The following is a 42593-nucleotide window of genomic DNA, read 5'->3' on the forward strand; positions in this document are numbered from 1 at the left end:
GGGACTGCCGCATTTCCTCCGGCATCCAGGCTCCCGAGGCCGGTTTCCATCGCTCGAACAGGCTGATTGCGTGGTATTTCTCCTCGCGGGTGTTATGGATAATGCCGCGTTCCTGGAGCGTCTGATAGACCTTCACGCTCATCACGCGCTCCATCGACCCGCTCTCCTTGTAGCGACGGAACGAGTTTTGTAGGAAACGGTTCTCAGCCTGGAGGTTATATGCCTCGCTGACCGGCGGCAACGCCTTCTTTTCGGCTTCTACGGCGAGCTTCGCCCGATAGCGCAACTCGCTGGTTTTGTATGCCTTGAGCCATTTCGTAATCATACGCAAATTAATGCCCATAATCTCGCCATATTCCTCTTTCGCGCCCAATTCAAGACAAAAAGAGACTTCGTCGAGCGTTAAATATGAATAATTTTCACGCAAATCCGAGGCCAGTTTCGCGGTAAAAACCGCCAAATCGGTTGGCTCCGGCGACTTAAACCCCGCGATCGCGTACGTTTGCCGCAACATCGTCGAAACGCGGTTCAGCACTTCGTCCGACGTGCAATCGCCAATGCGCCGCGCCTGAATTGCCAATGCTAATCTATTATCTACCATACAAATACATTTAAGCACATTCGCCGTTCAACCATATTTGCCGCGCCATCGCCAACGATTCCTCGCCGACGCGGTTCAGTTCCTCGATGCGCGAGACCTCGTTTTTGCCCCTTTTTGGGCGTTTTGCGCCATAATCTCGCAGCCAGTAATGAAACCTTCGCTGGTAGTCTTTTAACGTCGGCACAGAGTCTGTTTCCGCAGTCGAGACCAAAAACTGATTAAATTCCGACAGTTTTTCCGGAATTTGCGAATCAAAGCCCACACCGAGTCCTGCCTGTTGCACCACCGAGTAACGCCACGCCTCGTCCGAAAGCAACTCTTGGTTCCAAGCCTCCCATTGCTCCATTGCTTGCGTTCGCGCGCGCACTCTCTCACTCAATATTTTATTTTCTTCTATTTTATTTTGTGCACTTTTCCCCTCTCCAGGTGCACTTTTGGTACTCTGCAGCGTACCATTAACATTTGGCCTTGAGGAAAAATCAACAATTAAATACGTCCTATCTATTTCATTATTAGTAAGAAATTGAGTTTTCGCGGCGATGTAGCGATTTTAAATATTAACCGAAGTTAACACATCGTTATTTTCGAACATCGCGCGGTCGAACAAATTCAAATCGACCATCAAACGGACCATCTTTTCGATTTCATCTTCTTGTATTTCAATCGATTCAGAGAGTTCGAGACGGTAATCGTCGTTCCATTTCACAAAATAAGAGTTTGCGTAACAATCGCACAAGATTTGCAAGTAAAGCACGAACGCCACGTGTCCCGCGCGCCGCTTCAGCCGCCTCACTTTCTTATTTTGCAAAATATTCGTATCGACTGGGAAATAATCCAGTCCTTTTTTCTTGGGTCTTGCCATTTTCTTCGTTTCTTTAATGATTATTTCTTAAATTAATCTTTCGTAAAGCGGGACGGTGAAACCGTCCAACGATGCGTAACCGGCTGGTGGCGCGCAGCAGCACCTGCGGTATCAAAGTCCTGTCCCTAAGCGACCTCGAAGGGGTCGAACCTCCTGGCATTCACCTTATTCGACCCCGTTGGGGTCGGAATGATGTGGAATCGTTCTTACCGAAGGTGACGCTGGCGCATCACCCTCGGTTAAGCATAGTTGAACCTCTTTGAGGTTCGACCGCAACCTCCTGAGATGCTTTGGTTTTGCTCGAGTGACGCGCGTACATGTTCAGCATGACGTGGAAGGCTGCGCAGCCCACAAAAAATCTGCGGTCATCTGTCGAATCTGTGCCGTCTGTATGCCCTTACATTATAAATAGGTACAAATCGGCGGCGTGAAAAGCGGAAATGGCGGCGTGGATGGCGGGATTTATAGTTATCACGGGGAAGGTTCACGGGCGTGGATTTAAAATGGAATAGACAGAAAAAGAGTGAAAAGAGTGTCTTTTTCTTCCTGCAAATAGAAAAGCTCCCCGATATCCTCGGAGAGCTTTCGTATGATTGTGCCAACGGTCGGTGTTATTCTTTATCCCACCAAACGCGACCGTACTCGTTGTCCAAGGCACCGAAACCGGGGTCTTGTTCCATTTCTTCGAAACGTTTGATTTCGTTGTCGTAGTTTTCCGAACCTTCGACCGGCATACTGAACTTGTTGCGGCGCGGCACCCGTTGCAATTCGCCATAGACGTAGATGGGCTCCCAAGTGATGAGCGTCGATTCCGTGCTGGGGTAATTCACGCGCTTGTACATCGCCCACGATTCATTGTTGTTCTTGTAATGTTCCACGTAGCTTTGGCAATAAATCTGCTCTTTCGCCATCGAGGGATTCCAAGCGATGCCTTCTTGCGCCATAAAGGTATCGATTTCTTCGTCGGACACCTCCATATCGTCTTCATTTTCGATTTGGATCTGGCAATACTGTGCCATTTCGCTCCATTGCTTGATAGACGCGCGCACGCCTTCCTCGTACCATTCTTGCGCCGACTTGATGTTCGAAACGCCTTCCAGCGTAAATTCGGCCGCCATGAAGCAGAAGTCTGCATAAGTAACCAAAGGCACCCAACCGCCGGCGCTTCCGTTATCCTGCGCACCTTTCCAGAGGCGGGTCTGCGGGATGTTCATCGGACGCATATCGATGTCGTCTAAATAACGGGACGTACGGCACACGTCGCTGGCCTGTCCGTCGTAGCTAACCGTACCACCTTCCCAACGAGTGAGGTCGGTTGGAATATAAGTAGCTTCCGTCGTCGTCGAGAGGGCATTGAAAGCCGCTACGTTCTCGGGTGTCAGGTTGTTGATTTGGAAGAAAAGGCGTTTGCGCGGGTCGTTGTATTTCTTCAGATAGCCCATGAATGCCACCGAAGCGCGGTCCATATCGACCACCGAATGCCAGTCGCCTTGCGTGGTCCAATAGTTGTCGAAATAGAGGATAAAGCTATCTTCCGTTCCTTCAAAGATATTCCCAGAGTTTAATACTTCCGAAGCAATTTGCGTAGCCAATTCGGGTTTCTGTTTCCAAAGACGGAGCGCCAGACGCAACCGAATGGCATTGGCAGCTTTCGCCCACTTCTTCGTGTCTCCGTTGTATGCCACGTCGTAGTGCGTCATGCTTTTTTGATTCGGCAACGTTCCCAACGTAGCTGCAGCCTCTTTCAATTCGTCGTTCCAGATCGTACACAACTCCTCTTGGGTTTGGAAGGCCGGTTCCAATGCTTCCGAATCGCCGCGGCGTGTGCCCCAACCATCTGAATAAACTAATGAACCGTATGTATCGGAAGTCTGGATTCCCTTTGTGATAAGCAATACGCGGGCAGCTTGAATCAAGTCTGTATACGATTCTGCCTCGTCTGCCAAATTCTGTTCCACATAATACGGAATATGTACGGCATACTTCCCAACGGTGTTATAATCATTGTATAACGCATCGCCAAAACCGGCACAATCGGTGAAGTTTGTCGTGCTATATCCCCAAATACCGGTGCAATATTGCATCCAGCGGAGCTTGCACGCATACGAATCAGCCCAAGCTTCGCCTGCCGTATACATCGCATTTTCTACTTCATAGAGGAAGATAACCGGATCCACTTCATAGACAGTATCCGGGCTTTTGTTGATTTCCACGAAATCGGCATCACAAGAAGAGAATGTACCTACAGATGCCAATAAAGCCAATATCTGATATTTTATATTTTTCATTTTGATAGAATTTAATAGATTAGAAAGAAACGTTTACGCTAAATCCAACATTGCGGGAGAAAACAGCACCACCACTTTCCAAGTATTCGGAGCTATAGGTTGTGTTCAAGCCTTCCGGGTGAATGTTGTCTGGTAAACTGTTATAAAGATAACCTACGTTACGAATAATCAAACCCACATTGAGGTTTTGAATAAAGGCTTTTTGTGTCCATTTTTTCGGTACTTGCCAATAAAGGGATAATTCACGCAAAGCAATCCATGAACATTCATGAATACCTTCTTCACGAATACCGCCTGACCAGCCATATACGTTATCGTAATATTTGTATGCAGACAACGGTTCCACTAAACCTTGTTCGTATGCTTGTTGGTAGCTCATACCGGATACATCTTGTCCTCCGATAACAGAACCATCCTGGAAAACGCCCTCTGGAATGATACCATCATGTACCACACGCCCTGTACCGTCGGTCAATGTACGGTCTAAACCGCCATATTGCGTATCACGTCCAGCCAAAGAAGACGCGATGTTACCGGAATTCATGCCATAGTAGTAGCTACCAGAGAAGATATCACCTCCGAAACGTGCATCAATTACGGCATTGAAAGTAATACCTTTCCAACTAACCGAAGTCGTAGCACCCCACAAGAATTTAGGTTGTAAAGAACCAATCTTCACACTTTCGTTGGAACGAATGTAAGAACCATCTGCATTCAACAGTTTTTCGCCATTCTCATTCCGCTTATAGCCATAGGAAGTATAAATATCACCATACGAACCACCTACCGTAGCGTACGCTTGCGTATCGACGCCACCACCTTTCAATTGATACATCTCTACGCCGTCGGCCAATTCGATAATCTTATTGCGGTTACGAGTCAGGTTGAACGACAAATCCCAGTGCCAGTCTTTGGTTTGGATGGGAGTAGCCGTTACTAACAATTCGATACCTTGATTCTGGATATTACCTGCATTAATCCAACGAGAACTTACGCCTGATTCAGAAGCTACGGGCAAACTCAGAATCTGATTTTTTGTGTTAGTCTTATACCATGCAAAGTCGAAGCCAATGCGATTATTAATGAAACGCATATCCAAACCCAACTCGATAGCATGCTGTTTCTCAGGCTTTAAATTCAGATTTGGTAGTTCATCTTTGTCGAATTTATAGTATGGATAAGTCGAACCATCGAAGTAATTGTCAAATGTATTATCGAACATGTAATAGCCCGTACCGGTCGTCACGTATGGATTACAGTCTCGACCTACTACGGCATACGAAGCTCTTAATTTACCGAAAGACATAAAGTCTGGCATGACATCGCGCAAATCATCGACGAATAGCCATGAACCCCCTACGGAAGGATAGAAATAAGAGGTTTGTCCTGTACCATTATCATAAATCAAAGCTGAAGACCAGTCATTACGTCCTGTTACATCCAAGAAATAAACGCCTTGATAATCCATATTGACGAATGCGTAAATAGAATTAATGCGCTTCTTGTTTGTATCATATCGTACGTCGGTAGTAGCCTTTTGCACGGAGTTCGTCATATCGAACAATCCTGGAACCGTCAGACCGTTTTGTGATTCGGAATTGTGGTAGCCTTCACGCGTATCCCATTGTTCTACAGCGACTGAACCACTAATATTGAAATCACCGAATGAATGTTGTGCTGTCAACATTCCTGTGATTTTGTATTGGTCCTTCTTGTTCTCGTGAATCTTATAAGCAGCACCGTCATAATTGCTGGCTCCTGTGGCCATGATTTTGGATTCATTGGTTGTATAGAGTTTATAAATATCACCTTTTACTTTCAATGATAACCAATCCAATAACTTGAAATCCAAATTCAAATAGGCACGCATACTCATTTCATCTTGCGTATACTTGTTTTCCAAGTAGTCGTAAAGCGTTTTAGAGTATCCATAAGGATCTTGCGAGTTGTATCCATCGCCCGCCGGACTAATGTAGCGTTTATCTTGCAACCAGTAGTTTGTATCATAATCGCGGGCTACGCTATACATAAAGTCGTAAATAGGAGAGCCATCGCCTCCTTGAATAGTCGGGTTTTGCGTCGATGATTCGATATACGAGAATCCACCCTCGGCTTTCAATCGTTCGCTAATATCGTGCGAAGCATTCAAGCTGAAAGAGTTACGCTTAAATTCGTTGTTGAATGTCAAACCTTCAGAATTCAAATTTGAATAAGAGAAACGGAATGCACTCTTTTCACCACCACCTTGCAATGCGACGTTGGTGTTCATGTAATGCCCCGTCTGGTACAAATTCTTCAAGTTGTCTTCTTTGGCAGAATAAATCATTTCCTGTCCATCCACATAAAATGTCTTTCCATCAAAACGTGGACCGAAACTTCGACCGGCCGATACATAGCGGTTTTCTGTTCCATCCGAATTTAATGTCCAAGCAGGCGATGATCCTGTTCCGTATTCATTCTGCATATCGGGATAAGCATAAATTTTCTCCCAAGTTTGCGTATGTGAGACAGAGATGCCTAACCCTTCTCCTTTACGGCCTTTTTTGGTAGTAATCAAGATAACGCCATTGGCCGCACGTGAACCGTAGAGGGCGGTAGCGGCTGCTCCTTTTAACACAGACATCGATTCGAAGTCGTCAGCATTCAAGTTCTTCAAATCATTACCCCAGTCTTGGCCTTGTCCTGTTTTGGTGACTTCATTGTCGATAATGATGCCATCGATGACAAAGATAGGCTGGTTGTTACCATCCAAAGAGGTATTACCACGGATAATGATGCGTTGTGAAGATTGCGGACCAGAGTTACCCATGTTGATTTGTACTCCAGCTACCTTTCCTTGCAAACCGTTGATAGGGTTCGGTGAGTTTACTTTGGCAATGTCTTCTCCGCTCAACTCGGTCATGGCATATCCCAACGACTTTTCCGAACGTTTCATTCCCAAAGCTGTTACTACCAATTCATCCAATGCTTGGGAATCTTCTTCTAATTTGATTTTCAATACAGACTGACCTGTATACTTCACCTCTTGCGTTTTATAACCTACGTACGATATTTGCAATATCTGTCCGGGTTTCACGCCGCTTAATTTGAACTTTCCATCCAAATCGGTGATAATTCCATTGGTGGTTCCTTTGACTATAACGGATGCTCCTGTTACAGGTCCTAAAGGATCTTCTACAACACCAGTTACTTCTCCGCTTTGCTGCGAAATTTCTGTTGCTTTTGGTTCTATGGCATCTGCGTTAGCAAATTGAGAAAACAGAATTGTTCCAGCAGCAAGAACCAAACCAATCGGTTTTAAATTTCTCGACATACAAATAAAATTAATGTTTACAAATGGTATTATAAATGTTTCTCCCTGTTCTTCAAGGGAAATGGACGTAGTCTTGTTTAGACTACGTCAGTTTTCTTTGAAGAACGCTACAAAGGTATACATTTTTTACAATATACAAGCGCAATCTACAAAGAAAATAAAACTATGCATAATATTAAAGCAGTTATATATTATTTTTCACTCCATAAATATCACTCGAAACCTCTTTTTACGTATGAAGATAACGTAGTCTAAACAAGGCCATAGCCAATAGGATAAAATAAGACAGGCGTATTCTGTGCAGAGTACGCCTGTTTTTGTTGGAGAGTATAGTTATGTTTTTAGAAGGGCATCGTTATGTTATCGCTTCGGAATGTCTACGGTTTCTTCCTGCTTACCGAGCAGATGTTTGGAGAAGTAGTCTACGAGGCGCCAATAGAAGTATTCGTTCATGTCTCCGAATCCGTGTCGTTGCTGGGGCAGGAGGAGCATGTCGAACCGTTTGCCTGCGCGGATGAGGGCATCGACAACTCGGAGCGTATTCCCCGGGTGGACATTGTTGTCGATATCGCCATGTACCAGCATCAGATGCCCTTTGAGTTGCTGGGCGATCTCCTCGTTCGTCTGGATGTTATATAAGAAGGTGGTGTCTCCTTCAGCTGTGATTTGTTCCTTCACGCCGTGGTGCGTCTCGCTCCACCAGCGGTTGTAGATGCGGTTGTCATGATTTCCTGCACAGGATACGGCTGTCTTGAAGAAGTCCGGATACTGAAGGATAGCTGCTGTCGACATGAATCCTCCGCCGGAATGTCCATGGATGCCTACCCGGTTAATATCGATGAAGTCGTAGCGGTTGGCCAATTGCTCGATGGCTGCCTTCTGGTCGGCCAATCCATAGTCGCGCAAGTTCCCGTATCCATAATTATGATACCATTTCGAGCGGCTCGGGTGACCTCCGCGGTTTCCTACCGTCACGACAATGAATCCTGCCTGAGCGAGCCGGTCGGTCCGTACGCTCATGCGGGTGAAGGGATACACAGTCGCCTCTACCTGCGGGCCGGGATAGACGTAGTCTATTATCGGATAAACTTTCGTCGAATCGAAATCGAACGGTTTGTACATCACGCCATACAGGTCGGTTACTCCGTCTGCAGCCTTCACTTGGAAGGGTTCGGGGAATTGGTATCCGGCGGCAAAGAGTTGGGAGAAATCGCTTGTTTCCAGTTCCAGCAGCCGACGGCCCGTCGCAGCTTCCAGCAATTCGGTCTTGGGTACTGTATTTACGCGCGAGTAATTGTTCACAATATACTGAGCGTTATCATCCACAAGGGGCGCATGGAAGTAGTTGCCAGAGGTAATCAGCCGTAAGCCACTGCCGTCGAGATTCGCCCGATAAAGATGTTCGTAGTAGGGGTTCTCACCCTCTTCCCGTCCGTTTGCCGTGAAGTAGACTACCCGTCGGGCTTCGTCCACTTTCAGGATTTGGTCGACGTGCCAAGGCCCTTCGGTAATACGGTTCTTCAGGTTTCCTTCGCTGTCGTATAGGTAGAGATGTGCCCATCCGTCTCGTTCGCTCCAGTGGATAAGCTCCTTACCTCCGCCGAGGATAGCCAAGGGCCGCACCTCCTGATAGGTATTCATCCGTTCCTTAATCAGCGGGCGGATGGTGTCTTCTCCCAAGGTATAGGAGCAGATATCAATACGATGCAGGTTCCGACTGGAGCGGGTCACAAAGAATCGCTCATTATCGCCCAGCCAAACATCCGCCACCTCATGGGCGTCCCGTTGCCGTTGCTCGCGTGGCTTCCGCCCAAGGCTCAGCATCTGGTTCTTGTAGGCTTCCGTCCGTATCTCCTTATAGGTATTATCTTTCATGTCAAAGAGGTAGAGATGTTCTACCGGTGCTTCCATCTCGCCCGGCATCTGGTATTTATAGGTCTCTAAGGTCGGACGGGGAGACGCCATGCTATTAATCACCCAAAGCTCCTTCACGGCCCGGTCGTCGGATGCCTGTACAGCGAAGTAGCGCGAGTCAGGAGACCAGACAAGCCCCCAGACCTTCCGGCGCTTTCCATTGCAAAGCGTGTCGGTGTTTAGCAGACTATAGGGCTGGCCGAAGCCGAAGTCCTTCTGGCCGAATGCAGTCAGTTGCACGTCGACTACCATACTATCCTTTTCATCCTTCTTGAGCTTCTCGTAGTCTGCTCGGCTCATGCGGTAGAGGTTCATGTCTTTCGCATACACAATCGTCTGCCCGTCTGGAGAGATGCTTGCCCATTCGGGATATTTTTCCTCCTCTTGCTTCTCTTCCAGCCACGTGAGCTTCCGGGTCGGGTAATCATAGGAGAAATAGTAGACTTGCTTTTTCTTCCCGTCCTTATTGCGCACAGAGTCTTTGGGCGCTGCCTGCGAAGAGGTGAGCTGAAAGGTAAAAGTCCGTCCGTCGGCCTGAGACTCCAGCCGCTCGATGGGCAAGTGTTGGGCGGTAAATGGGTCTCGCATGATTTCCGTCACCTGAGCAGCCAACCGGTCCAAGTCGAAGAGCGGCGTCTTTGTCCGTGTCGAAGGGTCTACTACATACCATTGCGTCCCCGTGCTCGTCTTGTACTCGTACCAGAACTTTCCGCCAGTCTGAAACCAGTGCGGGTCAACTGTCGTCGAGAAGAGCATGTGGTTTAGCTTTTCTTGTGTAAATTTCTCTGCCTGTACATACCCAGGAAGTCGTTCGTTTGTCTGTGCCGAGACGGCCGGAATGGCTAAAGCCGCGGCGCACAGATAAAGTAAAAAATGTTTCTTCATCATGATAAAGTTTGTAAATAATCACGTTCAAGTTGCAAAGATAGGAGGTTTAACAAACAACGCCAACCCTTCCGGCTACTTTCTTTTTCAGGGTGAAAAAAATAAAACGGACGAGTAAAAAATGGAACTCCTCCATGAGGGAAAAAACAACTCCCCACGTTAGGTAAACGAGCACCTTCCGAAGGGTAGTTTTGTACCTCCTAAAGGGGGTATCGACTCCATGCGCATGAAGCCATCGCCTCCTTCAGCAAGGAGCAACGGCTCTTTCGGCAGAGAGCGACGGTTCCTTCAGCAAGGAGCTACCGAACTCTCCTGAAGAGGTCATTTTCTCCTCCAGAGGAAGGCGCGGCCTATACATTATATATAGGTATAGACGGGCATGAACCCGAAACGCCTTGCGCAGCTTCCGGCAAAAAGAAGGGGCGAAACCAAGTCCGCCCCTGCCGTCAATTTAAAATGTTAATACGTATGGAATGAAAGATTCAAAAGGAGATGCGCATCGTACAACGCACACCGCGCCGCTGGATGCCCGGGTTGTCCAGGTAATTTAAACGCCAAACGTAGTCGAGACGCATGAATTTAAAAATATTCTCGATGCCGACGCTCGCCTCCATGTATGGGGTTTTGCCCAGGCGGTATGTACCATCTGGAAACTGATACAAGCCCTCGGACCGGCTGGCCGGATCGTTTTTATCCGTCAGATGTCCCCAAAGTCCCCGGAAGCAGAACACCTCGCGCCACTGGAGCTTCTTGATTAAAGGGATTCGGTTCAGCAGAAGTCCGTTCATGTAGTACGTCAAGTCCCAAGAGGCATACTCATCATTGATGAATTCGAGCGCGTTCATGTTGGTATAGGCTTCCGGCTGAATCGTATATGAAAGGTTCGCGTTGGGCAAGATGAGCAATGGGTAGGGGACGGCGGTCCAGACCTTACCGGCCTTTACAATCGCGTCGAGGTATCCGAAGGCCGAAAACCAGAAGCGCTTCTGCATCCCCAGTTCCGTCCGCTGGTAGTTGTAGGAGGAGCCCAAGACATCTTTCCAAGCCATCGTATGCAAAACGTTGACGACCCACGCATCGAACGTGATGGGGATACGGGTGTTTCGCGTTTGGTAGAACTTCTCGTTATGTCCGTACCGGAAGTTCACCTCGAGCTCGGTCATGTCGTAATGCGGGACGGGCGACGGATTCCCCTCGAAGTCGAAGCGGTTGAATTCCGCCCAGCGCGTCGCATACTCCCGGAGGTTCCGGAGGGTTGCCCCGTAGGAGATACCGTTGTAATGCTCGCGGATATAGGAGAGCTCGGCGTTGCGGAGGTAAGTCGCCCGCGTATCCTTCTGCCGGCGAATCGAAAGGAGGACGTTGTCCTTACTCGTGTACATGTAATGCTGACCGAGTTTGTTCAGGTCGTACATGTACTCGAAGCGGAGCGAGTGTCGGGGAAACTCCTTCGGATACTGCTTACGGTCGAGGAAAGAGTACTCGACGGCGGCGTCGTATTTCAGCTTACGGTCCCGCGTGCCATAGGCGAGGTATCCGTCGAAGAATAGGCGTTTGTGGAGCATAGGCGTAGTAGCGCCGCCCAGCCGGAAGCGCGCGCCTTCGATGGCGTTTCCGCTGATGGTCGAGTTCATCGGCCCAAGCTCAAACTTGTTCTTGTCGATCTCTTTGTTTGTCGGTATGTATCCAGAGACCATCGTACCGATAACTTTCTCTGTAATCGCGAAGACGGGGATGCTGCGCAGACGGGACATCAGCTCGGCTACCGACTTAGGATTCCGTTTCTTCGCCTCGACCGGCCGATTGTCTGCCCAGAATTCCTCCTTCCGCCGATACGCATCCTTCTCGATAATCGTCGGCGAGGCTTCGTCGAACGCAGCTAATGCCTCGGCGCCGGGAGGCGCAAAAGAGTGGTCGGAATAGACGTTCAGGCGGCGGGCATACATACCTTTCGACTTTTCGCTCAACTTGAAGTTCACGCTGATATCATCCTTTGTGATGAGGCGCGTACCGTCAGGCATCCGCTGGAAGTCCTGCTCGATGCGCATCTGCGATACGAAATTCAGGTTGATGTCCTTAGGGACATTCAGCACGGCCTTGTGCACGAAGTGGGTCGAGTCGAGCGCGACATACAGATGGCCCGTGAAGCCGAACGATTCGGACGAAAAGGGAACGAACCCCAAGTCCACGCGCTTCTGCCCGTCCACCTCCAGCGTATCGAGCAGGTAATACTTGTAGAAGTTCGGCCCAATGTGTGATAACGGGCTGACGAACCGCTGCAGGAAGAGCGGGATATTGTTCTGGAAGATGTCGACTTCTCGAAATACTTCGTTCAGGAATTGTTGCACACCGTCACGCGAGAGGACGTCGTCGACGCCAGACGACTTCGAGCCTCGGATGATGCGCCGCTCCGCACGGGGCGACCGACGGAAGTAGACCGTCTCGATCTTCTCCTTCTCAGAAACCGGCAAGATGGTCGTGCCGACGTCGAGCGTATCTACGTATTCCTCCACGAAGTCGAACTTACCGGGCTTTTCCTTCTTCTCCTTGGGCTTGTAATCGTTAAGTGCAATGACAATCTTTTCATACTGATCGTACTGGAAGAAGTCGTGGTTGCGCGGGTCGTTTGCTTCGCGCGCGTCGATCATTTGTTGCACAAAGCGGACTGCCGGGTTGTCCTTCTTCCGGTATTTTTCTTTGCCTGGCTTGATGACGACGTCCGTAAGGGTGATTTCGCTCGGCGCGAGCTGTATGTTCAGGTTTCGCGTCCGCTTGGCGGAGAGTCGCACTTCCTTCGTCCGGTATCCCATGTAGGAGACTTCGAGCGTAGCGGAGGAGGAGGGGAGGGTCAGCGTAAAACGCCCTGCATCGTCCGTCGCCGCGCCGGTAGTCGTTCCCTTTACCAAGAGGGAGACATACGGAAGGGCCTCGCCCGTGATCGAGTCCGTCACCAGACCCTGTACGGTTACTTGACTTTGTCCTTGCGCTACACCTAAACAAAGCAAGGACATCCACAAAAAGAAGAAACACTTTCTCATCATTCAAACTTGCTTATCTCTTCAGCGAACAAATACCTTCGCTGCCATGCTTCGTAGTAATCCGGCTTATCGACCATGAGCTTCCCTTCGGCGTCGATAAACAACTGCACCGTGCTTCCTTCGGCACAAAGCCGCTGGTCGCTCTCCTTATATATATGGTAGGAATAGTCCAAGCGCGCGCCTGGTTTATAGACGTAGCGCGTATGGATGATGGCGACGTCGTTGATTTCTAACGGAGCGTAAAATTTCACATGCAAATCGTAGAGCGGGGCGTAAAGGCCCGACGCCTGGATGTCTGCGTATCCGATGCCCGGATAATGCCGTCCGAACGACTCGCGCCCGTCCTCGAAGTAGGTGACGTATGAACCATGCCACACCCGACGCATCGAGTCGATTTCGCTGAACCTTACCGGGACGCGGCAGACATCCTCCAGTTCATTCATTTTCTTCGTCTGCATCGTCAGGTATAAAGTCCTCCATTAATCGAGATGACGTTACCGGTGATGTAACCCGCTGCCGGCGAGACAAGGAATCCCACCAGCTCGGCGACCTCTTCCGGCGTGCCGAAGCGTCCCATCGGGATAGCCTTCTTCCAAGCCGCTTCGTCGATACCCTCTACCATGTCCGTGCGGATGAAGCCAGGCGCTACGGCGTTGACGGTGATGTGCTTCTTGCCTACCTCCTGGGCGAGCGCTTTCGTGGCAGCGATGAGTCCGCCCTTAGCCGCCGAGTAATTGCTCTGCCCCGGCATGCCCTTGAGTCCGCTGACGCTCGCCATGTTCACGATACGGCCATACTTATGGAACATCATCGGCTGGAGGAGGGCTTGCGTTACATTGTAAAACCCGCTGAGCGTGATGCCCAGGACGCGATTCCAATCCTCCGCCGGCATAAGCGCAAGGAGATTATCGCGCCTGATGCCCGCGTTGTTGACCAATACCTCGATGTATGCGTCGGGATGCGCATCTGTCCACGCCTCCAACGCCTTCGATACCTCGGCTTGGCAGCTCACGTCGAAGCGCAGCAACTCACCCGTTTGCCCAGCCTCGCGCACGAGTTCGAGCGTCCGTGCCGCCTCTTCTTCGTTACTTACGTAATTAATCAACACATGATAGCCCATCTGGGCCAGCTTGATGCAGACGGCCCGGCCGATGCCTCGGCTTCCGCCCGTCACTAATGCGTATTTCATTGTTTTCTCTTTTATGTTCGTTTCATTTGTTCGGCAGCATGCTTGTTTCTATTGGAGGCGACGCCCCTGCTGCCCCGAAGCGTCCTTCCGTTCTACGGCTCCCTAAGGAAGACCTCACTCCATACCTTTTCCTTCCCGACCAATGCCGCACACGTAAAGAGTGCCGTCATCGTGACGCCTTGAAGTCCGTGCAGCATCAGGCTCTGCCCCGTGAGGAGGAGATTGGGAATGGGTGTGCGTGCCGACAGGACCGTCTGCAGCGGATTCCGGAAATCCTTCCGGACGCCGTAAGCCGAACCTTGGGGCGAATAGGTGTAATGCGCGTAAGTAAGCGGTGTACTCGTGTACTGCTCGGCAATCATCGAACGAAGGCCGGGGAAACACTCCTCGGCTAACGTAAGGCAAGCCTCCGCCCAGTCTGCTTTCATCGCTGCGTAAGCTTCGCCGCGACGACCCGGTTCCGTATCCTGCCACATGCGGCAGACCGACCAAGGCATAGGCGTCAGCAAATCGATTTGCTCGGCATACGCGTTTCCCTCCTGCGGGACGCGGCAACTAACCATTAACCCTCCGCCCGCAGGAACTTCCGCATCAGCGGCCGACCATACGCCCGGCTCTCGGTAGATGTATTGGTTCCAATTGACGTAGGGAAACGTCCGAGGCTTCAGCCGGAGGGCAAGCGTGAACATGCCGCTCGTGTTCTCCAGTCGGGCAATACGGGAGCGATACACGTTCCGAAGCAGACGGCTCTGTTCGACCAATCGGCATGCAACGGCCGGATGCGCGTCACAAATGAACGTATCGGCCTCGTAGCATTCGCCGTTCGCACAGCAGGCATACGCTAACCGTCCGTTCGCTTCGGATAACTTGGTCACTTCCGAACCGCACAACACTTCGCCACCTTGAGACCGGATGCCCCGCACGAGCGCGTCTACCAATAACGAACCATCCCCGCGTAGCCGCCAACTGCTCTCCACATAGCTACCGTTGCCATGCAAGAAGGTAAACAGTGGAAGCGAGTCCCTCTTCAGCTCCATCTTAAGCGAAGCACCGCTTAAAGCATCCACCAGCTCTGCATCGTGGAACGTATTCATCAGGTAAGCATAAGCGCCTGTTCCCCAAAGCGAGGTGCCCCAATCCGTAACTTCCGCGCGAGGATTCAGCACGTCGGCCGAGCTCCGATTCGTTTGAGCCAGCAACGCCACATATTCGCTCAATGCCTTCCGCTGGGAGGGAAATTGGGCAGATAACGTATCGGCAAACGCTTCATACCCTTGCATGAGGGAAAACATGCGCTCGCCGATGCGAATCCGTTCAGATGCCGGGTCCAAGCGATGCCAAGGAAGCGATAGCAGCCCCAAGTAGTCGAACGCCGCGTGAAGGGATTGTCCCTCCGCCAGTCCGCCGACGTAATGGAAACCCGTATCGAAGTTCCATCCGCGCCTCCGGTAACTTTGCAGGCATCCGCCGGGTTGACGCTCCTTCTCGAGCACCAAGACGCTCCGCCCCATACGCGACAAAACGAACGCGCATACCAGTCCGCCTAGTCCACTCCCGATGATGACGACATCCCGCTTCATGCTTCTTGGCAATTCATCTCTCCTTTAAAATCCACGTACTTTTGCGCAGCGTCCGAAATTGAGGCTTTCACGAGGAAACCCCCTTCTGCCGGAGAAGCCAAAACATCGACCTCTAATTCCGGACAAACCGTAGGGGAGGCTAAGGCTGTCAAACGGCATTGTTGCACCGTTTGGATGCGCAAGTCCCGGCCCGTGAGTCGCGATGCGCACTCCTTGATAAGCTCAATCTGGCAAACGCCGGGGCATACCGGATTCCCAGGGAAATGCCCGCGATACACTTCACAGTCCGGCAACAACCGGATGCGAAAACATCCTTTCCCCTCTGCTATCTCTTGAGATATCAGTTGGTAATACCTATTGTCTAATAACATGCAAACCTATCTTTGTATGGATTTATGAAGGAACGAAAATCTTCATCTGGGTATCCGCCAACAGCTCTTCCTGCACGCGTACTTCGCCTGAAAGCAAGGTGACGCCAGCGAGTTCCGCTCCCATTTGAATCGTTGTGCGCAACACTTCGCCGACCCGTGGGCATCGGTAACAATGGAAACGCTTAATTTCCCCGATAAGCCCGACGGGCGGTTCGCTGGCTCCTGCTTTCAACGCTTTATATCCGGCCAGAGCAGAGGCTGACTGTGCGATATGTTCTATCAGTCCTACTTCTGCCAGGATTTCATGGTCGATGAGGAAGTTGCCGGCTTTTACCTCGTAGGAAGTCTCCGCTCTGTCGCTATCTACGCAAACCAGCTCGTCCACCATTTGGATGGGTGCCCGTTGAGGTATAAGCTGGGTAATACCAACCTTTGTCATTTGGGTAAGTGTGCTTCGATGTAATCGTAGAGATTATTGAATGTCTGGATGCTTGGCAAGTCGGCTACTGGAATCTTTACTTTGTAAGTTTGTTGGATAAGAGCAACCAAGTCCACCAAGCTGAGGCTATCGAGCGAAAGCGTTTCTTTGATGTTTGCTTCCGGATCAAGTATATTCTCTTCCACTTCAAATTCTTCGGCCAAAGCTGAATTTACCGTTTTAATAATATCTTCACGTGTCATTTTTTAGCTATTATTTATTTTGAATGTTGATGATTAGAATCTATATTTCGTACGATAATGGTTGAATTCGTTCCCCCAAATCCGAACGAATTGGAAAGGAACATATCGAAATGAGCTTCGCGTGTTTCCGGGATGATATTGATGCAAGCCGTCTCCTCGTCTGGATTCTCGAAATTCAAGTTTCCGGCAATGAAGTTATTCTTCATCATGAGGATGGAATAAATCAGTTCGCTGGCTCCTGCCATCCACATTTCATGTCCCGTTTGTCCTTTGGTAGAAGTTACAGGTACTTTGTAATCTCCAAAGATTTGGGCGATAGCTAATGCCTCCTTTCCATCTCCAGCATGTGTAGAGGTGGCATGTGCATTTACGTAACCTATTTCTTTCGGTTGGATATTTCCATTCTTGAGGCATAATTCCAAAGAGCGAGCTGGTCCTGCTACGTTCGGAGTAGATATATGAGCTCCATTTCCAGAGAATCCCCAACTTACGATTTCGGCTAAAATTGGTGCGCCTCGTTTTACAGCATGTTCGTAGCTTTCCAATATCAAAGTAGCGGCACCTCCTCCTGGGACGAGTCCATCGCGGTCTCTATCGAACGGACGACTTGCCTTTGTCGGCTCATTTTCTCGCAAGGAGAATGCGTTGATGCCGTCGAAAGAGGCTACACTATATAAGTTTGCCTCTTGGGCTCCTCCACAAATGATGCAATCTTGCAGACCATCTCGAATCAGCAATGAGGCTAACCCTACGGCCTGTGAACCAGATGCGCATGCCGCTGAAGCCGTCAAGTTGATGCCTCTCAGCTTGAATGCACAGGCCAAATTCATCGTTACCGTAGAGTTCATCGATTGGAATATCGCTCCGCTTCCACAAGCTGATGTGTCTTTAAACTCACGAAATTTGTCTAAAGCATGCATGGTTGCTTCTGCTACGGAGTCATTCCCATACACAAGTCCTACTTCATGTGCGTCGAGATAGTCTTGATCTAAACCGGCCTGTTCTAAGGCTTGCTTAGTAGCCATATAAGCATATTGTGCCTCTTCTGGCATAAATTGCCGCAGACTACGGGATACGAATGGTTTTAAATCAGGATGCTCCAGATATGCACACAATGCCGAGCGAAACCCCAACTCTTTACGCTCCGGGCTAAAGATGATTCCACTCTTTCCTGCATATAGGGCATCGCGTACGTCGTCCAGTGTTTGTCCGATGCACGACCAAATGCCCATTCCCGTTATAACTACTTTCTTTTCCATATATCGTTGTTTTTAAATTTGAATATAACCGTGTTTATGGAAGATTACGCTTATATTCCATTTATTCGTTTTGTGTAACATCTGCGCCGTTTGGTGAACGAGGGATTCAAAGGTTTCCATTGGCTCAACTCTTTGACGTTGTTTTCCAATTGCGGACCCGTTTCTGCCCAACGAATATGGTGGGCATTGTAAATCGGAATCAAGTCGTCGAATACCAAGGCGTTTACGCCCAATCCTTGGTAATCCGGGCGGATGGCAATTAGGAACAGCTCGGCTTTCTCGTCTCGTTTCCATTTCAAAGCCCGTACCAAGTGGAACCATCCGAAAGGAAACAACCGGCCCTTCGATTTTTGCAAGGCATGGGAAAGGCTGGTCATCGTAATGGCTACACCTATGAGTTCACCTGCTTCATTCTCGATAATGGGAACTAACTCCAAATCCATCAACGGAATGTAGCGTTTTACGTAATCATCTATTTGCCTATTCGAAAGTTCTGTATAGCCAAAAAGCGGCGCGTATGCTTGATTTAATAGTTCGAATACCTTTCGGGCGTAACCTTGGGAAAGGTCTTCTTTTGTCAATTTCCGAACATGCAGCCCGAACATTTCTTTCGATAATTGGGCTACGCGGGCATATTTGGCAGGAACTTCTTGGGGAACATCGATGCGTATTTGGACCCAATCAACCTCTTTTTCATAGCCCAACGCTTCCAAATGCTTCGGGTAGTAGGGATAGTTATAGATGGTAATCATCGAACCCAGTTGGTCGAAGTCTTCTACCAACATGCCTTCTTTATCGAAATCGAATATGCCCATAGGACCTTGTATGTGTTCCATGCCTCGTTCTTTTCCCCACATCTCGACGGCATGTAGCAAAGCCGCAGATACATCAGGGTTATCAATAAACTCGATAAAGCCAAAACGAACGTTTTTCGTCTTCCATTTTTCGTTGGCCCGATGGTTGATAATCCCCGCAATGCGTCCTACGACTTTTCCGTCTGCGTTGTACGCAATGAAAGGTTGGATATCCGAGAATTCAAGTCCTGCGTTTTTGCGTGGGTCAAATGTCTCGCGAACATCCATCTCCAAGTCTGGAATATAATATGGACATCCTGCATACAGCTTCTCGGGAAGCTGTACGAAGTCGTTCATCTCACGCTTAGTTTCTACTTTTTTTACTTGAATTTTATCCATAACGGACGCAAAGATATGCAAAACGCAAGATACCTAAAAACGGTTATACCTTTTAGATTATAATTAAAGAAATTGAGGACAGTGAACTTATACCCGCCTTTTAACCTCCGAATTGCCTTTCAAATACTTCCCGCAATCGTGCTTTTGCCAGGCGAAAATCTTGAAGCTCACCTAACTCGTTGGATAGGGATGTTACGCCTTTGTCGGTAAATCCACACGGGTTAATCAATCGGAAATAATCCAGGTCGGTGTTGATGTTCAGGGCAAAGCCGTGCATCGTCACGAACCGGCTGCTCCGTACGCCGATGGCGCATATCTTGCGTGCTCGTCCTTTCACGTGCGGTTCTATCCATACGCCCGTCGCGCCTTCCAGTCGTTCGCCTTGGATGCCATAATGGGTCAGGAATTGAATAACGGTCTCTTCCAATTGGTAGATGTATTGTTTTAAGCCCAAATGGAATGAATCCAGGTCGAATACGGGATAGCCGGTGATTTGTCCTGGGCCGTGGTAGGTAATGTCTCCGCCCCGGTTGATATGGTAGTAGGAGATGCCTTGTTGCTTCAATCGTGCTTCCGGGATGAGGAGGTTCGCCTCCTTCCCGCTTTTCCCGATTGTCAATACGGGATAGTGTTCGCAAAAGAACAAACGGTTTTCTCCCTTTGTGCCGGTAGCTTTGGCTTCCAGCAAGGCGTCGAATGCCTCGGTTTGGATGCGAAGCGCATCGGCATAGTCTATCTTTCCTAAATCTTCGTATACAAACATGCCTATGTTCCTTTCTTTGTTTTTTAAGCGCTGCAAACATAGTCATTTTAACGGAAGAAGTGGATACGCACAACGTTTTATGGCTTCTTTTAACGAATTATTCCCAACCTCTTGCTGGAGTTTTGGTATATTTTCTTACCTTTGTGCCCGTTGTTTAAGAAGTCAAGATGAAGAAGCGTACATGGAATAATTGGAAGGTGGCGGTCTACAGATTGCTGTATGTAGTGACCATCTTGTTGATACAGACGGATGTGTTGACGGCTGGCGATACCCTTTCCCAGATTCAGGCAGGCGTGTGCTATTCGATTCCTTCGGAAACGAACGAAGAGATAGAGCCTGATGATGATTATACCCGTACGCGCTGGGCGCATTTCCCGGCGGATGATTTCCTTCCTGTCGAGGCGACACTAATTCCTAATATATATATTTTACCCAAAACACGGGTGCAGAAACCAAGACCCCTCTTTTACGTGCTTCGTAACAACAGCCGTCAGGCTGAATTATGCGTATTCCGACTTTAGCCTTCCCTCTTGTAAAAGTCTTTTGAACCGGACCTGACTTGTTTTTTCCCCCTTTTCTTTTTTTTCTCTCTTTTTGTTGTCATCTTTTTATGTACCTATTCATTTTTCAGGCAGGGATGTTTGGCATCTCGGCCACAAGCTGTTTTTGGCGGGGAAAGCCATTTGCAGCCGGGCTGCAAGCCTGTTTTGGCGAGAAAAGTGATTTGCAGCTGGGCTGCAAGTCTGTTTTGGCGAGAAAAGTAATTTGCAGCCGAGTTGCAAGCCTGTTTTGGCGAGAAAAGTAATTTGTAGCCGGGCTGCAAGCCGTTTTTGGCGGGAAAAGTGATTTGCAGCCGAGCTGCAAGCCCGTTTTGGCGGGAAAAGTGATTTGCAGCCGAGCTGCAAGCTATCTGAAAGGAGACGGCATCCCGGCTGCAAAGGAAAAAGCCGGAGCCGGAAAAGGGATGGGCTGTTTAGTTGAATTAATTCAATAAATCCTTTTGTAGGAAACTTCTATATTTGTCCGGTTGTTATCTAATCGTACGAAAAAATAGGATATAGCAATGAAATTGAAACGAATGATTGTAGGCAGCCTTTTAGTATGGCTGGCGGGCCTGTCCGCAGGGGCGCAAGAGGCATTGACGCTGGAAGCATGTCGGGATTTGGCCGTCCGGAACAACAAAGAGCTGCAAATCGCTACCGAAAAGATACGGGTGGCGGGCGAAGAAAAGAAGGCGGCGCGGACGAAATATTTCCCGCAGCTATCGGCCAATGGCGCTTACCTGTGGAACCAAAAGGATTTGAATCTGCTGGATATGGGAAAACTGAACAGCCTGTTGGCTTCGTCGTTGGGCGGATTGGCGGAATTGCCCGCTATCCAACAGGCCATGGGGGCTGTGGGCGAGGCACAACATCTGGACATTCAAAATGTCTGGGTGGGGAATGTATCGTTGGTGCAGCCGGTGTTTATGGGCGGAAAGATTGTGACTTACAACCAGATTACCCATTACACCCAAGAGTTGGCCAAGCTGATGAATGCCCAACAGCTTCAAGACTTGCTTTATAAAACGGACGAAACCTATTGGCAGGTGGTCCAGTTGGTGAACAAGAAGAAACTGGTGGATGCCTATGTCGATTTGCTTCGCAAGACGAACGCGGATGTGGCTGCCTTGATTGAAGAGGGGGTGGCGACGGAAGCAGACGGGCTTTCCGTCAAAGTGAAGCTAAATGAAGCGGAAATGGCGCAGACACAAGTGGACAATGGGTTGGCACTCTCGCGGATGTTGTTGGCGCAATTGTGCGGTCTTCCGATAGACAAGCCGCTGCGGTTGGCGGACGAGACATTGGATGATTTCCCGCTTCCGCCAGCGGAGGAGACGGCTGATGTGAATGAGGCATTCCTGAACCGGAATGAATTGCAAGCCCTCGACCTTGCTTCGAAGATTTATAAGAAGAAGGAGCGGATTGTGCTGGCGGATTTGTTGCCCAGCGTAGCGTTCTCGGCCAATTATTTGGTGACAAACCCCAACGTGTTCCATGGTTTTAAAAATGATTTTGGCGGGATGTTTAATGTCGGTGTTATCGTGCGCGTCCCGATTACGGCTTGGTGGGAAGGAAGCTATAAGCGGAATGCTGCCCGGGCAGAGACGCGCATCAAGCAGTTGGAATGGGAGGATGCGCGCGAGAAGATAGAGCTGCAAGTTCACCAATCTGTTTATAAAGTGAATGAAGCAGGGAAGAAGCTGACGGCCTCTGCCCGGAATATGGAAAGCGCGGAAGAGAATTTGCGGTGTGCGAACCTGGGTTTCGAGGAGGGCGTGATTCCTACGTTGAATCTGATGGAGGCGCAAACAGCCTGGATGTCGGCTCGTTCGGCTCTTATCGACGCGCAAATCGAGGCACGGTTGGCACGGGTTTATTTAAACAAAGCATTAGGAAAAGATTTACAAACAAAATAAAAACAGGCAAAGACGATGAATGGAAAGAAATACGCAGTAAGCAATATGATGCTTACGTTTGGAATCGTATTAGCAGCGGTATTATTGGTGGCATTGGCAGGGTTCTTCTTGCTGACTCCGCCGGAAGAGTATATCATGGGACAAGCCGAAGCGACGACGGTGCGCGTCTCGGGAAAGGTGCCGGGACGCATCGCTTCGTATCGTTTTAACGAAGGCGACAAGGTGAAAGCGGGGGATACGTTGGTGTTTTTGGAGACACCTGAAGTCCAGGCCAAATTGCAACAGGTAGAGGCGTTGAAAGCTGCGGCAGAAGCGCAACATGCCAAAGCGATGAAGGGTGCCCGCGAACAAGAAGTAACGGCGGCTTACGAGATATGGCAAAAAGCACAGGCGGGATTGGTCATTGCGCAGAAATCCTACGACCGCGTCCGGAATCTGTACGAAAAAGGAGTCATGTCTGCTCAAAAGAAAGACGAGGCGGAAGCCAACTACCAGGCGATGGTGGCTACCGAGAAGGCTGCCCGTTCGCAATATGAAATGGCGAAAGAGGGTGCTCGCAAAGAGGATAAAGCCGCTGCAGCCGCTTTGGTCAATCAGGCAAGTGGCGCGGTAGCAGAAGTGGAATCGTATGTAGAGGAGGGAGCTTTGGTAGCTCCGATAGATGGCGAAATTATCGAGCGCTTTCCAGAGGTGGGTGAGTTGGTAGGTACCGGAGCCCCCATCATGCATATTGCCGACATGAACGACATGTGGGTATCATTCAGCATGCGGGAGGATTTGCTGGCGAACATTCGTATCGGGAACGAGATAAAGGCTTTTGTCCCGGCTTTAGGTAATCAGGAAATCCGATTGAAAGTGTATTATATGAAAGACATGGGGACGTATGCTGCCTGGAAAGCGACGAAAACGGCCGGGCAATATGATGCGAAGACCTTTGAGGTGCGTGCGCGTCCGGTGGAACGGGTTGAAGGTTTGCGTCCGGGAATGTCTGTCATTTTGAAAGGGTTTAAGAAATAAATAGCAATGACCATACGTGATACGATACAGAGCATAGGAAGCATTGCATGGCGGGAATGCATCCGGATAGCGTCGAAGCCCATTTATTTATTCACCATGGTGATAGCTCCGATTGTGAGTCTGGTTTTTTTCCTCTCATTAATGCGCAACGGGCTACCGACGGATTTGCCCATCGCCGTGGTCGACGAGGATAACTCTTCGACCTCGCGGACGCTTATCCGGCAGCTGGATGCTTTCGAACAGACGAAAGTGGCCATGCTGACTCCCTCTTTCTCCGACGCGCGAAAGGAGTTGCAGAAAGGGACGGTCTACGGCATCTTTTATATCCCGGAGGATTTCGAGCAGTTGGCTTCGACCGGGAAACAGCCGAAGTTGTCTTATTATACCAATGGGGCCTACCTGATTGCCGGTTCGCTGTTGTTTCGAGACATGAAGACGATTGCGACGTTGGCTAATGCGTCGGTAGGTTTGCAAACTGGCATGGCGAAGGGCATGACGGAGGCAGAACTCATGGGACAGTTGCAGCCAATCGTTATCGATACGCACGCTATCGGGAATCCTTGGTTGAACTATTCGATTTATTTGAACAATACCCTCTTGCCGGGCGTGTTGCAATTGGTGATTTTCATGGTGACGGTGTTTAGTATCGGTTCGGAAATCAAAGAGGGGAGCGCGCGCCGGTGGCTGAGCATGGGGCGCCAATCGCTGGGAGTGAGCGTCGTCGGGAAGTTGTTGCCTCATACGGTTGTGTTTACGTTGATGGGCTTTCTCTTTTGCGCTGTCCTTTATGGATTTAATTCTTTCCCGTTGCAGAGCGGATGGGCACCTATGTTGGTCGCGATATTGTTTTTAGTGATGGCGTCGCAGGCGGTGGGCGTCTTCATGATTGGCACGCTGCCCACTTTGCGGTTGGGGTTGAGCTTTGCTTGCCTCTTCGGGATGATTGCCTTTTCGATTGTGGGCTTTTCCTATCCGCTGCCGGCGATGGATCCGACGTTGCAAGCCTTGGGGCGTCTGTTCCCTTTGCGCCATTACTTTTTGATTTACGTGGATCAAGCGCTCAACGGACGGGCGATCTATTATTCACTTAGCGAGTATGCCTGGCTGTTGGGATTCTTGGTGCTGCCATTCTTGGTGGGAAAGAATCTGAAGCGGGCGTTGCTTTATTTCAATTATATTCCATGAAAGGAGGGATTGGGTATGAAACGAATGTTTGATTTTGTAAAGGATGCCCTTCGCGACCTGTTTTTTATCTGGCGCGAAGAGCTGAAGTCTGTCTTTAAAGACGAGGGCGTGCTGATTTTCTTCTTCCTGGTTCCCTTGGCCTATCCGGTGTTGTATTCTTTTATATATAATAATGAGGTGGTACACGAGGCGAAGCTGGTCGTAGTGGATGCAGATGGTTCGCCTCTGAGTCGCGAGTTTATCCGCCGGGTAGATGCTGCTTCGGAAGTGAAAGTGGTGCAGCGGGCTGCTGATATGGACGAGGCGAGGCGATGGGTCGATTCGAAAAAGGCATTCGGTATCCTGTCGCTCCCGGAGAGCTTCAGCCGCGACCTCCATGCGGGACGGCAGGCGACGGTCTCGCTCTATAGCGACATGAGCGCGTTGCTCTATTATAAAGCTTTTTTGCTGACGGCCACGGAGGTGTCGCTCGATATGGGCGCCGAATGGACCGCGCGAAATCATCCTCAAAGTTCCGAACAGTTGCAGGCCATCGCGGTGAGGCCCATCCCTTCGGAATCGATCGTATTGTTTAATACGCAAAATGGCTTTGCCAGTTTCTTGGTGCCTGCGATTTTGGTATTGGTCATCCAACAAACCTTGATATTGGGCGTCGGCATGAGCGGTGGGACGGCGCGCGAACGGAACCGCTTCCATACGCTTGTCCCCCTGATGAAACATTACCACGGGACGCTACGCATCGTGGCGGGCAAGAGCTTGGCCTACCTGTTGCTCTATGTGTTTGTCTCTTTGTGGGTGTTTATCCTCGTGCCGCGTTTCTTCTCGCTCCCGCAAATCGGGCAGCCGCTGGACGCTTTGCTGTTCTTGCTCCCTTACCTGTTGGCGTGCATCTTCTTTGCGATGACGCTTTCGGTGTTTGTGCGGGATCGCGAATCGCCAATGTTGCTTTTCGTCTTCACTTCCGTCATTTTGGTCTTTATCTCCGGTATTTCGTGGCCGATGTATGCCGTACCTCCCTTCTGGAAGGCGGCGGGGTATCTCTTTCCTTCGACATCCGGCATCCAGGGCTTTGTGAAAATCAACACGATGGGCGCGACGCTGGACGATGTGGCGCACGAATACCGCACGCTTTGGATACAGACGGGCATTTACTTCCTCGCGGCCTGTGCCGTATACCGGTATCAAATCTTTGCCAGTCGCAAACGGCTCATCGCGCGGTATCGGGAGATGAAAGCGGCTTCCGGGCAGTAATTCATATCCCTCCGCCGGTGTGGTGATATAAGTTCAATTCTCTTCATATCCCTCCGCCGGTGTGGTGATATAAGTTTAATCCTCTTCATATCCCTCGGCTGGTGTGGTGATATGAAATAGAAAGTCGGCCACATGCCTCAGAGGTAAAAGGGCGCGACGAGGGTGGCAAATTCCTCGGTGTAGCAGCGCGGCTCCTGTTCGATTGTCAAGCGGGTGGGGAGGGTGCCCTGCCTTTGGCGCGAGAGGCTTACCAACAGCCGTTTGGGTTGCGACGTCGGGGTCGGGTACACGTGCGTCTCGCGGTTCATGAAAAGCCCTTCATGAAAAGCCACCTCTTGCAGGCGTTCGCGCTGGCTGAACGGCAGGATGAGATGCAGCGACCCTTCGTCGGCCAGGAGCCGGTGGCTGTCGGCCAGGAGCCGGTGGAGCGGGAGCGAGTCGGTATGGCGCGCCAAGGTCCGTTTCCGGTCGGGGCATTTCAGCGAATCGACAAAAAAAGGCGGGTTTGAGACGATGCAGTCGTAAGCCTGTATTCCGGCCTGTTCGTCGGCAAAGCGAGCCAAGTCGGCCTGTACGACGCGGATTTTCTCAGCGAAAGGGGAGCGAGCCACGTTTTCGCGGGCTTGCAGGCAAGCATCGGCATCGATGTCGAGCGCGTCGATGAGGGCGTCGGTCCGCTGGGCCAGCATGAGGGCGATGAGTCCCGTCCCGCAGCCGATGTCCAAAATGCGCTTTGTTCCTTGGCAAGCACACCAAGCCCCAAGGAGGACGCCGTCGGTACCCACTTTCATGGCACATTTGTCGTGCCAGACGGTAAATTGTTTGAATTTGAAGTACGGATTTGACATATTCTTTCGATTGTTGCGTGCAAAATTAGCATAGATTCTCTATTTTTTCGTACCTTTGGCGGCGATTTATTGGAAATGTGTTTAGAAAAGCAGTTTATTCCTTGTAAATAACAACTATAGTAGCGTATGAAGACGAAGAAAAATAGATACTCAGCTATTTCCCTGTTTGACAATCTGGAAGAACCGGTTGGAATCGTGGTGCCTATCCTGACGGATTGCGATGCCGATGAAGATTTCTCGTATGGCATGGATAAGGTAGGCGACGAGCTGCCCATTCTGCCGCTTCGAAACCTGGTGCTTTTCCCCGGCGTAGCTATGCCTATCATTATCGGAAGGGAAAAATCCATGAATTTGATAAAGGAGTGTGCCAAGCGGAAAACGTTGGTGGGCGTGGTGTGCCAGCGAGACGTGGATATCGAAGAACCGGTCCGCGCGGATTTGTACGATACGGGCGTAGTAGCCGAAATCATTCGTGTGCTGGATATGCCAGACGGCTCCACAACGGTTATTTTACAAGGGAAGAAACGCCTCGTATTGCACGATTTGACGCAGGAGGAACCTTATCTGCGGGGAACGATTTCGTTGCTGGAAGATAAGATGCCGAAGGTACAAGACAAGGAATTCAAAGCGTTAATCGCTGCCAACAAGGACCTGATGCTTAAGATGCTGATGACGGCTGCCGAACCGCAACGGGAAATTGTCTTCTCGCTGAAGAACAACCGGAACGCCATGTATGTGGTCAATTTCGGATGTGCGAATTTAGTCCCAGATAACGCCGAGCGGCAATTGCTCCTCGAAATAGACGACGTGAAAAGCCGTGCCTATAAGTTGCTTTCGTTCCTGAACCGGGAGAACCAGCTCTTGGAATTGAAGGCCAATATCCAAATGAAGACGCAAGAGGATTTAGATAAGCAGCAAAAAGAATATTTCCTCCAGCAACAAATAAAAACCATCCAAGAAGAGTTAGGCGGAAATGCAAGCGACCACGACGTGCAAGAGCTGAAAGAAAAAGCGCGCCAGAAGAAATGGCCCGCCTCGGTCGGCGAGACCTTCGAGAAGGAATTGCATAAGTTGCAACGTCTGCACCCGCAATCGCCGGATTATTCGGTGCAGATGCAATACGTGGAAACCATCGTCAATCTCCCGTGGGAGACCTACTCGACGGATAATTTCAACCTCGCCCATGCGCGTCGCATCTTGGATCGTGACCATTACGGATTGGAGAAGGTGAAGGAGCGCATCATCGAGCATTTGGCCGTACTGAAGCTGAAACAAGACATGAAATCGCCTATCTTATGTTTGTATGGACCTCCGGGTGTAGGTAAAACTTCGTTAGGTAAGTCTATCGCCGAGGCGTTGGGACGGAAATACGTGCGAATGTCGTTGGGTGGTTTGCATGACGAGGCGGAGATTCGAGGACATCGCCGGACTTATATTGGAGCCATGTGCGGACGGGTCATCCAGAACCTCCAGAAGGCAGGCTCTTCGAATCCGGTCTTTGTATTGGATGAAATAGACAAGGTGGCGAGTGAATTTAAAGGAGATCCGGCCTCGGCACTGCTCGAAGTTCTGGACCCAGAACAGAATTCGACTTTCCACGACAACTATCTCGATATCGATTACGACCTGAGCCACGTGATGTTTATCGCGACGGCCAACAACTTGAATACGATATCCCAACCACTCCTCGACCGTATGGAGCTGATTGAGGTAAGTGGTTATATTCAAGAAGAAAAAGTGGAAATTGCTGCCAAACATCTTATTCCGAAAGAGGCTGAAGCGCATGGATTAGGGAAAAAGGAGGTGAAGTTTCCTAAGAAAACGATCCAAGCCATTATCGAATCCTATACGCGGGAAAGTGGTGTGCGCGAATTGGATAAGAAAATCGCGAAGATTATGCGTAAGTTGGCCTATAAAAAAGCATCAGATGATGTGTGTCCTGCGCAGATTAAGCCAGAAGATTTACATGAATATTTGGGAGCTGTTGAATATACGCGGGACAAATACCAGGGAAATGCGTATGCTGGTGTCGTGACGGGATTGGCATGGACTGCCGTCGGAGGTGAAATCCTTTTCGTCGAGACCAGCCTGAGTAAAGGAAAAGGTAGTAAACTGACCTTAACCGGAAATTTGGGTGATGTCATGAAAGAATCTGCCATGCTTGCCCTTGAATACATTCATGCTCACGCAACTCAATTTCAAATTCCGGAAGAGATGTTTGAAAATTGGAATGTCCATATCCACGTCCCCGAAGGGGCTATCCCTAAAGACGGACCGAGTGCCGGTATTACGATGGTTACGTCGCTCGTCTCGGCCTTCACGCAGCGGAAAGTACGGGCTAACCTTGCGATGACGGGTGAAATTACGCTCCGTGGCAAAGTGTTGCCCGTGGGTGGTATTCGCGAGAAGATATTAGCTGCCAAGCGTGCCGGTATTGACGACATTATCCTCTGCGTAGAGAATCGCAAAGATATTGAAGAAATCAAGCCGGAATACCTTAAAGGTATGACATTCCATTATGTGGACGATATCCAAGAAGTTATTCGCCTAGCTCTATTGGATGAAAAAGTAGAGCATCCGCTCTTCTAATTCTCAGCTATTGTAGTATTAACAATCCCTTTCTGTATCCTTCTCATTGCCGATTACTTTCCTTGATGCTCCACAGCGACACATGTTCGTTGCGGTAGCGGGCGTTGGGGTTCACTTCCTTCATTTGCTTGAAGAGGATGGCTTTCTGCGGGCAGTTGTGGATGCAGGCAAAGCAGAACTCACAATCGCCTTTTGTCTTTACCCCCGTGGATGTCAGTTCGTAATTGCCACGCGGACATACCTCGGTGCAGATTCCGCAGCCGATGCAAGCATCTGTGATAGTAAAGGCATCCTGGCTATGCAGCAGGAAACCCGTTTCCGGATTTACGCCCGATGCCTGCAGGAATCCGGCATGCTGTTGCCGTTCCAGTTCCGTCACCGGTTCGTGCCAACGGCGCTGTGCAGCCAGGTCGGTGCGGATGCGTTCCAGGCTTTCGGGGATGTGCTTGTCTATCTTGATTTGCTCGTTCATATCGAAGTTAGGCAGCCAGTTGTCCACCATAATCATCGTGGTGATGTAGTCGAAGGGACAGCCAGCCTTTCGGGAAACGTCGTCCCATATCTCGACGGAACTGCATTTGCGGTTGCCGTAGGTCAGGATGGCAAACTTGTATCCGGCTTCCAAGTGTGCTTTTTTGATGAACTCCCGCACCATATTGGGCGGCATGTGCCCGTAGACGGGATAGACAATGCCGATTTCGTCTGCCTCGAACGTATAACGGCCTTGCTTCACCAGTTGCGGGATACTGAGCAGTTCGGTGTGTTCGTCTGCCAGTTGGCGGGCTACATAGAGGCAGTTGCCTGTCCCTGTGAAATAGAGGATGATGCGTTTCTTTGTCTTGTTTTCGCACGCAGTCAGGGCCGGCATACCCATACAGGCGGCTCCTGCAACGAGCAGCCCCATCCGTTTGAGGGCGGAGCGACGGGAGATACCCTTGTTGTTGTCTTTATCCATATTCATCATTTGCTCTTTCCATAATCACAAAGCCACTTCACCGTCTGCGGGTCGTAGTGCGAGAAGAACAGGCTGTGACCCAAGTCCAACTGGCGGATGCGCTGCATATCCTCGTCGCTCAGGCTAAAGTCGAACACATGGATGTTCTGCTCCATGCGTTCCTTGCGGACGGATTTCGGGATGACGATAACACCGCGCTGGAGGAGGTAGCGCAGGGCGGTCTGCGCCGCGCTCTTGTTATACTTGGCGCCGATGGCAATCAGTGTTTCGTTGCCGAAGAAGTTGTTGCGTCCCTCGGCGAACGGTCCCCACGACATGATGTGCGTGCCGTATTGCTGCATAATCTTTTGTGCTTCTATCTGTTGGTTGAATACGTGCGTCTCCACCTGATTGACCATCGGGGGAATCTCGCTGAATTCTGCCAAGTCAATGAAGCGGTCGGGATAGAAGTTCGACACGCCGATGGCACGCAGCTTGCCTGCCTTGTAGGCTTCCTCCATGGCCCGCCATGTGCCATAGTAATCATTGAAGGGTTGATGGATAAGCAGCAGGTCAATGTAATCGGTCTGCAGTTTGCGGAGCGACTCGTCGATGCTGGCCTTCGCCCGCTCATATCCGGCATTGGAAATCCATACCTTGGTGACAATGAACAGCTCTTCGCGGGGCACTCCGCAGGCGCGGATAGCATTGCCCACATTCTGCTCGTTAAAGTAAGCCTGCGCCGTATCTATCATCCGATAACCCACGCTGATGGCGTCCCTAACGCACCGCTCGCATTCCGACGGTGATACCTGATATACTCCATAACCCAACTGCGGCATTTCTACGCCGTTTCTCAATTTTACAGTTTCCATATTCGTTGATGTATTAGTTAAATTTCTGATGCAAAGTTACGTTGGCAGAGCTTCTATGTCCATACACAGATTACGGAAAGGAACACCCATTTCACCGAATTTCCGGAAATAACCCGGACAAGAGCTCTTGAAGATTTTGGGCACTGTGGAGGCCCTTCCACGGCACTTATTCTGCCGAAGAAGCCCCGTCCGAGGCTCGGATAGTGCTTAAAATTCTCAAGAAGCGTTATCCGAGGCTCGGACGGTACTAATTCTGTAGGATTGGCGTTGTCGGAGATATTGGCTCCAAATGTTAAGAGACCTTAGGTCGGACATGAGGCTACCTCAAGTCCGACCTGAGCGTATCTCATGTCCGGGGTGAGATAGGCTCACTTCCGGAGGCATCTATCATCGGCTTTCTTCAATTCCCGATGGGAAATAGCAGCCTTTCGCTTTTTCCAGTGCCTGCTCCAGGTCGGCAAGCAAATCCTCGATATGCTCTGTCAATCCACCCTTCGGCATTCATCTCTCCTTGTCCCTCAGGTAGCCGCAAACCCATTTCACCGAATTTTATACCGATTTTACTGAAATACCTGTCGCGAAGTAATGTCTTTCAGAAGATTTCTGTATTTTTGAGCAAACAAATTAAAATGTGAACAAGTATGGGTGAAATATTGGATTTGAAGACGATACATGACTACAACAAGTTTCTCGGTCTGGAGACACTGAACCCGCTGGTGGGCTTCGTCGATTTCTCGAAGGTGGAGGTGCTCCCACACCGCTGCAAATGCTTCGGTTTCTATGCCATCTTCCTGAAGGAGAAGATTCACGGGCCTATCACTTATGGACGCAGCAAGTACGACTATCAGGAAGGTACATTGGTGTTCATTGCCCCCGGACAGGTAGGAGGCATCAACGATGGCGGCGAGACACTGCATCCGCAAGGTTATGCCCTGTTGTTCCATCCCGACCTTATCCGGGGTACGTCGCTGGCACGGAAGATGAAGGATTATACTTTCTTTTCTTACGAAGTGAACGAAGCCCTGCACATGTCGGAACGCGAACGGCAGACCGTCTTCAACTGCTTCAATGAAATAGAAGAAGAACTGCGGCATGCCATTGACAAGCACAGCCGGAGCATCATCGTGTCCAATATAGAGGTCCTGCTCAACCATTGCCTCCGGTTCTACGACCGCCAGTTCGCTACTCGCGAAGCCATCAATTCGGATGTCCTCACCCGCTTCGAATCCTTGCTGGGCAGTTATTTCGACTCTACTAAACCGGAAGAACTTGGGCTTCCGTCCGTTGCCTGGTGTGCCGACCAGCTTCACCTCTCCGCCAATTACTTTGGTGACCTTGTGAAGAAGCAGACGGGCAAATCTGCCATCGAGTATATCCATTTCGCCGTTATCAGCAGGGTGAAAGACCGTCTGCTGGAAACGAACAAGACCGTCAGCGAAATTGCCTACGAGGTGGGGTTCCAATATCCGCATCACCTGAGTCGGATGTTTAAGAAGGTGGCTGGATGTACACCGAATGAGTATAGAGTGCAAGGAAGAATGGGGTGATCCGGATGTGACTCCGGAATAGGAAAAGGGGACGGTTCGGCAGTAAATTGCCGTTAAACCGTCCCCTTTTATGATGATTTGTATGGGATGTGTTATCGCACCACTACTTTCTCCGTCTGGGTCTCACCGCTTGCGTTTTGGGCTGTGATAAGGTAGATGCCATCCGGGAGGTAGAGTTCGAAGCTGCATACACCGGCTTTCGTATGCTTTACTTGTGCGCCGTTCATCGTATAGACCCGGATGTCCTTGAGCGGTACGTTCGACGTCACCATCACCCGGTTGCCCGACAGCGTGTAGATTTGGATGTCGCTCGTCTCGATGACCTCGTTTGCCGTCGGTGTACCGGCGCGGAGGAAGTAACGGCCGCTGGTGCTGGCGGGTATCGTCAGCGTTGTCCCCTCATGGAGCGGAGTTTCCGTTTTCTTCTCGGCATCGTAGAGCGTCGCGCTGCTGAAGTGGTTCAGTCCCTCGAACGACAATGTGACCATCTCCGTGCTATTCCCATAGATGCCCACCGGAATATTATAGAGTTCCGAAGTCCGGTTGATACTCGTCGCCATCGTTCCGGCAACGGTATAGATTGTCGGCACATCGCTCAGGTTCGAATCCAGGAACAGCTCCGCATCCTCGCTCGTCTCATACGTTGCTTTTGCCGTTGCATCGTAGGCAATCGCCGCCCGGCTTGTCTTGCCGTCTGCCGTTTTTGCCGTTAGGATGAGGGCGTTGGTGTTTGTGTTGCTATCCTCTGTTTCACCTAAGACTTGCATATCTTTGGTAAAGGTTACAGATACAGGTTCTGTTGCATTATCTGCTTTCCGTACAAAGAAGGAGCGGAGAGGCGGAACAAGAGGCGCTGTGGTAGAACCGGTCGTTATCCAATCGTTCTCTGAAACAGAAATAATATTCTGCACACCATCTTCATCGTTAAACCAATAAGCACTACCTACACCGTCATTCTCATTAAGGAATGCTTTCATATCCAGATGTGCCATAAATGGGTTGCCGATTAGGTAGTATTGGTTATCGCCACTCAGTGTTACCGTATGCAACGGTGTTGTTCCTGTCGCATCTGAGGCAGGTGTTATTTGCAACTTACCTGCATTCTTTCTGGAATCTGGCATACTACCATTATTACTATTCTCTGAAGGTGTAAGCTGGTTATCATCTCCTACCGTATAATAACTATAGGAATTATCTGCTTTCGGCAAACGGAAAATAGCATTTTCTACTTCTTTTCCTTCTACACTTGGCATATCCAGCACTTTCAACGAGAAACCTTCGCCCGGTTTGTATTCATCATATACATTATTATATACTGCGCTCCAGTTTCCTGCAACAGCACGTTCGCCTGTATCACCAGTACCAACACCAACCATCGTAGCACCTGAACCTTTCCATCCACGTTGATAAACGGAAGGCTTAATACGGCTATTGGTATTATCGTAGCCGTTTGGATTAGAATCTTCATAATCTTTTTTATCAAAGTAGATATTTGAGAAATATTCTTGTTCTTCCGTTCCTTTATCACTATCCGTATAGAAATCCCCAGCTACTACGCCTTGCAGCGGAGAGGCCAATGTATGCCATTGGTTGCTTTCCAGCTTATAATCTACCCACGCCTTTTCGTAAGTCAGCAACTCGGCATGAAGCATCTCGGCATTTGGCTCGAAGTGGATTTGGTCTACTTCGTTGGTGTAGTAGGGTTCGCAATCGTAGTTTGTACCATCATCTGCTAACTTCACCATCAAATCGTATTCGATGTTTGTGGTAGCTGAACCGGTTACGCCTGTTCCTTCAGTTGTCTCTAAGTTCAGAATTGGATGTGTTCCTGTTCCGGCGGTAGCTGCATACAATTCAACCTGCTTATCTGTCGGAATTGTTACTTGCGTGAACTTCATTGGGACGTAGCCTTGATGCGTTTTCGTATAATCTGTATAATCATTCCCTTTCTTTAATTCATCCTTCTTGGAACGTACCCAGTTGTCATCATTATTCCAGTTAGCATCAGCATCACCTACCCACTTTTGATATTCGGGGACAACTTTCATGGTTACCAATAAGTTTCCAAAGCAAGAACCTCCGTTATCATCTTCTGTGTCATTATCGTTATTATTATCTTGTTCCTCAAAATGCACATCAAAAGTATAATAATACCCTTCGCGAGGTGTAAACTTAAACGTTGTTACTCCATCGGGCATCAATGTACCTGTTTGTTCTGTCAAATTGAATTGAAGCTTCATTACGTCTGTAGCTTCATAAGTATTTCCAGTTCGAGTTTGGGCATATAATGAAACTAATTTACCAATGCTATACTCATGCCTATCAAAATCAGGGTCGGCGAATATCGCACTTAATGCCGGGTCATTCGAATAACGTAAGAACAGTTCGTGTTCACTTTCATTCGCCATCATTTTTAATGTAACATTTCCATCTCCATTTGCAGGTTGAGCATTCCGAAGCGGGATATTTATCGTTACATCATTCGTTGTATTTTCTGCTGGCACATAAGCTTTCTCTATTTGCTCTAATCCAACGCGGAACACAGGGTCGTTAGTCCATTCACTTGGATAGGTAACATCATTGAAACCTACATCCAATTTCGGAGAATCGCCTTCCGTATCCAGATTCAAAAAAATTGGATTCCAGCAGAATATAGCAGTCTTTAATTCTTCATTGTTTTCAAATTGACTTTCTATGTTAATCGGTTTAATAACCAAATTCAATCCATTTTCTTGAATGCGGATTTGTCGGCGAGATTGGTGCAATACCAAACGAGTATTTAACATACCTGTCCCTTGTTCATTCAATAATTTGAGAAGTAAATTACGATGCTCTGTAGTAAATACTTCTGTTGCCTGCTCTGCATCTGTAATATTTGTAGCATCAGGATATTCTTCTCTAAAATATTCCAATGCTTCGGCAATTGTTGGTTCACCATCACTCTGAGGTTCTTCATATTCAGTTTGTGTCCCAAAGAACCAATCGAAATACACAGTTCCATAGCGTTCTTCATCGTACTTTATTGGATCATTACTTCCCGTACGATAATACATCATCTGAATACCAAAATCAAATACCTGACCGGCGCAATAGGTACGCACATCTTCATTTCCTATTACTTCGCCATTAATCTTTATCGAATTCCATCCCGTAACGCTGAAATTACTTCGGATTGCGCAATCTCCATCCGGATTATCAAACGTTGGCCACCCGGATTCATCTTGGTTTTCTGTACCATCGCCAGTAGGTTTATGGTCTCTCATCAACAACCAATAGCCACGCAAAGGCGTTAATTCCGCTTGGATATCTACTGTTATTTGTCGTTCCTCGTTCTCATCTTCGCCTCCTCTTCTGTAAAAGCCATATAGAGCAGGCTCTCCTGTTCCCGCAATATTATTATCTGCTGCTAAATTATCTTTGCCATCTGTATATTTTTCATTCTTATCGAAGTTCCAGTAATAATAAAGCGTACCGTACTGTTCATTGTATCCATTTTCTTCCTCAGCATTTCCTATATAGACTGCTGCATATTTTATGGCTTCATTTATATCGCTTGTTTCAGCATACTTCTCCCGATACAGCAACGTATCAATGAAACAGAAATCAATACCATCTACAGCATTCTCATTCTCCTGATATTGGTCTCCTCCTAAACGGGAATAAAGTTGTTCCCAGTTCAGGCTAATGTTTACCATTGTCCTCTCATCGCAGCTTACCCTTTTCTGGGTTGCGGTGGCTGTCGGACGTGCCATATACACTTGTATCTTATCGAGTTGCAAATCGGCACCGGTTGTTCCGGAACTGACGTTATCCAACTGCAAGCAATATTCGTTGTAATAAATATCGCTTGAACCATTGATAAAAGAGAAATAGACCTGTTGCCATTCATCTTTATGCGTAATTTGTCCGGAGTTATGGCTATAGATAGTTTGCCATTGGTTATCTCCCTCATTCCTTCCCATGATGGAGAAGCGGATACCCACATCGGTATTTGTTAAGTCTCCTGCAACAATTCCTCCAGATGGAGAATTAACCAACGCTGTAACGAACAGCTCCGCTCCGGCGCAAAGGGTATTGCGGAAAGGCAACTGAGCGATAACACCGGGACGATCGGAAAGGTCGGCTTGCATAAAGTATGTGTCGCCTTCGTATTTAGGGGTTTGACTATGGGCAAATCCATAATATCCCCATACGGGAGTATTAGATTCATAAAGTGTAAGTACGTCTTTGTTCAAAGTCGCATTATCACTATATGCTCTATGTGGTCCGCCATCATGAAATCCATACGAGGAAGCCTCCCAAGGCATAGGAAAATGATAATATTGGTTTCCGTCTTCTCCATATTGATTCCCGATAACAGGGTCATAATCAAAATTCAATTCTGTAAGCAAGTCATATCTGGAACTTAAATAGTCTTCCGTTCTATTAGGATAAAACGTTCGCAAATTTGGCATTTCCACCAACTCCGTCCCTTCATCAAAGATAAGGGTGTACTTGATTAGGTTGTTATTGTATGTATGACCATTCCCTAAAGTCATATTTTTTGTGACCCTAATTTCTACAGACGTACCATCTGGAATCTCTTGGTCTGGATAAATGATATGAAAGAAACGATCTCGGTCATCTAACTGGATTTCATTTGCTGGCTCAGTTATATTATCACCATCTCTTTTCGCTAATTGTATCCTGGCTGCGTTATTTGCATCAACATAAACAGTTATTTCATCATTCTGCATCGCATAACCAAGATCCAAAGTTTCCACCGGTACCTTATAATTCTGCGCATCCATACGCAAGCCTACTATCTCCGGTGTATTATTACTGACATGCTTTGTTGGGAAATGAATGGTATATTCCGCCACGAAAGGTTTCTCTCCCGTTATCTCTTCGTTCTGTTCGTACAGTTTTCTTCGATATAAGAAATCATCATTCTCATCAGTTACGTCATCCGGCCTTTGAATTGAGCGGATATAATAAATCAGACGATGGCCGATAGTTGGTTCATAGCAGTTCTGTTGTCCTTCTAGTTGGCCGTTGGGCATAAACGCCCCATATGTTGTCCCTTGATCAGATTCTACCGATACAAATTCCTTATCTCCATAATCCATATAGATAGAGACATCACAAGCAACTATAAACTCATCTTCATAATTCTCCGCATCTATTCTTGGATAGCTAAATCGAACACCATATAAACTATTATGATTAAATTGATCTGTCAAAGGATTCCCCACATAACCATTTTGTAGACGATAAAATATGCCATTACTTCCTACTGGTCGTAACAAGTCATTTATCACATTACCACTAGCATTCGTTTGGACAAATGTCCCATCTGTCTTATAATTATACCAACGCTGATACGTTTTATTATTGGAAGAAAAAATCTCTATTCTTCCTTCTTGGCGAACACTTACATCCGGAGAATAAAGCGTAACAGTTTGCCCCGGATAAACATATATCGTATCAACCGTTTGATGAGCAGGCTGGATTTTTATATCACCTCCTATTGTAAAAAAAGGCACTTCATCTGTATCCTCAAACCGGTCTAAATCCGTATTTACTCCCTTCCTCAAATCATGCCATTTGGTCGGGCCATAACCATTATCGAGCCCTTCTGTCTTATGGATGATAGTATAATCCTCATAATTTGTCTTCCAATATTCTGTATAACTCTGCCCCCAAGCCACGCCAATAGAGCCGGCGAGGAACAGCAAGGGCACGATTAGTTTGTATAGTTTATTTGTTTTCATTTCCGTGTTATTTAAAGTATTGTTATTTAATCTATTGTCTTATGAAAAAGCGGTGCGTGGGTGAAGGCTCTCCGAGTGGGTTTCGACACCTATAGGAACCCCTGTTCAGGAGGCTGCCCGCGCGGCACGTTTTTCCGTTGTTTTGGTGTTGTGTCGTTCCGTCTTTTTCGAAGGAAGGGGAGAAAAATGAGAGGCTGTATCATAATGGGTATATAGCACACAGATTACACGGATTAGACAGATAACCACAGATTTATTTAATTATAAATCAATAAAAAAGAATCTGCGATCATCTGTTAAATCTGCGTCATCTGTGTGCCATTTTCTATTTTGACACAGCTCCATGTCCTTTTACAGTAAGTTATTCCTTTTCAATATCTCTTTAAGTTCAGCTTCAGTAACGTTGTTCTGATCAGACTTATCATAGATATAGACAAGGTAAATATGCGTTTCTTCGATGGCCACTATTATCGTATAGGTGACAACCCTTAGGCCGCCACGTTTTCCTTTGCCTTTCGAAACCACGCCCATGCGGATTTTTCGCATGTTGTTTCCTAATGAAGTACCTAACGCCGGATTGGCTTCCAAGCTATCCAACAATCTTTCATAGTCCTCAACGAAAGAGGCGTAACGCTTTTTCAGGCGTTTGGCTGCTTTCATGAATTGGGATAATGGTTTGATAGTGTACTTCATATCGCATCTTCTTTTCGTAATTCCTCTAAAAACTCACGGGCAGAGAGGCGGCATTCCCGTTTGCCTTTCCGAACCAATTTCAGTTCTTCTAAAGCCTCACTGAATTCAGTCAGAACCTCTTCTTTCGAAAGTACCGATTCATTCTTTCCATAGATGCGTGTGGATGCCTTCTTGTTGCGCTCCGCAGGTCTCATCGTCGTGTCCATACTTGTTTCTCCTATTATTAGTTAAGATGCCGCAAAGATACGTTTTTTCGGTGAAATACTTGCCTGTGGATGAATGGAAAAATACATCAACTTACCCTTTCTGCTTCTCCGCGAAGCAGACGTTTTTTGACACAACATGTTCGATTTATCTCCGAAGGAAACGCCTTTCCTCCGGTTGCCGTTCGTTAGGGCGGCTTGTCCGGAATCCGTGCAGGCGTTGCTTCGCGCCAAGATTGTTTTGTATTTCCTTTCATGCTTCTTTCTTTTAGAGTTCGATGATGATGGGGGATGCTTCTGAGGAGGTGGAGCGGGTCCATTCCGTATCGCCTAATTCTCGAACATGGATAGTTACATCAAATTCGAGGTTTTTATCATCATAATGAGCAATCAGATGCAATGATACACTACCTGTCGGAAGAGCCGTAATCTTATCACTTGTAATGGATAAACCGCCATTTGAATCACTTTCGACTTCAAGATCTTCTTCTAATCTTCCATCTTTTGTATAAGTCCAAGTAACTCCTGTCGGTGTATCTTGAGAATTGTTATCCTTTAATTTGATAGTCATTTCAACATTACTGCAACCTTCTGGTAAACTTACGGTGTAACCATTAATTCCTTTGGATATATCTACAGGAAATGGTTCAGTACCGATAGCCGCTAAATAACATGTTCCTGTAATTTGCAATCGATAGTCTGTAATGTTGTACTATTAATGGGACGATTCGATTGCGTGGCACATCGAACGCATAAGCTCCTCTTCGTACTTTACCTTCTTCATCAGTAAAAGTAAAATCGAAAGTTTCTTTGTTGGTAGGAGTTGATTCGTGAAGATAGAACTCGTCATAAAAGTCTCCTTTTACTGTTGTTGTGAACTCGCCTTCAGTCCATTCCATTTCTTCAAATTGGATATCATCCCATGTCCAAGGAGAAAAATCAGCTTCTTCAGGAACAGCTACTTTATCTTCTCCTATTCGGAACAAATTCGTTGAATGTGGTAGAAAATGATGAATGGTTAAAGAAGAAGTACCTGAAGCATGCGTTTCTTGTTTTTCTTTACGTTCATCAATGATGGTAACATTCATCTTAGCAACCATGCAAACAAGCTCTATACTATATGTCTTTTGTGTAGTAGTTACATTCCAGGTGTCATAAGCAGACATGGGAATATGTTTGTGTTCTAAAACATGATCAATAGCACTTCGTGGCAATTCAATGGAAGGATCATCAATGATTGATTGAATATCTTCTTCACTATATTCCTCTTCCAGATTAGCTAAAGCATATACTGTTTTGGAACCAGTAGTTAATGTTGTAGTGAATGATATTTCTTCTGGATTTTTTCCATCAGTTTCTTCCCAAGATAAAGTCTCTTCGATATTACCGCTACTGTTTACAATATATATGTCTAATGAATGTATCTTCTTTTCTTCATCTAATTCATCTGCATGATGTGCATCGTTATCATCCGTCCGCGTACTCAACCCATCCTTCTCCAATCCCAGCCGAATCGTGACGGGCACAGTCTCCTGGTTTTCCGTCCCCGGCGTCTCGTCCGCCTCGCAACCGAAGAGGGAGAGGAGGGGCAGGAGGGCGAGGTATTTTATGTATTTGTCGTATCTCATAACGCGCCTCCTATCTTCCTAAGTTGACATCATCCAAGCGGATGGTCCAGTCGTTGACAATGATTTCGAGGCAATGCGCCGTGCCGCCCGTCGTGTCGAGATAGAGCATGATGACATATTCATCCTGCCGGTCGAGGTACTCCTGCGCTGTCATATCGTGCGACTCCATCTTCGTAAGTAGCAAGAGGTCGGTCAGGCTTACGTGGAGGAAAGGTTCCGCCTCGCCTTGGTGGGTGATGGCGAGCGACGTCTCCGTACCGTCCAGGAGACGGAGTGTATTCAGTTCGGCGCACACGGCTTGGTAAGCGGTGTTGCCGTTCGTATCCTCCACCGTCTCCACGCCCTGATAGTAGGGCTGCCAGGAGACGGTCTCGGTCGTAACCGGTTCGTTCTGGTAATCCAGGTCACTGTTCTGTGTGGTGGCGGAGATGGTGAAGTCATCTGCATTCAATCCTGTCCCGCTGTTGGCATCAATCAGGACGAACCGAATCTTATTCGTATTCTTGACGAGCAGGAACTCTGTGTCGGTCTCCCCGCCTTCCGGAATCGTCAGTTCCAACGAACCCTGGAAGAGGCCCAGGAGTTCGCGGTTCACCGTGCCGTCCTCCTGCTTGACAGCCATTTGCCAATCCGCCATCGGTTCACCCGCTTCCGGACGTGTCCAAGTATAATCCGTATCGTTCAGTCCCGCCCAAGCGAGCAGTTGGTAGGTGCCCGGCTCCAAGTCAAGCTGGATACGGTTCGATTCCAGTTCCGAGCCGGAGATAGTCTGCGAGCGGAGGAACTGCCCCGCCTCGTCGTAGATGAAGAGTTCCACCTGTTTGGCTGTCTCCTGGTTGGTCATCTGCGGCACAAAGGCGTCGGCGGACAACATATTATAGGTATAAGAGAAATGCAGGTAGTGGTCGCACGGCTCGATGTCCTCGTGGATATAATCGCACGACGCCGCGCCCAACTGCATCAATGCCAGTAATGGCAACATTCGTAATGTATGATATAGTTTCATGTTTTATCAATGAATAATGAATAATTAAAAATTAAAAGTGCTCTTGGCTTTCCGTTTAGAGGAAGACATTCTCTCCAGGTAGAGTTGTCCAATCTTCAACCGTAACCACTACCTGGATACGGGCATCCTCCGGTTCCTCTGGATCCGGGTCTGGTGTGGGGTCAGGACCTGGGTCTGGTTCATCGGGATCGGGGTCTGGTGTAGGATCTGGATTATCCGGGTCTTCCGGTTCGTCCGGGTCAGGATTATCCGGTTCATCGGGTTCATCCGTCGGCTCTTCGGGCGGGAAGGGGACTTCATCGCCCAGTCCGTAGATGTTGGATACCAAGAGGCGGTAGATGTTGTTGCGGACAATGCCATACTCCATGATGCCATCCTCCGACGGGTCTTCATCGTCCGAATGACGCACGCGCCAGACGTAATAACAGAGGCCGTTATGGTATTCGCGCACCAAAGCGTTCGTTCCCTCGGCCGCCGCTTCCGCCTCTTCGCGGGTCGGGAAGATGTCGTCTCGGACGCGATAGAAGGTCTCGCCCTCTTCGTAGCCATCCGGCGTGTAACGGGCTTGGAAGACCACCATCGTGCGGTACGCGTCTACCTGCGCTTCGCGTCGCAAGGTGTTCTCCATTGTGTAGCCCAGACGGTACCAGTCGCCTGCCGGTTCGCCTT

The 42593-nt window shown here is 48.6% G+C and carries 32 protein-coding genes and 1 pseudogene; 7 read left to right on the forward strand and 26 right to left on the reverse strand.

Annotated features, from left to right (window positions below; genetic code table 11):
* The 16 genes and pseudogenes from B5F77_RS11350 to lipB form a co-directional block, all read right to left on the reverse strand.
* Window positions 1-601: pseudogene (locus B5F77_RS11350) on the reverse strand (hypothetical protein); the annotation flags it as partial.
* Between the two features lie 10 nt (window positions 602-611).
* On the reverse strand, window positions 612-980 hold the full coding sequence (locus B5F77_RS11355; protein ID WP_140392868.1) for a hypothetical protein: 369 nt from the start codon (window positions 978-980) through the stop codon (window positions 612-614).
* Window positions 981-1151: 171 nt separating this feature from the next.
* On the reverse strand, window positions 1152-1463 hold the full coding sequence (locus tag B5F77_RS11360) for a DUF4373 domain-containing protein (RefSeq protein WP_087330842.1): 312 nt from the start codon (window positions 1461-1463) through the stop codon (window positions 1152-1154).
* Window positions 1464-2074: 611 nt separating this feature from the next.
* Window positions 2075-3751 (reverse strand): SusD/RagB family nutrient-binding outer membrane lipoprotein, encoded by a 1677-nt coding sequence (locus tag B5F77_RS11365; RefSeq protein ID WP_087330844.1) that lies wholly within the window; start codon window positions 3749-3751, stop codon window positions 2075-2077.
* A 19-nt stretch (window positions 3752-3770) separates the two neighbouring features.
* Complete coding sequence (locus B5F77_RS11370; protein WP_087330846.1) at window positions 3771-7064, reverse strand: SusC/RagA family TonB-linked outer membrane protein; 3294 nt, start codon at window positions 7062-7064, stop codon at window positions 3771-3773.
* Between the two features lie 360 nt (window positions 7065-7424).
* Entirely contained in the window at window positions 7425-9863 is a 2439-nt protein-coding gene (locus B5F77_RS11375; RefSeq protein ID WP_239446328.1) for a DPP IV N-terminal domain-containing protein, read from the reverse strand.
* A 482-nt stretch (window positions 9864-10345) separates the two neighbouring features.
* Window positions 10346-12901 carry a DUF5686 and carboxypeptidase-like regulatory domain-containing protein gene (locus B5F77_RS11380; protein WP_087330898.1) on the reverse strand — a complete coding sequence of 852 codons (2556 nt, stop codon included), beginning with the start codon at window positions 12899-12901 and terminating at the stop codon, window positions 10346-10348.
* Window positions 12901-13344, reverse strand: a complete 444-nt coding sequence (locus B5F77_RS11385; protein ID WP_087330900.1) for an acyl-CoA thioesterase — start codon at window positions 13342-13344, stop codon at window positions 12901-12903. Before B5F77_RS11385 ends, B5F77_RS11380 begins: the two co-directional genes overlap by 1 nt.
* Before the next feature lie 17 nt (window positions 13345-13361).
* Window positions 13362-14090, reverse strand: a complete 729-nt coding sequence (fabG, locus tag B5F77_RS11390) for a 3-oxoacyl-ACP reductase FabG (RefSeq protein ID WP_087330850.1) — start codon at window positions 14088-14090, stop codon at window positions 13362-13364.
* A gap of 92 nt (window positions 14091-14182) precedes the next feature.
* Window positions 14183-15670, reverse strand: a complete 1488-nt coding sequence (locus B5F77_RS11395; RefSeq protein WP_087330852.1) for an NAD(P)/FAD-dependent oxidoreductase — start codon at window positions 15668-15670, stop codon at window positions 14183-14185.
* On the reverse strand, window positions 15667-16041 hold the full coding sequence (locus B5F77_RS11400; protein ID WP_087330854.1) for a beta-hydroxyacyl-ACP dehydratase: 375 nt from the start codon (window positions 16039-16041) through the stop codon (window positions 15667-15669). Before B5F77_RS11400 ends, B5F77_RS11395 begins: the two co-directional genes overlap by 4 nt.
* Before the next feature lie 22 nt (window positions 16042-16063).
* A complete protein-coding gene (locus B5F77_RS11405; protein WP_087330856.1) occupies window positions 16064-16480 on the reverse strand; it encodes a beta-hydroxyacyl-ACP dehydratase in 417 nt (138 codons plus the stop codon).
* Window positions 16477-16722 (reverse strand): acyl carrier protein, encoded by a 246-nt coding sequence (locus tag B5F77_RS11410; RefSeq protein WP_087330858.1) that lies wholly within the window; start codon window positions 16720-16722, stop codon window positions 16477-16479. The genes B5F77_RS11405 and B5F77_RS11410 overlap by 4 nt, the downstream gene beginning before the upstream one ends.
* Window positions 16723-16736: 14 nt before the next feature.
* The gene (locus B5F77_RS11415; protein WP_087330860.1) at window positions 16737-17981 is read right to left on the reverse strand and encodes a beta-ketoacyl-[acyl-carrier-protein] synthase family protein; all 1245 of its coding nucleotides are present in this window, start codon (window positions 17979-17981) and stop codon (window positions 16737-16739) included.
* A gap of 50 nt (window positions 17982-18031) precedes the next feature.
* The gene (locus B5F77_RS11420; protein WP_087330862.1) at window positions 18032-19174 is read right to left on the reverse strand and encodes an N-acetyltransferase; all 1143 of its coding nucleotides are present in this window, start codon (window positions 19172-19174) and stop codon (window positions 18032-18034) included.
* Between the two features lie 100 nt (window positions 19175-19274).
* A complete protein-coding gene (gene lipB, locus B5F77_RS11425; RefSeq protein WP_087330902.1) occupies window positions 19275-19943 on the reverse strand; it encodes a lipoyl(octanoyl) transferase LipB in 669 nt (222 codons plus the stop codon).
* 161 nt (window positions 19944-20104) lie between these two features.
* Here lipB and B5F77_RS11430 point away from each other — a divergent pair, with 161 nt between their 5' ends.
* From B5F77_RS11430 to B5F77_RS11455, 5 genes are all read left to right on the forward strand, one after another.
* Window positions 20105-20458, forward strand: a complete 354-nt coding sequence (locus B5F77_RS11430; RefSeq protein ID WP_087330864.1) for a hypothetical protein — start codon at window positions 20105-20107, stop codon at window positions 20456-20458.
* A gap of 548 nt (window positions 20459-21006) precedes the next feature.
* Entirely contained in the window at window positions 21007-22395 is a 1389-nt protein-coding gene (locus B5F77_RS11440; RefSeq protein WP_162607991.1) for a TolC family protein, read from the forward strand.
* A 15-nt stretch (window positions 22396-22410) separates the two neighbouring features.
* Window positions 22411-23412, forward strand: a complete 1002-nt coding sequence (locus B5F77_RS11445; RefSeq protein ID WP_087330870.1) for an efflux RND transporter periplasmic adaptor subunit — start codon at window positions 22411-22413, stop codon at window positions 23410-23412.
* 6 nt (window positions 23413-23418) lie between these two features.
* Complete coding sequence (locus B5F77_RS11450) at window positions 23419-24597, forward strand: ABC transporter permease (RefSeq protein ID WP_087330872.1); 1179 nt, start codon at window positions 23419-23421, stop codon at window positions 24595-24597.
* Window positions 24598-24612: 15 nt separating this feature from the next.
* A complete protein-coding gene (locus tag B5F77_RS11455) occupies window positions 24613-25848 on the forward strand; it encodes an ABC transporter permease (RefSeq protein WP_087330875.1) in 1236 nt (411 codons plus the stop codon).
* A 137-nt stretch (window positions 25849-25985) separates the two neighbouring features.
* Here the strand turns inward: B5F77_RS11455 and B5F77_RS11460 are convergent, their stop codons facing one another.
* Window positions 25986-26696, reverse strand: a complete 711-nt coding sequence (locus B5F77_RS11460; protein WP_087330877.1) for a methyltransferase — start codon at window positions 26694-26696, stop codon at window positions 25986-25988.
* Between the two features lie 126 nt (window positions 26697-26822).
* Between B5F77_RS11460 and lon the strand changes: the two genes are divergently transcribed.
* Complete coding sequence (gene lon / locus B5F77_RS11465; RefSeq protein ID WP_087330879.1) at window positions 26823-29285, forward strand: endopeptidase La; 2463 nt, start codon at window positions 26823-26825, stop codon at window positions 29283-29285.
* Between the two features lie 43 nt (window positions 29286-29328).
* On the opposite strand, the gene B5F77_RS11470 is transcribed toward lon, so the two are convergent.
* Both B5F77_RS11470 and B5F77_RS11475 read right to left on the reverse strand, forming a co-directional pair.
* Window positions 29329-30246, reverse strand: a complete 918-nt coding sequence (locus B5F77_RS11470; RefSeq protein ID WP_087330904.1) for an EFR1 family ferrodoxin — start codon at window positions 30244-30246, stop codon at window positions 29329-29331.
* The gene (locus B5F77_RS11475; RefSeq protein ID WP_087330881.1) at window positions 30246-31094 is read right to left on the reverse strand and encodes an aldo/keto reductase; all 849 of its coding nucleotides are present in this window, start codon (window positions 31092-31094) and stop codon (window positions 30246-30248) included. The genes B5F77_RS11470 and B5F77_RS11475 overlap by 1 nt, the downstream gene beginning before the upstream one ends.
* Before the next feature lie 641 nt (window positions 31095-31735).
* Here B5F77_RS11475 and B5F77_RS11480 point away from each other — a divergent pair.
* Window positions 31736-32641, forward strand: coding sequence for an AraC family transcriptional regulator (locus tag B5F77_RS11480; protein WP_087330883.1), 906 nt, complete (start codon window positions 31736-31738; stop codon window positions 32639-32641).
* Between the two features lie 92 nt (window positions 32642-32733).
* Here the strand turns inward: B5F77_RS11480 and B5F77_RS11485 are convergent, their stop codons facing one another.
* From B5F77_RS11485 to B5F77_RS15600, 7 genes are all read right to left on the reverse strand, one after another.
* Window positions 32734-38394: a hypothetical protein gene (locus tag B5F77_RS11485; protein WP_087330885.1), complete on the reverse strand. Its 5661-nt coding sequence runs from the start codon at window positions 38392-38394 to the stop codon at window positions 32734-32736.
* 351 nt (window positions 38395-38745) lie between these two features.
* Window positions 38746-39087 carry a type II toxin-antitoxin system RelE/ParE family toxin gene (locus B5F77_RS11490; RefSeq protein WP_087330888.1) on the reverse strand — a complete coding sequence of 114 codons (342 nt, stop codon included), beginning with the start codon at window positions 39085-39087 and terminating at the stop codon, window positions 38746-38748.
* The gene (locus tag B5F77_RS11495) at window positions 39084-39293 is read right to left on the reverse strand and encodes a hypothetical protein (RefSeq protein WP_087330890.1); all 210 of its coding nucleotides are present in this window, start codon (window positions 39291-39293) and stop codon (window positions 39084-39086) included. The genes B5F77_RS11490 and B5F77_RS11495 overlap by 4 nt, the downstream gene beginning before the upstream one ends.
* Window positions 39294-39558: 265 nt before the next feature.
* Entirely contained in the window at window positions 39559-39981 is a 423-nt protein-coding gene (locus B5F77_RS11500) for a hypothetical protein (RefSeq protein ID WP_140392869.1), read from the reverse strand.
* Window positions 39938-40918 (reverse strand): fimbrial protein, encoded by a 981-nt coding sequence (locus tag B5F77_RS11505; protein ID WP_087330894.1) that lies wholly within the window; start codon window positions 40916-40918, stop codon window positions 39938-39940. Before B5F77_RS11505 ends, B5F77_RS11500 begins: the two co-directional genes overlap by 44 nt.
* 10 nt (window positions 40919-40928) lie before the next feature.
* On the reverse strand, window positions 40929-41924 hold the full coding sequence (locus B5F77_RS11510; RefSeq protein WP_087330896.1) for a FimB/Mfa2 family fimbrial subunit: 996 nt from the start codon (window positions 41922-41924) through the stop codon (window positions 40929-40931).
* Between the two features lie 55 nt (window positions 41925-41979).
* Window positions 41980-42593: fimbria major subunit (locus B5F77_RS15600; RefSeq protein ID WP_204244971.1), on the reverse strand; the 614-nt coding region annotated here is incomplete at its 5' end.

It is taken from the genome of Parabacteroides sp. An277 (genome assembly GCF_002159645.1).
Lineage (GTDB): Bacteria > Bacteroidota > Bacteroidia > Bacteroidales > Tannerellaceae > Parabacteroides.

Coding starts and splice junctions, on each gene's coding strand:
- B5F77_RS11360 (WP_087330842.1), bottom strand. CDS start 1,463: ATGGCAAGACCCAAGAAAAAAGGACTGGATTATTTCCCAGTCGATACG.
- B5F77_RS11365 (WP_087330844.1), bottom strand. CDS start 3,751: ATGAAAAATATAAAATATCAGATATTGGCTTTATTGGCATCTGTAGGT.
- B5F77_RS11370 (WP_087330846.1), bottom strand. CDS start 7,064: ATGTCGAGAAATTTAAAACCGATTGGTTTGGTTCTTGCTGCTGGAACA.
- B5F77_RS11375 (WP_239446328.1), bottom strand. CDS start 9,863: ATGAAGAAACATTTTTTACTTTATCTGTGCGCCGCGGCTTTAGCCATT.
- B5F77_RS11380 (WP_087330898.1), bottom strand. CDS start 12,901: ATGAGAAAGTGTTTCTTCTTTTTGTGGATGTCCTTGCTTTGTTTAGGT.
- B5F77_RS11385 (WP_087330900.1), bottom strand. CDS start 13,344: ATGAATGAACTGGAGGATGTCTGCCGCGTCCCGGTAAGGTTCAGCGAA.
- fabG (WP_087330850.1), bottom strand. CDS start 14,090: ATGAAATACGCATTAGTGACGGGCGGAAGCCGAGGCATCGGCCGGGCC.
- B5F77_RS11395 (WP_087330852.1), bottom strand. CDS start 15,670: ATGAAGCGGGATGTCGTCATCATCGGGAGTGGACTAGGCGGACTGGTA.
- B5F77_RS11400 (WP_087330854.1), bottom strand. CDS start 16,041: ATGTTATTAGACAATAGGTATTACCAACTGATATCTCAAGAGATAGCA.
- B5F77_RS11405 (WP_087330856.1), bottom strand. CDS start 16,480: ATGACAAAGGTTGGTATTACCCAGCTTATACCTCAACGGGCACCCATC.
- B5F77_RS11410 (WP_087330858.1), bottom strand. CDS start 16,722: ATGACACGTGAAGATATTATTAAAACGGTAAATTCAGCTTTGGCCGAA.
- B5F77_RS11415 (WP_087330860.1), bottom strand. CDS start 17,981: ATGGAAAAGAAAGTAGTTATAACGGGAATGGGCATTTGGTCGTGCATC.
- B5F77_RS11420 (WP_087330862.1), bottom strand. CDS start 19,174: ATGGATAAAATTCAAGTAAAAAAAGTAGAAACTAAGCGTGAGATGAAC.
- B5F77_RS11430 (WP_087330864.1), top strand. CDS start 20,105: ATGAAGAAGCGTACATGGAATAATTGGAAGGTGGCGGTCTACAGATTG.
- B5F77_RS11445 (WP_087330870.1), top strand. CDS start 22,411: ATGAATGGAAAGAAATACGCAGTAAGCAATATGATGCTTACGTTTGGA.
- B5F77_RS11450 (WP_087330872.1), top strand. CDS start 23,419: ATGACCATACGTGATACGATACAGAGCATAGGAAGCATTGCATGGCGG.
- B5F77_RS11455 (WP_087330875.1), top strand. CDS start 24,613: ATGAAACGAATGTTTGATTTTGTAAAGGATGCCCTTCGCGACCTGTTT.
- B5F77_RS11460 (WP_087330877.1), bottom strand. CDS start 26,696: ATGTCAAATCCGTACTTCAAATTCAAACAATTTACCGTCTGGCACGAC.
- lon (WP_087330879.1), top strand. CDS start 26,823: ATGAAGACGAAGAAAAATAGATACTCAGCTATTTCCCTGTTTGACAAT.
- B5F77_RS11470 (WP_087330904.1), bottom strand. CDS start 30,246: ATGAATATGGATAAAGACAACAACAAGGGTATCTCCCGTCGCTCCGCC.
- B5F77_RS11475 (WP_087330881.1), bottom strand. CDS start 31,094: ATGGAAACTGTAAAATTGAGAAACGGCGTAGAAATGCCGCAGTTGGGT.
- B5F77_RS11480 (WP_087330883.1), top strand. CDS start 31,736: ATGGGTGAAATATTGGATTTGAAGACGATACATGACTACAACAAGTTT.
- B5F77_RS11485 (WP_087330885.1), bottom strand. CDS start 38,394: ATGAAAACAAATAAACTATACAAACTAATCGTGCCCTTGCTGTTCCTC.
- B5F77_RS11490 (WP_087330888.1), bottom strand. CDS start 39,087: ATGAAGTACACTATCAAACCATTATCCCAATTCATGAAAGCAGCCAAA.
- B5F77_RS11495 (WP_087330890.1), bottom strand. CDS start 39,293: ATGGACACGACGATGAGACCTGCGGAGCGCAACAAGAAGGCATCCACA.
- B5F77_RS11505 (WP_087330894.1), bottom strand. CDS start 40,918: ATGAGATACGACAAATACATAAAATACCTCGCCCTCCTGCCCCTCCTC.
- B5F77_RS11510 (WP_087330896.1), bottom strand. CDS start 41,924: ATGAAACTATATCATACATTACGAATGTTGCCATTACTGGCATTGATG.